Annotated in this window: 52 protein-coding genes and 1 tRNA gene; 32 read left to right on the top strand and 21 right to left on the bottom strand. The window is 59.1% G+C overall.

Features of this window, described 5'->3' with window-relative positions:
* Positions 1-281: 281 nt before the first annotated feature.
* Positions 282-842 carry a hypothetical protein gene (locus EYB53_RS00910; RefSeq protein WP_135475760.1) on the top strand — a complete coding sequence of 187 codons (561 nt, stop codon included), beginning with the start codon at positions 282-284 and terminating at the stop codon, positions 840-842.
* 16 nt (positions 843-858) lie between these two features.
* On the opposite strand, the gene EYB53_RS00915 is transcribed toward EYB53_RS00910, so the two are convergent.
* Entirely contained in the window at positions 859-2,493 is a 1,635-nt protein-coding gene (locus EYB53_RS00915) for an MFS transporter (RefSeq protein WP_135475763.1), read from the bottom strand.
* 192 nt (positions 2,494-2,685) lie between these two features.
* Between EYB53_RS00915 and dnaX the strand changes: the two genes are divergently transcribed.
* Positions 2,686-4,530, top strand: coding sequence for a DNA polymerase III subunit gamma/tau (gene dnaX, locus EYB53_RS00920; RefSeq protein WP_135475765.1), 1,845 nt, complete (start codon positions 2,686-2,688; stop codon positions 4,528-4,530).
* 75 nt (positions 4,531-4,605) lie between these two features.
* Here dnaX and EYB53_RS00925 read toward each other — a convergent pair whose 3' ends face one another.
* From EYB53_RS00925 to gatA, 6 genes are all read right to left on the bottom strand, one after another.
* Positions 4,606-5,538, bottom strand: a complete 933-nt coding sequence (locus tag EYB53_RS00925) for a ketopantoate reductase family protein (RefSeq protein ID WP_135475767.1) — start codon at positions 5,536-5,538, stop codon at positions 4,606-4,608.
* Positions 5,539-5,540: 2 nt separating this feature from the next.
* Positions 5,541-6,809 carry a serine--tRNA ligase gene (serS, locus tag EYB53_RS00930; protein ID WP_135475769.1) on the bottom strand — a complete coding sequence of 423 codons (1,269 nt, stop codon included), beginning with the start codon at positions 6,807-6,809 and terminating at the stop codon, positions 5,541-5,543.
* Between the two features lie 12 nt (positions 6,810-6,821).
* Positions 6,822-7,325, bottom strand: coding sequence for a hypothetical protein (locus EYB53_RS00935; protein WP_135475771.1), 504 nt, complete (start codon positions 7,323-7,325; stop codon positions 6,822-6,824).
* 73 nt (positions 7,326-7,398) lie between these two features.
* Positions 7,399-7,893: an NUDIX hydrolase gene (locus EYB53_RS00940; protein WP_135475773.1), complete on the bottom strand. Its 495-nt coding sequence runs from the start codon at positions 7,891-7,893 to the stop codon at positions 7,399-7,401.
* 9 nt (positions 7,894-7,902) lie between these two features.
* Positions 7,903-8,403: an NUDIX domain-containing protein gene (locus tag EYB53_RS00945; protein ID WP_135475775.1), complete on the bottom strand. Its 501-nt coding sequence runs from the start codon at positions 8,401-8,403 to the stop codon at positions 7,903-7,905.
* Between the two features lie 9 nt (positions 8,404-8,412).
* The gene (gene gatA, locus EYB53_RS00950) at positions 8,413-9,870 is read right to left on the bottom strand and encodes an Asp-tRNA(Asn)/Glu-tRNA(Gln) amidotransferase subunit GatA (protein ID WP_135475777.1); all 1,458 of its coding nucleotides are present in this window, start codon (positions 9,868-9,870) and stop codon (positions 8,413-8,415) included.
* Between the two features lie 56 nt (positions 9,871-9,926).
* Here gatA and EYB53_RS00955 point away from each other — a divergent pair, with 56 nt between their 5' ends.
* From EYB53_RS00955 to EYB53_RS00975, 5 genes are all read left to right on the top strand, one after another.
* Complete coding sequence (locus tag EYB53_RS00955) at positions 9,927-12,734, top strand: clostripain-related cysteine peptidase (RefSeq protein WP_167857185.1); 2,808 nt, start codon at positions 9,927-9,929, stop codon at positions 12,732-12,734.
* 42 nt (positions 12,735-12,776) lie between these two features.
* Positions 12,777-16,517, top strand: a complete 3,741-nt coding sequence (locus EYB53_RS00960) for a HEAT repeat domain-containing protein (RefSeq protein ID WP_167857186.1) — start codon at positions 12,777-12,779, stop codon at positions 16,515-16,517.
* Between the two features lie 200 nt (positions 16,518-16,717).
* Positions 16,718-16,972 (top strand): type II toxin-antitoxin system prevent-host-death family antitoxin, encoded by a 255-nt coding sequence (locus tag EYB53_RS00965; protein WP_135475783.1) that lies wholly within the window; start codon positions 16,718-16,720, stop codon positions 16,970-16,972.
* 356 nt (positions 16,973-17,328) lie between these two features.
* Complete coding sequence (locus tag EYB53_RS00970; protein WP_135475785.1) at positions 17,329-18,450, top strand: site-specific DNA-methyltransferase; 1,122 nt, start codon at positions 17,329-17,331, stop codon at positions 18,448-18,450.
* Between the two features lie 122 nt (positions 18,451-18,572).
* Positions 18,573-19,463, top strand: a complete 891-nt coding sequence (locus tag EYB53_RS00975) for an alpha/beta fold hydrolase (RefSeq protein ID WP_254150817.1) — start codon at positions 18,573-18,575, stop codon at positions 19,461-19,463.
* A 79-nt stretch (positions 19,464-19,542) separates the two neighbouring features.
* On the opposite strand, the gene EYB53_RS00980 is transcribed toward EYB53_RS00975, so the two are convergent.
* From EYB53_RS00980 to EYB53_RS26940, 7 genes are read right to left on the bottom strand one after another with little or no spacing between them, the layout of a single operon-like run.
* Positions 19,543-20,016 carry an NUDIX domain-containing protein gene (locus EYB53_RS00980; protein WP_135475787.1) on the bottom strand — a complete coding sequence of 158 codons (474 nt, stop codon included), beginning with the start codon at positions 20,014-20,016 and terminating at the stop codon, positions 19,543-19,545.
* 12 nt (positions 20,017-20,028) lie between these two features.
* Positions 20,029-20,805: a formylglycine-generating enzyme family protein gene (locus EYB53_RS00985; protein WP_135475789.1), complete on the bottom strand. Its 777-nt coding sequence runs from the start codon at positions 20,803-20,805 to the stop codon at positions 20,029-20,031.
* The gene (locus EYB53_RS00990) at positions 20,795-21,403 is read right to left on the bottom strand and encodes an FFLEELY motif protein (protein ID WP_135475791.1); all 609 of its coding nucleotides are present in this window, start codon (positions 21,401-21,403) and stop codon (positions 20,795-20,797) included. Before EYB53_RS00990 ends, EYB53_RS00985 begins: the two co-directional genes overlap by 11 nt.
* Complete coding sequence (locus EYB53_RS00995; RefSeq protein ID WP_135475793.1) at positions 21,403-24,882, bottom strand: tetratricopeptide repeat protein; 3,480 nt, start codon at positions 24,880-24,882, stop codon at positions 21,403-21,405. Before EYB53_RS00995 ends, EYB53_RS00990 begins: the two co-directional genes overlap by 1 nt.
* Before the next feature lie 32 nt (positions 24,883-24,914).
* Positions 24,915-25,871, bottom strand: coding sequence for an MDR/zinc-dependent alcohol dehydrogenase-like family protein (locus tag EYB53_RS01000; RefSeq protein WP_135475795.1), 957 nt, complete (start codon positions 25,869-25,871; stop codon positions 24,915-24,917).
* A gap of 42 nt (positions 25,872-25,913) precedes the next feature.
* Complete coding sequence (locus tag EYB53_RS01005; RefSeq protein WP_167857187.1) at positions 25,914-27,005, bottom strand: tyrosine-type recombinase/integrase; 1,092 nt, start codon at positions 27,003-27,005, stop codon at positions 25,914-25,916.
* A complete protein-coding gene (locus EYB53_RS26940) occupies positions 26,993-27,604 on the bottom strand; it encodes a site-specific integrase (protein ID WP_135475799.1) in 612 nt (203 codons plus the stop codon). The genes EYB53_RS01005 and EYB53_RS26940 overlap by 13 nt, the downstream gene beginning before the upstream one ends.
* An 89-nt stretch (positions 27,605-27,693) precedes the next feature.
* Between EYB53_RS26940 and EYB53_RS01015 the strand changes: the two genes are divergently transcribed.
* The 14 genes from EYB53_RS01015 (at position 27,694) to EYB53_RS01080 (ending at position 37,180) form a co-directional block, all read left to right on the top strand.
* Positions 27,694-27,981 carry a BrnT family toxin gene (locus EYB53_RS01015; RefSeq protein WP_135475801.1) on the top strand — a complete coding sequence of 96 codons (288 nt, stop codon included), beginning with the start codon at positions 27,694-27,696 and terminating at the stop codon, positions 27,979-27,981.
* Complete coding sequence (locus EYB53_RS01020) at positions 27,968-28,228, top strand: hypothetical protein (RefSeq protein WP_135475803.1); 261 nt, start codon at positions 27,968-27,970, stop codon at positions 28,226-28,228. Before EYB53_RS01015 ends, EYB53_RS01020 begins: the two co-directional genes overlap by 14 nt.
* Before the next feature lie 479 nt (positions 28,229-28,707).
* Entirely contained in the window at positions 28,708-28,920 is a 213-nt protein-coding gene (locus EYB53_RS01025) for a type II toxin-antitoxin system HicB family antitoxin (RefSeq protein WP_135475805.1), read from the top strand.
* A 4-nt stretch (positions 28,921-28,924) separates the two neighbouring features.
* Positions 28,925-29,452: a hypothetical protein gene (locus EYB53_RS26945; RefSeq protein ID WP_503827051.1), complete on the top strand. Its 528-nt coding sequence runs from the start codon at positions 28,925-28,927 to the stop codon at positions 29,450-29,452.
* A gap of 724 nt (positions 29,453-30,176) precedes the next feature.
* Complete coding sequence (locus tag EYB53_RS01035; protein ID WP_135475809.1) at positions 30,177-30,779, top strand: Uma2 family endonuclease; 603 nt, start codon at positions 30,177-30,179, stop codon at positions 30,777-30,779.
* 147 nt (positions 30,780-30,926) lie between these two features.
* Positions 30,927-31,436, top strand: a complete 510-nt coding sequence (locus EYB53_RS01040) for a DinB family protein (RefSeq protein WP_135475811.1) — start codon at positions 30,927-30,929, stop codon at positions 31,434-31,436.
* Positions 31,437-31,521: 85 nt separating this feature from the next.
* Positions 31,522-31,689, top strand: a complete 168-nt coding sequence (locus EYB53_RS01045) for a hypothetical protein (protein ID WP_167857188.1) — start codon at positions 31,522-31,524, stop codon at positions 31,687-31,689.
* Between the two features lie 281 nt (positions 31,690-31,970).
* Positions 31,971-32,534 (top strand): Uma2 family endonuclease, encoded by a 564-nt coding sequence (locus tag EYB53_RS01050; protein ID WP_135475814.1) that lies wholly within the window; start codon positions 31,971-31,973, stop codon positions 32,532-32,534.
* A gap of 474 nt (positions 32,535-33,008) precedes the next feature.
* Complete coding sequence (locus EYB53_RS01055; RefSeq protein ID WP_135475816.1) at positions 33,009-33,251, top strand: AbrB/MazE/SpoVT family DNA-binding domain-containing protein; 243 nt, start codon at positions 33,009-33,011, stop codon at positions 33,249-33,251.
* Positions 33,251-33,595, top strand: coding sequence for an endoribonuclease MazF (gene mazF, locus EYB53_RS01060; RefSeq protein WP_135475818.1), 345 nt, complete (start codon positions 33,251-33,253; stop codon positions 33,593-33,595). The genes EYB53_RS01055 and mazF overlap by 1 nt, the downstream gene beginning before the upstream one ends.
* Entirely contained in the window at positions 33,592-33,888 is a 297-nt protein-coding gene (locus EYB53_RS26505) for a DUF2239 family protein (RefSeq protein ID WP_371879050.1), read from the top strand. Before mazF ends, EYB53_RS26505 begins: the two co-directional genes overlap by 4 nt.
* A gap of 162 nt (positions 33,889-34,050) precedes the next feature.
* Positions 34,051-35,253, top strand: coding sequence for a GGDEF domain-containing protein (locus tag EYB53_RS01070; RefSeq protein WP_135475820.1), 1,203 nt, complete (start codon positions 34,051-34,053; stop codon positions 35,251-35,253).
* 106 nt (positions 35,254-35,359) lie between these two features.
* Positions 35,360-36,277, top strand: a complete 918-nt coding sequence (locus EYB53_RS01075) for an ABC transporter ATP-binding protein (protein ID WP_135475822.1) — start codon at positions 35,360-35,362, stop codon at positions 36,275-36,277.
* 9 nt (positions 36,278-36,286) lie between these two features.
* On the top strand, positions 36,287-37,180 hold the full coding sequence (locus EYB53_RS01080; protein WP_135475824.1) for a DUF2705 family protein: 894 nt from the start codon (positions 36,287-36,289) through the stop codon (positions 37,178-37,180).
* A gap of 40 nt (positions 37,181-37,220) precedes the next feature.
* Here the strand turns inward: EYB53_RS01080 and EYB53_RS01085 are convergent, their stop codons facing one another.
* Entirely contained in the window at positions 37,221-37,661 is a 441-nt protein-coding gene (locus EYB53_RS01085) for a hypothetical protein (RefSeq protein WP_097655168.1), read from the bottom strand.
* 6 nt (positions 37,662-37,667) lie between these two features.
* Positions 37,668-39,023, bottom strand: a complete 1,356-nt coding sequence (locus EYB53_RS01090; RefSeq protein WP_135475827.1) for a BCD family MFS transporter — start codon at positions 39,021-39,023, stop codon at positions 37,668-37,670.
* A gap of 580 nt (positions 39,024-39,603) precedes the next feature.
* Between EYB53_RS01090 and EYB53_RS01095 the strand changes: the two genes are divergently transcribed.
* From EYB53_RS01095 to EYB53_RS01120, 6 genes are all read left to right on the top strand, one after another.
* Complete coding sequence (locus tag EYB53_RS01095; RefSeq protein WP_135475829.1) at positions 39,604-41,229, top strand: FAD-dependent thymidylate synthase; 1,626 nt, start codon at positions 39,604-39,606, stop codon at positions 41,227-41,229.
* A gap of 98 nt (positions 41,230-41,327) precedes the next feature.
* Positions 41,328-42,311, top strand: coding sequence for a hypothetical protein (locus EYB53_RS01100; protein WP_135475831.1), 984 nt, complete (start codon positions 41,328-41,330; stop codon positions 42,309-42,311).
* Positions 42,312-42,412: 101 nt separating this feature from the next.
* Positions 42,413-44,074, top strand: coding sequence for a coiled-coil domain-containing protein (locus EYB53_RS01105; RefSeq protein ID WP_167857189.1), 1,662 nt, complete (start codon positions 42,413-42,415; stop codon positions 44,072-44,074).
* A gap of 188 nt (positions 44,075-44,262) precedes the next feature.
* Positions 44,263-45,969, top strand: a complete 1,707-nt coding sequence (locus EYB53_RS01110; protein ID WP_135475835.1) for an AMP-binding protein — start codon at positions 44,263-44,265, stop codon at positions 45,967-45,969.
* A 10-nt stretch (positions 45,970-45,979) separates the two neighbouring features.
* A complete protein-coding gene (locus EYB53_RS01115; protein ID WP_254150818.1) occupies positions 45,980-46,912 on the top strand; it encodes a tellurite resistance TerB family protein in 933 nt (310 codons plus the stop codon).
* Between the two features lie 3 nt (positions 46,913-46,915).
* Positions 46,916-48,274 (top strand): M14 family metallopeptidase, encoded by a 1,359-nt coding sequence (locus EYB53_RS01120; RefSeq protein WP_254150819.1) that lies wholly within the window; start codon positions 46,916-46,918, stop codon positions 48,272-48,274.
* A 64-nt stretch (positions 48,275-48,338) separates the two neighbouring features.
* Here the strand turns inward: EYB53_RS01120 and EYB53_RS01125 are convergent, their stop codons facing one another.
* On the bottom strand, positions 48,339-48,758 hold the full coding sequence (locus tag EYB53_RS01125) for a gamma-glutamylcyclotransferase family protein (protein ID WP_135475837.1): 420 nt from the start codon (positions 48,756-48,758) through the stop codon (positions 48,339-48,341).
* Positions 48,758-49,774: an endonuclease/exonuclease/phosphatase family protein gene (locus EYB53_RS01130; protein WP_167857190.1), complete on the bottom strand. Its 1,017-nt coding sequence runs from the start codon at positions 49,772-49,774 to the stop codon at positions 48,758-48,760. The genes EYB53_RS01125 and EYB53_RS01130 overlap by 1 nt, the downstream gene beginning before the upstream one ends.
* Positions 49,775-50,003: 229 nt before the next feature.
* Here EYB53_RS01130 and EYB53_RS01135 point away from each other — a divergent pair, with 229 nt between their 5' ends.
* Positions 50,004-50,438 carry a LiaF domain-containing protein gene (locus tag EYB53_RS01135; protein ID WP_135475841.1) on the top strand — a complete coding sequence of 145 codons (435 nt, stop codon included), beginning with the start codon at positions 50,004-50,006 and terminating at the stop codon, positions 50,436-50,438.
* A 160-nt stretch (positions 50,439-50,598) separates the two neighbouring features.
* Here the strand turns inward: EYB53_RS01135 and EYB53_RS01140 are convergent, their stop codons facing one another.
* Both EYB53_RS01140 and EYB53_RS01145 read right to left on the bottom strand, forming a co-directional pair.
* On the bottom strand, positions 50,599-53,097 hold the full coding sequence (locus tag EYB53_RS01140) for a mannose-1-phosphate guanyltransferase (RefSeq protein ID WP_135475843.1): 2,499 nt from the start codon (positions 53,095-53,097) through the stop codon (positions 50,599-50,601).
* Between the two features lie 274 nt (positions 53,098-53,371).
* Positions 53,372-53,890: a hypothetical protein gene (locus EYB53_RS01145; RefSeq protein WP_135475845.1), complete on the bottom strand. Its 519-nt coding sequence runs from the start codon at positions 53,888-53,890 to the stop codon at positions 53,372-53,374.
* A 108-nt stretch (positions 53,891-53,998) separates the two neighbouring features.
* Here EYB53_RS01145 and EYB53_RS01150 point away from each other — a divergent pair, with 108 nt between their 5' ends.
* The 4 genes from EYB53_RS01150 to EYB53_RS01165 all read left to right on the top strand — a co-directional run bounded on the left by EYB53_RS01150 (position 53,999) and on the right by EYB53_RS01165 (position 56,842).
* Complete coding sequence (locus tag EYB53_RS01150; RefSeq protein WP_135475847.1) at positions 53,999-54,256, top strand: hypothetical protein; 258 nt, start codon at positions 53,999-54,001, stop codon at positions 54,254-54,256.
* Between the two features lie 376 nt (positions 54,257-54,632).
* Positions 54,633-54,717: transfer RNA gene (locus EYB53_RS01155), tRNA-Leu, on the top strand.
* Between the two features lie 122 nt (positions 54,718-54,839).
* Positions 54,840-55,793 carry a GDP-mannose 4,6-dehydratase gene (locus EYB53_RS01160; RefSeq protein ID WP_135475849.1) on the top strand — a complete coding sequence of 318 codons (954 nt, stop codon included), beginning with the start codon at positions 54,840-54,842 and terminating at the stop codon, positions 55,791-55,793.
* Between the two features lie 125 nt (positions 55,794-55,918).
* Positions 55,919-56,842 (top strand): NAD-dependent epimerase/dehydratase family protein, encoded by a 924-nt coding sequence (locus tag EYB53_RS01165; RefSeq protein WP_135475851.1) that lies wholly within the window; start codon positions 55,919-55,921, stop codon positions 56,840-56,842.
* On the opposite strand, the gene EYB53_RS01170 is transcribed toward EYB53_RS01165, so the two are convergent.
* Entirely contained in the window at positions 56,814-57,617 is an 804-nt protein-coding gene (locus tag EYB53_RS01170; RefSeq protein WP_167857191.1) for an LLM class flavin-dependent oxidoreductase, read from the bottom strand. The genes EYB53_RS01165 and EYB53_RS01170 overlap by 29 nt on opposite strands.
* Positions 57,618-57,671: the final 54 nt, after the last annotated feature.

Consider the following 57,671-nt stretch of genomic DNA (forward strand, 5'->3'; position numbering starts at 1 on the left):
GCCGGGGGTGTTGTGTTGCCGGGGGTGTTGTGTTGCCGGGGGTGTTGTGTTGCCGGGGGTGTTGTGTTGCCGTGCCCCGCGCCCGTCGCTCCGTTGGGGCACGGCGCCGCCGTGCCCCTATCCACGCTCCGCCCTTCCGACATAGGCAACATGCACGTGTGGCACAGGTACCAGCATCAGACCAGACGGGGTCTCGATCAAATTATTGAGTGCAATGTGATACAACGTGCCCCAATATAACATATAATTTATGTGTGCGATCTGTCTACTGTGAGGTGATTATGGCCGAGCCGCAACTCTATACCGCAGTGCTCTCGCTTAATGCGATTTATGAACTCTTTGAGGAACCTGAGATTGATCCCTTCGCTGGCGATGGCCCCTTCGAGGCCGGTATCGAGACGATCATTGTCGATCTCGAGGCTCGCCCGCTCATGGATCCCTGCGCACTCAGGATCAAATTGCCCGCTGACCAGATCACGCCAACGCTCGAAGCCGAGACGAAGCAGGCGCTTGAACGCTATTGCCGCTGGAATATCCAGCGCCTTGAACGCTCGCTGGTTGCGCTGCGCCGTGATGGGCAACGTGCTGTGCTCTATGGTCTGGCGATCCTCGTGACAAGTCTCTTGCTCGCCACCCTCTTTGCTGGCCTCTCCGAGACGGCCACGAATCTCTGGGCCGAGCGCCTCTTTTATATTCTCAGCGATAGTTTCATTATTATCGGCTGGGTCTCGCTCTGGCGCCCCGCCGAGATTCTGCTCTATGATCACTGGCCCTTTCGCCACGATATTCTGACCTATGAAAAAATTGCTGTCGCTGATGTAAAAATTGAGCCAAAAGACTGATAATTATGATCTGCGCTCAGACTAGTTCTGCTAGATCCTCCGCCTCAAGCGCGCGTCCCTTGATGTTGCGTGCCCAGCGGCTTAGCCAGGTCCAGGCGATAAGCCCTGTCACCAGGCAGGCAGCGGCAGTCGTGAAGAGCGCCGAAGCAATGCCTACCGCAAAGGCTTCGCGGTAAAATTCGAGCAGGCCGAGTTGGATGATGGCTTCTGGGGCCTCTTCGTCAATGAGGCCACCACTCCACAAGACGTCATTCAAGATCGCCAGGGCCTGCTCCTGTTGTTCGCTTGTTACCCCCAGGGCTTCGAGCCGCCGCTGAAAATCAAGCAAGCCCGTCAGTTGCGCCGCTGTCGTCAGGATCACACCGGCCAGACCGCCGCCGACCAACCCCGCCGCTTTGCTGATGCCTGAGCTCGCCCCCACTAGATCCGGCGGCAAGACACTTAGGTAGATGTTGTTCCACGAGGTTGAGGCAAGAAAAAAGCCAACGCCAAAGAGCCCCATCACTGGGATCAGGAAGAGATAGGGAAGCCCTGGCCGTGCGAGCGCGGTGAGAAAGATGGCTGCTGCCATGCACAGAAGCCCTGTCGCTACCACGATATACCCCGATTTGTCGCGTGCAAAGCGATCAACTTGACGCAGCGCGAGGATCGGCACGAGTAGGATCGGGCTGAGCATGATGCCGCTGACCATGGCTGAATTTTGCTGTACGGTGGCAAAGAAGCCGTAGAGTTGCAGAATATAGCCGCTCAACGCAAAGCTGAGCGTTGCCGAGATGAGCAGCATCAACGAGAGGAATTGCCGCGAAACCCGGTTGGATCGCCCGCGTAGCCCCCTGTACAGTGACCGCTGTGACCAGACAAGCATCACCCATGTGCCAAGTCCACTGATCAGCAACGCGCTGAGTGTGATCGGGTTGAAGAGTGAGCCAAGCGCACGACTGACGCCTACCGCAAAGATCAGCGCTAAAAAGACGAGCGTCCACGATGCAGCCACGATCGCTTCGGTTCGCCCAAACCCGCCCCTGGCTCGGCTCTCGGGCAGGTAGCGCCAGGCAAGCCAGGTGCCGATGCTGCCAATCACGGTCGGGATGATCAGCGTCGCCCGTAGGCCAACCCAGTCGTTGATCAAGAGGGCCAGCAGGCTTGCGAGCGTGCCCAAGCCTGTTGCTGCCGTGTAGATCAAAAAGGCTCGTGGACGGGCCGGGCCGGTAAAGATCAGCCGGATGATCCCGACGGTGAGGGGGAAGACCAACGCCCCCATCACCCCGGTGATGGTGCGCGTCACCAGCAACATCGGGGCATTCGTGGCAAGAGCAGTCAGCAGGTTGCCAAGCAAAAAGCCGCCCGCGCCAAGCAAGAAGATCCGCCGTCGCCCCAGCAGATCCCCTAGCACCCCACCGATCAATTGGAACGCCACAAAGAGCACCACCCCAATATTGGTGATGATGCGTAACCAGGCCCACTCCGTTCGAAACGCTTCTGCTGGCGCATCAAAGACAAGCATCAACAGCTGCGGATCGGCCGTCTGCGCAAAGGCTACCAGACAACACGCCGCCAGAATCCACCAGCGCCGCTGATCATCACCAGCGACCTTGATCCCCGTCTCATCCTCTAGATTGCGCCTGACACGATCGATCTGCTGGTTTTGCATAGGCTGCTGGACCTACGGCCCCCCTTCCTCGTTTAGCACACTAAAACCTGTGGCTGCGACCCTCGCTGATACGTGCGAGGCCGTGAGGCCTCGCACGTATCATAACATACCCCCTACGCTCAAACGTGCGAAGCTGTCTATGGTATACTGGCGGTACCTTCTGTTGGTCGCTTGCTTACTCCCTGGATGCTTATGGCCGCTCAGTCACTCTATCGTAAGTGGCGCTCGCAAACCTTCGATGAACTCGTGGGGCAAGAACACGTTGTGCAGACGCTTCGCAATGCGATTGTCGACGAGCGCGTGGCCCATGCGTATCTTTTTACCGGGCCGCGTGGCGTCGGCAAGACGAGCATGGCGCGCTTGCTCTCCAAGGCGGTCAATTGCCTAGCCCCTGATCCCGCACAACGCCCTTGTGGTACCTGTCCCGCGTGTGTGTCGATTGCCGAGGGCCGTGCGGTTGATGTGATCGAGATGGACGCCGCTTCGAATACGTCAGTCGAAGACGCCCGCGAGTTGATCGAGCGTGTCCAGTTTCGCCCCGCCGAGTTGCGCACCAAGGTCTATACGATCGATGAGTGCCATATGCTCTCGACCGCTGCGTTCAATGCGTTGCTCAAGACGCTCGAAGAGCCGCCCGACCACGCGATCTTTATCCTGGCGACGACCGAGGTGCATAAGGTTCCCGCGACGATCTTGTCGCGCTGTCAGCGTTTCACCTTTACCCGTCACGGCATTGCCAGTACCGCGGTCCATCTCCGCCGCGTCGCCGAGGCCGAGGCGCTTGCGCTCGAAGAAGGTGTGCCCGAGGCGATTGCCCGCGCCTCTACAGGCAGTATGCGTGATGCGCTCGGCGTGCTCGAGCAACTGGCGTCGTTCACCACCGGCACCATCGGGCTCGCTGAGGTGCATAGCCTGCTGGGCATGACCTCTGCCGCCGAGGTCTATGCGCTGATCGAGGCGTTGCTCGATGCTTCCATGGCCGATGCGCTGCGTGCGATCAATGGGGTCGCCGATCAGGGGGCTGATCTGCGTCAGTTTGCCCGCGATCTGGTCGAGCGCCTGCGGGCGTTGCTCCTGTTGCTCGCCTCGGGCGATCAAGCGCTCGCCGATGTTGGCGCTGATGAGGTGCAGTTGCTCGCATCCTGGGCATCTCGAGCTGATATCCCGCGTCTGTTGCACTGGATCAAGCTCTTCAGTGGCCTCGATTATCAGCTGCGCACCACGCCCTACGGTCACCTGCCGCTCGAACTGGCCGTCGTGGAAGCGCTCGTGACACCTGCCGTCGCTGCGCCTCCTGCTTCGCCCCGCGCTACGGCAACTCCGTCGGCCCCGCGTGCAACGCCTCCCCCGGCGCGTCCACGCCCGGCAGCGCCGCCCCAGGATGCGCCGTCTCCAGCACCACGCCCGGCGCCACCACGCCAGGAGGCCCCGCCTCAGCACGTGACACCATCTGTCGAGCCACCGTTGGCTCGTGCTGAGGTTGCCGCCGTAGTTCATGGGGAAGATGCCGCGCAGGCCGCCCCTGAGCCGCATCTCGCACCACACTCGATCCCCGCTCAGGTACCAGAGCAGGATCCCAGCGCCGTCGAGGCACCACCGCCCACGCTGGCACGTCCAGCGCGGGCACCGCGCTCACCCGACGAAGCCGCCGCCGCCAATGCCGATTTCAGCGTACTCGAACAGATCGAGCATGCCTGGGAAGAGATCAAGCGTGACGTGCGCCCCAAGAGTCCCACGGTGCAGGCGCTGTTGCATAGCGTGCGCCCAGTTGATGTCGAAGGCGCGACGATCGTGTTGCTTGCTTCGTCGGCCTTTCACAAAGAGAATCTCGAGAAAATCGCCAATCGGCGCCTTGTCGAAGAGGTCATTAGCCGTCAACTCGGTGGCACCTACGGGATCCGTTGCACCATCGAGGCGCGTGCCGAGGTCCAAGATCTGCGGGGGAAAATCCGCGAAGCGCGCAAGGATGACCTTGTGCGGGCAGCGATGAATATCTTTGAAGCGCACATTGTTGACATTGAAACCGACGAGGGCTGAGCCCACAGCGTTTTGGTGACACTTTTCATGGTCGCTGGCCTCACTAATCCGCTCTGTGCCCTTTGCGCCTTTGCGTCAAGCCGCTGCAACGGATGCCCCCGCGCCTTCCGTTGCCTCCAGGGCGGTGATCAGCGCGACCAGGGTGGCGTTGTATGGCGTGGCAATGCCGAGCTGCGTGCCGATGGCGACGATGGCGCCGTTGATCGTGGCGATTTCGGTGGGGGCGCCGCGGAGCCGATCTTGTAGCATCGACGATTGGTTCGCGGCGGTGGCGCGGGCGACCTGGAGGACATGCGCAACCGGGTCGGTGTAGGGCAGCGTGATGCCCTGCGCCTCGGCGACACGCACTGCTTCGGTGACGACGGCACTGAGCAGGCTGCGGGCCGCGCTGTTTTCGGCGAGCACGCCGTTGCGCACGCGCAGCAGCGCCGTGATGGCGTTGATGCCGGCGTTGACGATCAGTTTGCCCCAGATCAGGGTGTCAAGATCACCCGTAACGCTCGTCGGCAAACCCGCCTGGTTCAGCAGATCGGCGAGGGCGTTGGCCTGCACCGGGTTTGGCGTGAGGCTCAGGGTGGTCGCGCCCATCCCAGCGTGCCGGACGCGCCCCGGCCCCAGCAGGGTGCCGCCTAGCGTGGTGACCCCCTGCCCCACCCGTGTTGCGCCGAGCTGCCCGGCAAGGATGGCCTGGTTGCCCAGGCCGTTCTGGAGCGTGTAGGCAAGGCCATCGGGGGCCAGCGCTGCGGCACACGCTTCGGCGGCCCAGGCTGTCTGGTGCGCTTTGACGAGCACCAGGGCAAGCTGGGCGGGCAAAGCCAAGGCGGGGTCGCTCACGGCGTGTACCGGACGCGCCTCGACGACCCCATCGCGCTCGCAGTGCAGGCCGCCGCGGTTCAGCGCGGCAACATGGTCAGCCCATTGATCAACAATGACCAGATCGCAGTGCGGTGCGAGATACCATGCCAAGACCCCACCGATCGCGCCGGCTCCGATGATCGCAATTCGCATGACTATTTGATGACCTCGCAGCCACCCATATAGGGCCGCAGCACCTCGGGCACGACGATGCTGCCATCTTCTTGCTGGTAATTTTCCATGATCGCGATGATCGTACGCGGCAGACCCAGGCCCGAGCCATTGAGCGTATGCAGGTACTCGGGTTTGGCCCCTGGTTCGGGGCGATAGCGCAGATTGGCGCGGCGGGCCTGGAACGCCTCGACATTCGAGCAGGAACTGACCTCAAGCCATTCGCCCTGACCGGGTGCCCAGACTTCGATATCATAGGTTTTGGCGGCACCAAAGCCAATATCACCGGTACAGAGAATCTTCGTGCGGAAGGGCAGGCCCAGCAGCCGACAGCATTCTTCGGCATCGCTGCGCAACTTCTCGAGGGCAGCGTAGCTCTGGTCGGGAAAGGTGAACATATACATTTCGACCTTATCGAACTGGTGCCCCCGTTTCATCCCGCGCACATCGCGCCCGGCGCTCAACTGCTCTTTCCGGAAGCAGGGCGTGTAGGCGACGTGATAGATCGGCAACCTCGAAGCATCCAGAATCTCATCGGCATAGAGGCTGGTTATGGGCACCTCGGCGGTCGGCACGAGCCAGAGGCCCGATTCTTCATCGCGATAGAGATTATCGCGGAACTTGGGCAATTGCCCGGCTGCCCAGAGTGCCGCCTCTTTGACGACAAAGGGGGTGTAGACCTCTTCGTAGCCCTGGCGCAGATGGAGATCGAGCAACCACTGGATCGTCGCCCGCTGCAACCTAGCCCCTAGGCCGCGCATGACATAGAACCGCGAGCCAGCGAGTTTGACGCCCTGCTCGAAATTCACGATCCCCAATGCCTCGACCAGTTCCCAGTGCGGCTTGGCTGGAAAGCCTAACTGACGCTCTTCGCCCTCCTGATAGATCACCGGATTGGTGGTATCATCAGCCCCATCGGGCACATCGGGATGCGGCAAATTGCGGATCTCGAGCATGGCCGCCTGCTGGCCTTGCTCGACCTCGGCGACCTCTTTATCGAGCAGACTGATACGCTCGCCAACCGCGCGCATCTCGCGAATTTTGGTTTCACGTGCGTCGGCATCCTTCAACGTGCTGATCTCTTTCGAGACACTATTGCGCAGCGCTTTCAGATCCTCGACCTCGCGCAAGAGCGCCCGACGCCGCTCGTCATAGCCGAGCACCTGGTCAACAATGATCCCATCCACTTGAAAACGGGCCAGTTGTTGTTTGACATAAGCGGGCTGTTCACGGATTACCTTGATATCAAGCATGCTAGCTCCTTGCTACCGTTCGGGTCGCAGATGACGGAGGGTCTCCATCAGCGAAAAGGCGTTGAGGCTTCCCTCATTAAGCCCCTCGACCACACGCTGAGCAGTGGCACGCTGGGCGGGATCGTGAATGCGATACAGGGCCAGATAGACCTTATCGCCATCCTGGATAAAAAAGGTCGCATACGGACTCCCACCCCGTTCGAGTGACGTCAAGATCGCCTGGCGCACCGCCGTATGGGTGATCTCAACCATCTCGCTGGCTGGGCTTCCAGCGGGTACATGATCCTGCTCATCGTCGTCGTCGGCCCACCACGAACTCAGGTCATCCTCGTGGAGAGCAGGCTCGACCTGGGGGCGATGGCGCGTCGTCACCTGATACTGGTCAAGCAACTCGGAGGGGAGGGTGCCGCCCGAGCCGGGGAAATTCTCGCCCCACGCCCGATTGAGCATCCAGACCGTGAGGGCGAGCAGACTCAGCGCACCGACTATCATGATCAATACGACCGTTCCATCCAAAAAAGCTTCTCCTTCGTTTCCGTTCGCCCACAAACCAGTTTGGCTGGTTTGTGGGCGAGCAACAGAAAACCCTTCAGATCAACGTATAATCCCAGCGTACCGGTTGGCCTTGATCGTAAGGCATCACCCCGTGAAACTGGCGGGGATCGGAACTGAAGACGAGGGGGAGGAAGAACTGATCGCCCGGCCAGAGCGGGAGATCCAGCGCGAGCAGGCGCGTGAGCGGAATCCATTCGAGCGCACCTTCCACATTGCTGGTTGGTGGTTCGCCGGTAAAGCGCGTGATAAGGAAGATGAAGCCGAGCCAGTCCTCGCCGTGTTTGCCAAAGCCCGGCCAACTGATCGTACCGCGCAGGGTAAGATCGAGCGCCTCGATGCTCGCCTCTTCGCGCAATTCGCGGCGCATCCCGGCGACAACATCCTCGTGGGGATCAAGTTTGCCCCCAAGCCCATTATACTTGCCGAGATGTTGATCGTCAGGGCGCGCATTGCGATGCACCAGCAAGACCTGCTGCTGGTCAGGCGAAAGCACATAGCCTAACGTTCCGACAATAGGTGTATACGGCATAGATTCTTCCTACCAATCCCGGTACATACCCCGTTCGCCGCGGCGATATTCGGCGATCCGTTCGCGACTGCCAGGATCAAGATTTGCAGGCAGGTCACGATAGAGAAAGAAGTGGGCAGCAACAATCTCGAGATCGCCAGCCGGTGGCTGGGCGGCCTCGTTGGTGTGACAGACAAAGACGGCGATCAGGTTGTTCATGCCTTCGCTGAAATTGTGAAAAAGCCCGTGCAGATGAGCGACTTCGCCGTGACATCCAGCCTCTTCGCGTAGTTCACGGAGCGCGCTGTGTTCAAGGCTCTCGCCAGCCTCGGCACCGCCCCCGGGCAAGGCCCAGGGCCAGCGCCCACCCCGATGACGCACGAGCAACACCCGGTCGTCCTGGGGCACGAGCACGCGCACCCCGATCTGGGTTGGACGAGTGACAACACGGCTGGTTGCGCGGGCCACGAGAAAGAGATTGTAGGTCAGGGTGAGCGCACCTTCGCGCAGGCCACCGAGCATTGCATGCATAGAAAACGCCTACGAGACGAGCGCCGGGCGACGGGTATGCCAGGTTGCGACCTGTTGATAGGCATCACCGGCGCGCAGCAGCGTTGCTTCTTCAAAGGGGCGGCCAATCAATTGCAGCCCAACCGGCAGATCCTCGCTGAAGCCGCACGGCACCACAAGGCCGGGCACGCCAGCAAGGTTGATCGGCAGGGTGCAGACATCGCTCAGATACATCGCCAGCGGGTCATCGAGCTTCTGGCCGACCTTGAAAGCCACGGTTGGTGAGGTCGGCGCCGCCAGCAGATCGACCTGGGCAAAAGCCTGCTCAAAATCACGCTTGATCAACGTGCGTACCTGTTGCGCCCGTTTATAGTAGGCATCATAGTAGCCCGCCGAAAGGGCATAGGTGCCAAGCATAATGCGTCGGCGCACCTCGGCCCCAAAGCGACGCCCGCGGGTCAGTTCGATCTCTTCCCACATCGAGGTGCCTGCCTCGCGGGGACCATAGCGGACACCGTCATAGCGGGCGAGATTGGCACTTGCCTCGGCGGGGGCAACGATATAATATGTTGGCAAGGCATATTTTGTATGCGGCAATGACAACTCAATAACCTCAGCCCCCTGGTCGCGCAAGACGGCAATTGCTTCACGGGTAGCCTGTTCAACCCCAGATTCCATTCCCTCGACAAAATACTCACGCGGCACACCCACCCGCAGGCCACGCAGATCACCGGTCAATCCCGCTTGATAGTCGGGTACTGGCACGGTTGCGCTCGTACCGTCACGTGGATCATGGCCGGCGATTACCTGCAAGACCAGCGCGATGTCGGCGGCGGTCCAGGCAAAGGGGCCGATCTGGTCAAGCGAGGAGCCATAGGCAATCAAGCCAAAACGACTCACCCGTCCATAGGTTGGTTTCAAGCCACTGACCCCACAGAGGGCGGCAGGTTGGCGGATCGAGCCACCCGTATCAGTTCCCAGGCTCGCCAGGGCCATCCCTGCTGCAATGGCGGCCGCGCTGCCACCGCTGCTACCACCCGGAACCCGCTCGGTATCCCAGGGGTTGCGGGTCACCTGAAACGCACTATTCTCGGTACTCGACCCCATCGCAAACTCATCACAGTTGACTTTGCCAAGACTGACGGTGCCAGCAGCCTGAAGGCGTTCCACAACAGTGGCATTGTAGGGTGGCACGAAGTTTTCGAGGATCGCCGAGCCGCAGGTCGTCCGGACGCCTGCGGTACAGATCACATCTTTGATCGCGATAGGAATGCCATGCAATGGCCCGCTCGTGGCGGTGCGTGTAGCATCGGCGGTTTGGGCGGCGGCGAGCGCCTGCTCGCCTGTGGTCGTTAGAAAGACCTGTAACGCTGGTTCGAGGGCGGTGATCCGCTTTAGAAGAGCCTCGGTTAAGGCCACCGATGTAAGTTCGCCCGCCGCAAGGGCTTGCTGGGCTTCACGAATAGTCAGGTTATAGAGCTCGCTCATGGGGCCTCTCTCAACCGATGCGTTGCCGATGGGGCAGGCATCACAAAAGGGTAGCTATGTTTTGCTCTTCTTCTATTATAGCGCACCAGGGCCAATCCTTTGCCAGGCGCATGCGCTATGTCTTGCCCTGGCTGGTCATGTGTTTGGTGCTCGTGGCGAGTCTCGGGTACGCGGTGCCGGGACAGGCGCAGCCCGGCGTTGATCGCTTCGTGCCGGGGGCGCGTCCTCCCCGGTCTTTCCCCACCCTTCAGATCTTTGATGGTGAACGCGAACCCGCGTCGTCGGTCGTGACGTGTCGTCAGGTGCTGGCTGATCCGCAGGTGAATCTGGCGGCTGAAACGTCACCGTGGAAGGAATACCGTGGAGAGCGTGGTTTTTCGGATGCTGCACCGTTTTCGGGCTTGCAGAGCCTTATTTTGACGCCAACGCAGGCGGTGGCGGCGACGGGACAGCTCGTTACGTTGCCTGTCGGGGTGACTGAACTCTATGGGGCGTTGCAATACCGCTATGCACGCGGTTCAACCAGCCCTGGCGATCAGTTGCAGATCGCCTTGTTTGCGTCGGAGGATGGTGTGGCGAGCGAGCCGCCCCTGGTGACGGTGAAGACGCGTGAGGTGGCGCAGGATGATGATGCGACCTGGCGTTTGTTCGAGTGGGAGGTGCTTGATGCCGATGTGCTGGCCGAACTGCGGAGCCGTGGTCGCTTTGTCTTTGTGGTACAGACCATCCGCACCAATCAGACGCTGGCGCAGCAACTCTCGCTTGACGATCTGCGGGCCAATGTCTGTTTTCCCGCCACGAGCCTGTCCGGGCAGGTGCGCACGAGTGAGGGTGGCGTCGCGAACGCCCTGGTGCTCTTGCTTCGGTCTGATGCGACAGGGTCGGCCGTGCTTGCCAGCACGCGCAGCGATGCGAATGGGAGCTATCGTTTTGTTGGGGTGCCGCCGCTGGTTGCGGGTAATCGGTATCAGATCTGGTATCGTGATGTGCCTGCGGCACCGCCACGCCTGCCGGGGCGAACAGGCTTCTGGGCTGGGCCACGACTGACGAGCCTGCCCGAAGGGGGCAGCGTAACCGGGCTTGATCTGGATGTCACCGGGGTGACGCTGCTTGAACCGGCTTCGTATACGACAACCGTGGCGACCGATGCCGCACCAGTCGTGCTACGCTGGCAAGGACGGGCGACTGCGGGCACCTTTCACCAGGTGTGTGTCTATGATCCAGCGCGCGGTGATCCCACGACGGGTTTACCGGTGCAGGTCTGTGGGCCAGTGCGTGCGGCGGATCGTGAACCACTGAGCTTTGCGTTGAGTCCGGCCAGTTTTGCTGATGTTCCAGCCTTTGCTTTCACCTATGGGCGCAGTTACCGCTGGTATGTCGTGATCTATGCCGGCGATCCGCGGCTCAACCCGACCGTTGAGTATGGCTACAGCCAGGCCGAGCGGGCGCTGACTTTGTTGCCTGCTCCAGCGCCCCCGTTCGAGCCGCCGCCTCCAGCTGAGCCAGGCGAGCCGGATAGTGCTACGAGCGACGCCGCCTGGACCTTGCTGATCTATCTGGCGGGCGACAATATGTTGGGTGACGGAACGAGGGTGCCCTGGGGAGTCTTGCCCGCGCAGCAACTTGCCTGGTTGCCAGCGCTGGCAACGGCCTACCCGCAGGTCAACCTGATCAGCCTGGCTGACTATTATGGCCCCCGGGGGGCCGAGCTTTGTGTGTACGCAGCGCAGACGCCACCGGATTGTCGTGCGCGTGGTGAGATCAACAGTGCCGATCCTGCGACGCTCGCCGCTTTCATTGCCGCTGGGCGTGCGCGGTACCCGGCAACGCGCACGGCACTGTTGCTGATCACCCCGGCCCAGGCGGCGGGTTGGCTAGCGCTTGACGAACATCCGGGGGAGCATGAAACCCCAGCCGCCCTCAATCTCGACGATCTCCAGGCTGCCTATCGCGCTGCGGGACTTGAAGGGGAGGGCAACCTTGACCTGGTGATCTATCAGGCTCCGGTGATGGGCAGCATCGACGTGCTTGCGGCGACGGCCCCGTATGCGCAGGCGATGGTCGGTTCATCGGATCAGATGTGGCAGATAACCCCGTGGCAAGGGTTGCTGAGCATCCTGGAAGGGGCAGGGCGTGACGAGCTACCAGTGGTTGCAACACGCGTGGTGGAGGCGTACGCAGCCGCGGCAGGCCCGGAACGAGCGTTTAGTCTCGTCGCGTATGATCTGCGTCGCAGCGAAGCTTTCCTCGCCCAGGTTGAGAGCTTTGCGCTGGCCCTGCGCACCGAACTTACGACGACGAGCGCGGCGACGCGTCCTGCGTTACGTGAAGCACTGCGCCAAACACAGGTGTATGACTCATCGGGAAATGGGCTGATTCATGCGTTGAATCTAGGGAATGATCGAATTGCGGCGCAAGAAGATGCGCTGATCGACCTCTACAGCCTAGCGGTTGAGGTCGCGGCGATCGAGACGGCCTCGGATACCGTGCGAACAGCGGCTGAGACGTTGATTGTCTGGCTTGAGGATGCGGCCCAAACCCCGGTGTTGAGCCATCGAGCCAATGCAGGCACGAGCATAACGGGCTTTTCCATCGATTTTCCGAAGGCGCGCGGTCTCGCAATCTTTTTTCCTTCAGGCGAGCGACTTGGTCAACAACAGGCACTGTTTGAACAGTATGTCTTTGATCGGCCTGACAGTCAAACGAGTCAGCGTGAATGGGCGCGACTGCTGACAACCTATCTCGAACCAATCCCCGGGCGGGGGCCGGGGGGCATTACCGAGGGCACGGGCGGCATCCGTGCCTTGCCGATGCCTGGAGGGTTACAGCGACCATTCATCTATGTGCCGGTCGTAGAGCGATAGCGATGTACGGTCGTGCGATAATTGGTATGAGATGAGATGGGCATGATGCGAGGGTTTTCATTTGGCCGAAGCTGGTTGCGCATGTGTCGCACCAGGATCGAGGCGCGCTTGTCGAGTGAGCCAGCGTTGCGTTTGATGGAGCCGTTGCTGCGCCTTCCCCTGGGCTTTGAGGTGGCGACAGAGTACGCCGCGCTCATCGAGACGCCGACGACGCTGGGGTTGGTCGGGCCACCAGCCTCGGGGCGCTCGCTGGCCTTGATGCAACTTGCGGCGCACTGGGTGGCGCATCCACGTGATCTGCCCTTGCTCTATCTTGCGTTGAGTGACGACGATCTGCTCAACCTCCCCCCGCGGGCGGTGCTCGCGCGGGCAGCATATCAGGCTGGCTTGCCTGAGCAATTTGTCTCGCATCAGCGCCCCGGCCTGCTCTTGCTTGATGACTGGGAAGGGCTGCCCCTCGCTCGTCGGGCCATCTGGCAACAGTTTCTCGTTTCGGCCCAGCGAACATGGCCTACCTTGCGGATCGCCCTCACTCTCCCCCTGGGAGAAGCCTGGGACGGGGTGCGCATCTGTCCGCTTGCTTTGCCCACCGGAACAACCATGGCGCAGTGGCTTGCGCATCTCTTGCCAACCTACGATCTTGCCCCGCTGCTCGCGGCGCTCCATAGTGCGCCGCTGGCCCCGGTGCGCGAGAGCCTAGCGGATCTGGCGTTGCTGGCCCTGATCTACCCGCTAGGGGGCATTCCGTCTTCGCGGGCCGCGTTGTATGCGCAGGCTTATGCGCTGGCCGAGCCATTGCTTGCCAATTATCCCGTCATTGAAGTGGCAGGCACAGGCCTGCCCAGGCATGGCCGGATGCTGCATACGGGTGTCGCGATAGGCCGTCTTCACCTGCGTTCGTATGAACAGGCACGGGTGTTGGCCGATAACGATCCCCATGCGATTACCGATCTGCCGGTCGAAGAGCGCACGGCTGTCGCGGCTCTGAGCGCTGGTTTGCGCGTTGATCCTGTGCCCCTATTCGAGATGCTTGCGCGTGAAACGGACGACTTTGACAATCTGCGGGCCCTGGTGGCGTGTGTGCGTGAAATGCCGACCTATGCACCTGGGTTGAATCTGCGCCTGGTGGAATACCTGACGGCTTCTGGGGTTGACGAAGAGCGCCAGACCTTGCTGGCCCAACTGGCCCCTGTCTTGCCGGTGCTCTTTGTGGCGGCGGCAGCGCATGACGAAGCTCGGACGCTGGCGGCGATGCGGGCGACGGCCTCGTTGTTGGCGGCACTGCCAACGATCTGGCTAGAGCTTGGAGAACGACCGGGGGTGCCGATCACCCTGCGCAGACTCGCGGCTGACCTCTTGATTGACCTGGCCCCAACGCCCGAACTGCTTGCGGATGGCGCGTCTGATGCTCCAGGCGCAGCCTATGCCTTTCGGGCGTATGTTGCGGCCTGTGTTGATGGAGCAACGCGGCAATTGCTTGCGAGCGCACCGCTGCGTGAAGGGTGTGCCGCCCTTCTGACCGACGAGACGATGGGCACGCAGCGCACCCGGGCCGCGCTGGCGCTCCTCGATGATCCTGCTGTGCCTGAAGAACTGCGGGCCCTGGCCCTCGCCTGTGCCAACCGGCACGATCTCGTTGAAGAGGCGGCGGTCGCCGAGGCGCCCCTCTTGCGCCGGGCGGCGCTGCAGAGTCTTGCGAACGAGGCCCCATCGGTGGCGTTGCTTGCCTTGACGCGCGTCTTGATGCGGCCAGAGGCCACGCGCATTGCACGACGCGAGGTGCTTGAAGTGCTGGCAACGGTTCCACATCCTGGAAGGCCAACGCTGCTCGCCCGAATCGGTGTGAGTGCGGCCTTGCCGCTGACAACCCAGCTTGATGCGCTTGGCTTGCTTGCCCGGCAGAGCGGCGCTCCCAGCGTTGCACTGTTGCAGCGCCTGCTGATGCGCCCAGATTTGCCCCTTGTACTCCGCGTACGTGCCGCCGAGCATCTCGCGTCACGCGGCCTCCCGGAACTTGGGCCAATGTGGGTGGCTCTGCTTACGGGTGATGCGCCAGCGCTGCTGAAACGGGTTGCGGCCCTGGCGCTTGGCGACGTGGGTACGCATCCTGCCCGTGGTGCAACTGCGGCATTCGCGTTGCGGAGAGCATTGCAGCGAGCGATCCTTGATCCACGGCTTGCCTCGGTCATCGTTGAAGCTCTGGGCAAAACCGGCGACCAAACAGCGCTGTCGATCTTCACCGCACTGCTTGCGCCTTCGTTCATCACTGTGCTTGACGCGCACTGGCAACGGGTTGCCCCCGCACTCACCCAGACTCCGGCCCTGGCCTGGCCTGACCTGCCGTTACCGGCCTCAGTCCAGCGGATCCTGGCCGAGGCGCTGGCCGACAACCCCCGCTTGACGCACCCGGCAACCCGGTTTGCGGCGATGGTAGAGGCGCAGGCGGAACATGTGGCGCTGGCAGCAATTAGCGGGATGGCGCATCTGGCTCATACGGTGGGGATGCGCGAGCAAGTTGTGACCGCACTGCGTCGGGCGCTCTGGGCTGAACAACGACGCGACGTTGCGCAGGCCATGCTCATAACGCTGGCTCGGCTCAGTCATCCCGTCGAAGAACTGGCGGCATTGTTGCAGGCGACCGAGCTTGATCTGCAGTTACGCTTGATGGCGTTGGAGTGGATCGGCAGCGATCCTGCCGTGCAACGCATGTTCGGTGAACGCCTCGTCCAGCATTGCGACGAGCCAGCGATCCGTGCGGCTATGCTTGAACAGCTTGGTCATCCAGCGATACCGACCACCATTGTTGGCGCACTTGCGCGTGATCTTGGCGAAGACCCTCTGGTACGTTATGCCGCCATTGCCGCGCTTGGCCGCAGTGGCCAGCGTGACGCCCAGACGAGCCTGCTTGCGCTTGTCCGCGATCCGGCTGAAGCCAACGAGATCCGTTTTGCCGCGCTCGAAGCGTTGCCCGCCACGTTGACTGAGGCCAGCATGAGTCAGTTGAGGCACCTGTTTCATCAACATCAAGACGGAGCGTTGGCGCTTGCAATGGCACGTATTCTGGCGCACAATCGTGATGCAACCGGGCTAGCCTGCTTGCTGGACGCAGTGCAATCCGCCAGTGGCCCGGCGATCCTTGCCGTGCTCGACGTGCTGGGGCCACTCGATGCCCCACAGATCACCCCTGTGCTCACCCGGCTCAGCCAACGCTCAGCAGCGGCACCGGCGGTACGTCTGGCGGCGCTTGCGACCCTCTTGCGACGTGGTGAACAGGACGTGCTGCCATTGTTGCAGCGTTACCTGACTGACCCATCGCCCCCCGTGCGGGTGCAGGCCTATACGCTGCTCGAGGAGTTTGCTCCCGAGAATTTGCGCCTCGAAGACCCCCTGGATGATCCTGATGCGCCCCTGGTGCTGCGGCTGAAAGCCCTGACCTACCGTGCCGAGCGTACCTTTGATCCTGGCTGGCTCTGTGCATTGACCGGGAAGAGTGATCAACCGCTCGCGCTGCGTCTGGCAGCGGTCACTGCACTGGCGCGTGTGACCGAGCCGATCGTTGTTGTGAGGCTCGAAGCACTCTTGCACATACCCCAGGGTTGGCCCGACCATCCTCTGCCCATCATACGGCGGCAGTGCCTGGCAACCCTGGGGTGTCTGGCGCAAGGTGACGGTGCGTGTGCCGAAGCAGCCCTGGCGACGCTTGCCCGCCTCAGTTGTGAAGCAGGGCCGGTCGCCGTGCAACGGTCATGGGCAAGTGTTGTCTTGCTAGAGGCAACCGGGTAGGGGCAAGGGCGGCTTGAGCGCTGTCTGATACCTGGCAATCTAAGGGTGAACAGTTACTTTTTTGCATCCTCTTGTGAATCTATTGATTACAAGGTATACTGATCATCATTCATTTTGTTCATGAACAGCATTCGACAAAAGAACCAGCCTTGGCAAGGCTACAGGTGCAGAGGTCGAATGCGAAGAAAGGATTGCGGAGTATGTCCAATCAGAACCCGGTTTTATCGCTGGATGTCGATCTGCAACGTGGCATGGTTCCTATTTCGAAGGCAGCCAGTTCGCTCGCGATGCTGATGAAGCGAGCGCGTGAGCAGAATCAGCCGATTGTGATTACCCAGAAAGGCTACCCGAGCGGCGTCTTGCTGTCGATTGAACTCTTTACCGCACTGCGCACGATGGCCGAGGCAGCCGAAGCAGCGAAGGGGAAAACTACGGCTGAGCAGACTGACGGCTAAGGATAGCCGGGAGGCCTTCTCGGGGAAGCTAGGTTGGCGTACATAGATGTCTTCCCAAAGACAAAGTGGAATTCAAGGGTAACTGCGCTGTTTTCTGGGTGTTGTCACTCTTTTACCCTCGACTCGTAGTGCCGACTTCAGTCGGCTGAAAGGGTGTGAGCATCGTTCGCCACCACGTGGTGAACCTTTGGAGTGCCGGCTTTAGCCGGCTAAAGCCGGCACTGCAAAGCAAACCGTCGCCTTTTCAGACAGCCTCTTAGGAGCGAAGCGTCGCGGGCGTCCCGACGACCAAGATGCTTCGTTTCACAATTTTGACACCTAAGCAATGTATACGTGCGCGAAGTTGGGAGAAACCAATGCGACGGCGTGGAGATCTTGAAGCATTGGAGGGCGCTAGGCTTCCCCTAAATGAGATCGTGGAGGGGAATTGTCTTGAGGTGCTCACACGCTTGCCTGCACAATCGGTCGACATCATTTTTGCCGATCCGCCCTATCATCTACAACTTGCACAAGAGTTGTTACGACCCGATCAAACCGTCGTGGCTGGCGTTGATGACGGCTGGGATCAGTTTGTTGACAGTGCAGCGTACGACCAGTTTACCGAGCAGTGGCTGAGCGCGTGTCGGCGGGTCTTGAAAACTGACGGTACCATCTGGGTCATTGGGTCGTACCACAATATCTTTCGTGTTGGCAAAATCATGATGGATCTGGGCTACTGGATTCTCAATGATATCATCTGGCATAAAACGAATCCGATGCCCAATTTTCACGGGACACGTTTCCAGAACGCGACTGAAACGTTGATCTGGGCCAAAAAGTCAAAAGAACAGAAACGCTATACCTTTCATTACCAGGCGATGAAGCATTTCAATGACGAAAAACAGATGCAAAACGTCTGGCATCTGCCGTTGTGTACCGGGGCCGAGCGGCTGAAGATCGATGGCAAGAAAGCTCATTCGACGCAAAAGCCCGAGGCGCTGCTCTACCGGGTGTTGCTAGCTTCAACGAATCCTGGCGATCTTGTGCTTGATCCCTTTTTTGGTTCGGGGACAACTGGTGCCGTCGCCAAGAAGTTGCAGCGCAACTACATTGGCATCGAAATTGCGCCGGCCTATATTGAACTTGCCCGTCGGCGGATCGATAGCATCCCCGACTCAGCGTTGAGCGAGCGTGAGTTGGTGACTCCCTCGCGCCGTCACCAACCACGCATTAGCCTGGGTCAACTGATTGAAGCGCACTACCTTGCCGTGGGTCAGCGCCTCTTTTCACGCGATCGGCGCGAAGAGGCGACCGTCAAGGCTGATGGGCATCTCATCTGGCGCGATCAGCACGGCTCGATGCATCAACTTGCCGCGCTGGCGCAGCAACGCCCTGCCTCGAATGGCTGGGAATATTGGTACTGCGAAGATGACACCGGCAACCTTATCAGCATTGATGACCTGCGCGAACGCTATCGCCGTGAGCAAGGCCTGGCCTAACTTTGTCAGCACCCTGTTATGTTTGCAAATCCTGTGCAAAAAGTTTGCAATTGTGGTATGCTATAGCTACACAACAAAGAAACGAGCTTCCCGAAGTTCTAGAAAAAAGGAAAAGCAAAGATATGGTTGCGATGCAGGTTGAAACAAGCGCTCGGCACGAAGAGCGGCGTTATAGTGTTACTGAGCGCTATCTGGATGGCCCGCTGGGGCCGACCCGGTACTGGGCTTCGACGCCTGTGCAGGGACTGCCGGTCGTCTTCATTCATGGGTATGGCGCCCTGATTGACCACTGGCGCAAGATTGTGCGCTCGGTGGCCCGCGAGCACACCTTTTACGCGCTCGATCTCTATGGATTTGGCTACTCGGCGCGGCCTGAAGGCCAGCCCAGCAAGGTCCGTTGGGCCGAGCAGATCGCTCATTTTGTGCAAAAGGTTGTTGGTGGACCAGCGGTCATCGTCGGCCACTCGATGGGGGGTGTGGCGGCAACTGAATTTACCCGGCGTTTCCCTGAATTGACCAGAGCGCTCATTCTCGTCAACAGCTCGGGCATGCAACTCTACGAGCGCCCGTTGACCCCGACCGATCAGGTCTTGTTGTCGCTAATCGGCGCCCCAGTGATTGGCGAGACGGTCGCCGGCATCTTTGGCAACGAATGGGGGGTGCGTCAGAGTTTGCTCGCCTCGTATCACCGGAAAGAAGCGGTCACGCCTGAGTTGGTCGAGACCTTCAGCGGTCCGTTGCGCCGCTTTGGGGCCAATTCATACCTTGCGGTCACGCGCTCATCGGTACGCTTTGGCATTGATATGCAACCAGGTGAATACAACGGGCCAACGTTGCTCATCTGGGGGGCCGAAGACCGCTCGATCCCGCCCTCGGATGCCGAGGCAATCAAGCGGCGGATCTTGCCCCAGGCCGAAATCGCCATTCTACCCGACACCGGCCACTGCCCCTTCGACGAAACCCCCGAACTCTTCACCGACGCCTTGCTCCCGTGGCTGGCGAAACTTGGATAGATGACGATCTGCCGCCTAAACGGGCCAACTTCGTTGGCCCGTTTAGGCGGCAGAACAGTGCGCAACAACGGTCGTTCCCCTATCGATCAAAGTTCGCTTCAAGCCGATCCGCGAGGGCGTCAGTCAGCATGAGCCGGGTGCGGGGCAAAAGGGGCGGTAGTTGGTCGGGCAGAAAGAAGCCGGTACCAACGTTTTCGTGCCCCGTTGGGCTCAGGGTGCCACTCGCGATCCGCGCCCGAAAGAAGATCGTGAGGATCTGGGCCTGATCGCCGTTGGGGTAGGTCCACTGAAAATCGTGGCCGCCATAGACGCCGATCAGGCGCTCGGCTTCGAGTTGCAGGCCAGTCTCTTCAGCGACCTCGCGCGCCATGCCATGCGCCGGAACTTCATCAAGCGCAATCGTGCCCCCCGGCACATCCCACAACATCACGTCGGCGCGCCGACACAAGAGGATCGCTCCCTCTTCGTTGCGTACAAAGGCGCACGCTCGTACTTGCAAGATCCGTTGATGTCCGACATAACTTCGCAACCAGCGTGTATATTTAATGGTCATTCGTGGATCCTTCTAGATCGCCAGGCGAAAACCCGTAAATTCGTTGCGCACGGTCGGCGCGAGCCGAAACCGACATGCACACCGGGCATAGCCCTGTGGATTGACATAACATCCACCGCGCATCATGCGCCGCCCCTCACGAGTTGGATCTTCGCGTCCGTCGTTGCGCTGATACGGGTACAATGCGTCAAGGCTAGCGGTCCATTCCCAGACATTGCCCGCCATATCATGTGCGCCGATGGGGCTGATGCCTTCGGGCCGACTGCCGACAACGCTGCTGCTGCCAAGGTTGCTTTCGCGCGTGTTGGCCAGCTCAGCCCGAAATTCGTCGCCCCACGGAAACTGTCGTCCATCAGAGCCTCGTGCTGACCGCTCCCATTCCGCTTCGCTGGGCAACCGGAAGTGGTATGGTGGCGCAAGGCCTTGCACCACAACCGACGTTTGTTGCAGCGAAGCGGTGAGCCATTGGCAGAAGGCGACGGCCTCGTGCCAGTTGATATCAACCACCGGGTGATCGTGCAGGGCCGCAGGTGGCAGCGTGCCACGCCAATGGAGTGGTGGTGCGATGCCGGTGGCCCGCACAAAGGTGGCATAGAGCGCATTCGTCACGGGCGTTGCGGCCAGGGCAAAAGCCGGTAGCGCGACCTCGTGTTGCGGTGCCTCTTCACGATAACTCTCACGGGTACCACCATAGCGTCGCGCGAGCGCTGACAGATCGCGCTCGAACGTGCCCATACGGAAGACGCCGGCAGGGACATGCAGAAAGATGGGCAGCAGATCAGCGTTCATAAATCCGATCTAGACGGGCCAGTTCCCGTGTGTAGACAGTCTGCGCAAAATGTTCAATATCGGTTACATTGCGCACCGCGTCGTAGCCTTTGACGAGAAAATCGTGCGCGATCTCGATCCCGGCCAACTTTGCCACCAGGCGGGAACGGTGCAGGCCGATCCCAAGCAACTGTGAACGTGAGAGCCGAAAGACATTGTAGAGGCTGGTGTCAACGAGCTTCAACTGGGTCAAACGGTCATCATAGTTGTCGGCGAGCCGATAAAAATAGTCATACGTCACTTCGTCAAAATCAGTGCCTGTGTTGTGACGAAACATCAGACGGGCCAACCCCCCGTCAAGCCTGTTGGTGAGATCGAGCAGTTCGAGAACAACCTCAACATCACGTACATGAACTCCCGGCAGCATTTGCAAAATATGCTGCAGCCGACGGGCACCAGCATCGCGCGCGGTAAAATCCCGCGGGCCGTACATTTCCGAAAAAAAGAACTCACCGACCAGATCGTACTGTGGGATCTCGGCCAGATCACTATAGTCGCGCCGGAGGCGGTTGGATTGAAAGATCTGCAGCGCGATGCGGTATTGTGTCAGAGTTGTCATCAGGTCAAACGATCAAGCTGCACACGAGCGCGGGCGGCAAAGTCGCTCGATGCGTCGAGCTGGATAACCGTGCGGTAAGCACGGATAGCTTCTGCGGTATTGCCCATCGCCTCGGCGACGAGCCCACGATAAAACATGGCTTCGACAAAATCAGGCCGGTACGTAAGCGCCTGATCAAAGGCGCTCGCTGCGGCGGGATAACGTCCCTGAGCATAATAGGCTCGCCCGAGCCAGTAGGCAGCATCAGGAAAGTTGGCCTCGAGCTGAATGGCCCGGTTGAGATCACTCATCGCTTGTTCTTCATCGTTTTGCTGAAGGGCAAGCACCCCTCGCCGGTAGAAGGTCTCAGCAATGGTATTATTTGCGGCAATAGATTGATTATATGCGTTCATCGCCTCCTTCTGACGCTGTTGTTCTTGCAAGAGTTTGCCTTTGAAGAGCAGGGCTTCGGCATAGGTGGGCCGTTGGGCAAGCCCCTGATTGACGATCTCCAGGGCAAGGTTGCTCTCGCCCTGGGCATGACGGGTCTGCGCCAGCCCGAGATAGGCTTCAGCAAAGCCTGGATCGAGGGCGAGGGCCCGGTTGTAGCGTTCGGCGGCCCCATAGAAGTCGCCCCGGCGCAAGAGGCTCTCGCCCACCCAGAACTGGGCATGCGCACTTGTTGGGCCATCAGGCAGCGCCGCCGCTGCTTCGAAATAACTTTGCGCAAAGCCCCAGTTGTCTTGCGCAACGGCAATCAGGCCGAGGCCAAGCTGGGCGCTGACGCGATTGGGGTCGAGGCGGCTCGCCTGGGTGTAGAATTCACTTGCCAGGCTCAGGTTGTTGCTGCGTCGGTGAAGATCGCCAAGCGCGATCAGCGCCTGCACGCGCAGATCGACCAGGGTGGGCTCGGGACTGCCTGCGGTCAATTCGAGGACGCGCTGTTGTTCGCCAAGCGCGGCTTCAAGCCGCCCACGGGCGGCATAGGCCTGCCCCAGTTTGAAGTGTACGTGGGCTACCCCAGGTTGTGCGGCAAGGGCTTCACGATAGGCCGTGATGGCCTGATCATACGTGCCATGCGCCATAAAGGCGTCCCCAATGCGTTCCAGGGCCTCGGGATCACGCAAGCCCTGTTCGAGAATGGCCTCGTATTCGCGATCGGCCTGGGCTGGATCATTCAGTGGCCCGTGATAGAGATCGGCAAGCACCAGCCGTGCATCAAGGTTGGTGCTATCAAAACGAAGGGCGTCGCGGAGCGCACGTTCGGCTCCTTGGTAATCACCCAGGCGCATTAGCGTTTCGCCTAACTCAAAGGCCGCGATGCTATTGCGTCGCTCAAGCCGTAACGCGTCGCGGTAGATATCACGGGCACGTTCAGGATGGCCGGCATCGTTGTATAAACGCGCCAGTTCAATCGCCGCCATTGCGTTCGTGGTACTCAAGCCGAGCAACTGGGTTTCGGCCTTGGCCCAGCCATCCGGCCCGCTGAGCCGTAATAGGCGCGCATAGCTGATCGTCGTCAGCGATCCGGGCCGGAGCTCCTGCAAGGCTGCGTAATGGGCGAGGGCGGTTGCCCAATCGCCCTGTGCCTCGGCAAGCCGCGCCAGGGCGACATGACTCGGAAAGAAGGCACTGTTGCGCGCCAAGGCTTCGTTGAAGAAACGCGTCGCATCACCTTCCTCGCCCCGCTCAAAGGCGACCATGCCCCGCCCAAAGTAGCCCTCTGGTTGCTGGGGAGCCAACTGAATCGCTTGATCATACCGCTCAGCAGCTGGCTCTGGCTGGCCCTGCAGGCGGTACGTTCGGCCCAGTGCATTGACAACGGCAGGAAGATTGGGATTCCGCTGATCGATCTCATCAAGCACGGCAAGACTCGGCGAACGGGACGCCCCGGTGCCAAAGAGGGCCGCCAGAAAGCCTGGTCGGTCACTCAGTGTGGTACGCTCGATCTCACCATGCACTAGCGCATAATAGTAGCGCTGACGGTCACGGTTGCGTTCCGAACCTACGGCCTGTGAACTCGCGAGCAGACCAGTTCCGGGGAAGGCGGCTGCTTCGGTGACGGCGCGTCGTCGCCATTGGATGCTCTCTGCTTCGCTTGCCTCGAACGCACGCTGCAGATCGGTCAGAATCTGCTGCAACGCCCGAACTGGTTGTATCGGGGCAATTTCGAGTTCCCAGATCAGCGCTCCCCTGGTTTCGAGTTGGCGGGCAAGCGCGAGCAGGGCTTGCTCTTCATACCGACGGGCTTCGTGCCGCTGATTGAACATCACCCGCAATGGCGTCGGGACGAGTCGTGTGTCCCGGCGCATCTGCTGTTCTGCCTCCTCCAGCGTGGTGTTCGCCGCCTGCAATTGCCCGGTCTCACGATAGCCAGTCGTCAATTGAAACAAGAGCGGTGCGCTGACTGGCAACAGATTCCGAGCCTGTTCGAGTTCAACCAGGGCATCGGCAGGCCGTTGCTCACGGAAGGCGAGCAGCGCCAGATTGAACCGCAGTTCGCCGAGATCGCGTCCATCGAGCCGTTGCACGACTTCGGCATAGGCAGCCAGAGCCTCGGGGTTGCCGCCATCAAAGAGGATCGCCCCGAGATTGTTGGCGAGCAGGGCCTGCTCGTGACCGGGGAGGGCAAGCGCCTGGCGGTATTGGCTTGCTGCGTCGTCGATAAGCCCACGCGCCCAGAAGATGTTGCCCCGCAGGGCATAGATCAAAGGGTTTTCAAGCGCCGCATAGTCTTCTTGCAACTGATCAAGGCGGTTCAAGGCCCGATCCGGTTCACCCATCGCATAATCGTAGAGCGCCACCACGAGTGGGGCAAGCACGGCTTGACCATTAATAGCTTCCGTCGTCAGGATGTAGCTGCGGGGCAACGTAAACCGACTGAGATAGCCATCCCAGGCGTTCGGGCCATAGATGCCCGTCGGTGTATAGATAAGGAAGGGGCGCAGGGCCGCCTGATCCAGCAGGCTGCCCGCCTCGACCTGGCCCCAAATCAACAGATCCGCCTCGACATCAACGGCCATAGCCAGCGCCTCGACCGGATCAGTTGGGCGTCGTCGGGCAACACTCGCTACAATCGCCCGCTGACCGGCGCCTTGCAACACCCGCACCAGTTCGGTCGCAACACTCTCCCCGGTCGTCCCATCCCCACCATCGTCAAACGGAGCCACCACCACAATGAAGCGATCCGCTCGACTGACAAACTGATCCTGCATGAGCAGATAGCCAGCCCCGACGATCATCAACCCAACGATCAGCGCCAGAACCAGCGCCTGACGACGACTCAGCGTGCGCAGATACATACGGAGACGCGCCATACGCTTGCCACGACGGGCACCACGAGCTTCGCGCTCGGTAGCGTCAGCCGTTCCTGGTTCAGCATGTGGCGTCGCGGGCAGAACGTCATCGGTACGTCGCCGTCGCACAATCAGCAACGTGGTAACAACTGCCCCCACCACTGTGAGTAGTCCAAGCAGGACTAGCAGCACAAGTGTATTCATACGATTGAGATCCCTCGTATGCCCAGCGTGGCTCAGTCACTGCTGCGCATCTGCAGCAGGATCTTGAGGTTGCCGCGGGCCGCAGCAAACGCTTCAAGCGCCCTCGTCAGCGGATAAGTAGCCGTGATCAGTGGTGCAGTTTCGATCAGACCGCGCTCGAGCAGACGCAGGGCCGGGGCAAAGGGTCCACAACGTGAGCCAAGCAGTTGCACTTCATCAACGACCAACATGGTCAGATTGATCTCCGAAGCCGCCTCAAACGTACTTTTGAGCACCAACCGTCCCCGTGGGCGAACAAGCCGACGGGTTGTTGCGAGGCCAGCAGGTTGCCCCGTACAATCAACGACAACGTCAAACGATCCCGTTGCCAGATGATCTTCGGTGGTGCAGATAATGCCCTGGCGCTGATAGACACCCCAGCGCTCGGGGTGGCGCCCAACCAGGGTCAGATCGCATCCAGTGAGCCGTAAGACCTGGACAATCATCGCCCCAAGCTTGCCGTCACCAACTACGGCAACCCGCTCGGTGGGCCGGATATGGCTCTGTTCAACAATCTCAAGCGCTGCCGCCAGAGGCTCGACAAAGACTGCCGCCGTGTCGGGCACGGCTGGGGGGACGGCATGCAGACAACTCACCGGTAGGCTAAAACACTCGGCCATGACGCCATCGCGCCGGTCGATGCCGAGCGTTGTGCGCTGCGGACAATGGGGCGCATCGCCCCGGCGACAGGTCGCACAGACACCACAGGCAGCATTGATTTCGCCGACAACGCGTTGCCCAACCCAGGCCTGATCTTCACACGCAATGACGGTGCCAACAAATTCATGCCCAGGAACGCCTTGAAAGCCCATGTACCCACGCGTGATTTCAAGATCGGTATTGCAGATACCAGCCAGATGCGGACGAATCAAGGCCTCGCCGGGGCGCAACGCGGGGTCGGCATACGTTGTCACCAGGTTGAGTGAACCATCAAAAACCAGGGCTAGCATAGCGCCTCAAGGGGACAGAGCACATCCTTCTTCTCTGCTTGATTATACTACATTCTCATCTTGCTCATCGAGCCGAATGCGTTCATTCGCTGTCTGGCTTGACTCGACATAACGACCAGGCATCATCAGGCTGGTCCAGCCCCCAGCGTCGCGCAGGGCAAAGGGGTCGCTCTTGCCACGAGCGGCGCGGGTTGCCCAGGTATGGCGCAAGTCGTGCGGCGCAAGCCCGGTGACGCCAATCCGTTCGCCGAGCAGCGCAACCCGGTCGCGGATGGCCCTGGTTGACATAAACCCCCAGAGTTCACCATTCTTACGTGAGCCGCGCAACAGCGGGCCGCTGGCGAGCGCATCATTCGCAAGGTAGGCCCGGGCTGCCGCGAGACTATCAGTTGGCAGGTGGTGCGTCTGGGTTGTATGCACCTTCTCACGGTAGAACGTCAGCGTGCCATCACGGAGATCGATGCTCGCAACGGTCAGCGCCGCGAGTTCGCCGACGCGCAGGCCAAGATCGAGCAGCAGACAGACGAGCAACGCATCGCGGCGGCCCTGGGGCGTATCAGGCTGCTCCTTCAAGGCCTGCACCTGGGGCGTCGTTAAGACGATCGCCTGGGCCTTCTTGCTCCCCACCCGAGTCGGCGTAGAAGTGCGTCGTCGCTGGGTGTCCATCGCCCGCGCCTGGCGACCACTATACCCGCGTACCGTCCGGATCAGCGCGAGCGCATCTGCGGTCAGCACCCCAGCTTCATAGGCGAGCAGACAATAGCGTCGCACGGTCGCCAGACGCACATTGATCGAGCCAATCGCATAGCCCTGCTGCAACTGCCACTGCACAAACCCACTGACGAGGCCATGGGTCACATTCTCCCAGGCTTCAGGCTGGGTCGGCAAACGCGCCCCCAACGCCGCAGCCTCCGCCTCAGGGATCGCCTTGATCGACCCGAGGAAAAAAGCAAAGAGCGCCAGATCCGCCTCCTGGCGGCGCAGCGTATCATCATCAATGCGCCCACGGTACTCAGCGAACGTCGTCGCCAGCGCCGCAACATTCGCCGCCGCCGCGGCGCTCGGATCGATCCTTGGACGCAGCGTTCGCCCTGGTGGGGGCGGTGTTTCGTTTTCTTTACTTATGTCAACCATATTTCGCGTTTTTTGATATAACTTCCGATTACCCATACTAATCGGAAGTTATTGTAACCCAGGCGGCAAGCCCTGTCAACTGGCCGGTAGACGCAAAGACGCAAAGCTGTGTGGGGAGATGAAGCCAACCTTTGCGCCTTTGCGCCTTTGCGCCTTTGCGTCAAATCCTCAGCGAGCTGTGTGGGGAGATGAAGCCAACCTTTGCGCCTTTGCGTCAAACCCTCAACCGCAAGGTGCGTAAGGAAGGCGCTTACCTCAGACGCTCCCATCTCGCGGGGGTGGCACAACTGGTGAAAGCGGACGAAGCGACGCACCCAACCGACATAGGCCTCTTCGGTGCGGAGTGAATAGTGTTTCCGGCGGATCTCGCGCAGCGACGCGTCCGGATTGAACAGGTCAACAGCAGCGTCAAACGCGGTCGCATGTTCAAGGACGCCATCCGCCTCTGGCGTGGGGTCATTCGCGATCTGGTCATCGAAGTCGCCTGCGGCCTCCACAATTTCCGGCTCCGCTTGTTTCCTTGGAAGCCACTCAGGTAAATCGGCATAATCTTTATTATCTAACCCTACTGGGACTTTGCAGCAGCCCTGGCCGCTCATCAACCTCTCCTTATCTTTGCAAGGCACGCGTGGTATACTAGTCATCAGGCAGGTTGTATCAGATGAGGTGACACGGAGAGGCATCCGGGATGGAGATTGCCGTTATCATCTGCCCAGCTCCAATCGAGGAAAAGCTCGCAACCAAGCACCACGTCACGGTGCGCGAAGCTCGACAAGTACTCCTCTCCGCACCACGCATACGGTTTGCTGAGACCGGGCACACGGCGGGTGAGGATGTCTATGTCGCATTTGGACAGACGTTCGGTGGACGCTATCTGAGCGTGTTCTTCGTCTACAAACGTGACGCGGCGACGGCGATCATTATCAGTGCGCGCGCTATGAGTGAGAAGGAGCGACGGGCCTATGGACGCAAATAAGGGCAGTTCCATTTCGCACGCGACCACGCTCGAAGCCATGGGAGCCTTCTGGGATACCCACGACTTCACGGACTATGATACGGATACGCCGGATGTCCCGTGTAGCATTGCGCGGGCTGTGCCGCTTGAAGCCGAGCTATGGGCAGCGCTCGAGCGGCAAGCACAGGTGCGCGGCGTGAGCCTGGAAACGCTCGTCAACTTATGGCTGCAACAAAAGCTGAGCGAAGAAGCGCGACCGGCGGCCTAATGGTGAGGCGACCACGAGAGCGACGTGGTTGCCACGGTCATAGACCACGTGCGCTGCTTCAGTGCATAACACCGGGCCAGGGCAGCATCTTCCGGCAAGCATCCACCACAAACGTTGCCGTTCGTTCCCCCGCACCACCTGGAACGAAACGATCAGGAGATGCGTTGAAGCATCAGCATGCATCCTCCCCAGCCATCAGCGATGTCTTCCCCTTCATCGCTTTTCGATGCGATAAAGCCTGCTTATTGCGTGCTAAAGCCATCCGCTCATACTGCCCAACCCGCGCGTGCAGGCGACGCCGCTGGCACGACCCGCACGTTGGGCGCGATCTTGAACGTTCGACGCTGACAACAGGCGTATCGATCTATCGAACCTGCCAGCGGCGCGCCTGAAGCGCAGCGTTGGGCGGCTCTACCAACTCCTCTGTTTGATAGTACAATATCCTACGTGAGGCATACGCTACCGACGGGAGTATCATCATGACGTTTACCATTGAGACGGAACAAGAAACTGACAGCCGCTGGATTGCCGAGATCATGGAACTGGCCGGGGTACTCGCCTATGGTACAACCCGCGACGAAGCACTTGCCCGCGCAAAGGCACTGGCCCTACGCGTGATTGCGGAACGACTGGAGCATGGTGAAGAACCCTCTGCGCTCACGACGATTGCATTTGAGGCAACGCTCGTATGAGTTCGTGGTCAGCAACCAAAGCACGCCGCGTTCTCGCGGCGCTTCTTCGGATCGGGTGGCACATCAAACGAACCTCTGGCTCTCATCGAACCATGGTGAGACCCAATTATTTTATGGGGCGCTTCCCACCCATCGAGTTGTCCAGCGCAATACGTTCACTATCGATGATCTGTTCCAGCAGTTGCAGCCACGGTTGCATGACAATGTGCCTGCTGAAAACCGTCCCATTGGGGAGCCTTACGGCATGGCGACTATCGAATTCAGTGACGGCAACGAACACGATCATCTGATTTACGATGAGACATTCGCTGTAGAACTCTTCCAGGTCGCATGCGCAAACCTCATGGAGGATGAGGAGTTTGGCGCAGAAATTGTCACCGCTGAGTGTGCCAGGCTTGGAGGCACGCCACCCGAAAAGCTGGAGGGATTACGCTGGGGTTACGCTTACGCCATGTCGACGTCCTCACCGCGTATGAAGACCACGCCCACGATATTGCTGATAGCGATCTCCTCGACCGGGCAACGGCATTAGGCCGAGTCCCCTTTCCCCAAGATGATGATCTGCGCACTGCGCTGCGTCCGAAGCCTTCTTCATTGATAACATACCTCGCAATGCCGCAGCGGTGCAGCAACGTGGGATGCGGGGATGTGCCCGTATCCGTGCAGGACGCTCCGTCGCACCACATATCGCCACACGTCACGAAGTCGAGCCCGTTCTCACCGCAGTGTGATCGATATCGTTCGCACGGAGTAGCACCATATACATCGGGAGCGTTGGACGTGCCAGTGCTGCTTTTCCTGCCATCATCATAAGAGCTCCATCAACGATAACCCCTTGCCCCAAACCAAGCCGTGCAGCCTGACGCCCCTAGCGCGGCTCTACACTTGCGGATATGCCAGCGGCGCATCTGACGCTTTGGGCAATTTTCCGCACTGGAATGCGCTATAATCCTTTTGCTTTCGTGCCGACCCTCGCCTCGCTCTACCGAAACTGCCAGCGACGCGCCTGACGCTCACCGTTGGGCCGCCTCAATTTTAGCCGCCACACGTTGAAGGCTGCTCAGGCGAGCGCCCGTTGTGCGAGGTCGAACACGTGCCGTGATCATCAGCCGTTGGGAGTGTCGAGCGGAAGAACCGGCATCGAGAACGCTCCTACCGAGGACACGTTGCGTTTGGCATCCCTTGCCGCACGCCTCTCTTTCATGGTATGATATGAAGCAGCAGAACGTGCGTTTTACCTCGATATGGAGGCGTCTATGACCGCACAACCAAAGCATTATGTCACAAGCGATGAGTATTTAGCATTCGAGCGCACGAACGACGAAAAACATGAGTACCTCGCAGGGATGATCTATGCGATGTCTGGTGCAAGTGCGCGCCACAACCGTATTGCGGGGAGTACCTATGCAACACTGTATGCGCAACTACGCCAGCGTCAATGCACGGTATATCCAAGTGATATGCGGGTAAAAGTCATTCAGACCGGGCTCTATACGTACCCCGATATTACTATTGTTTGCGGTAACGAACAGTTTGAAGACAAGAAAGAAGACACCCTCCTTAATCCGACCGTTATTATCGAAGTATTGTCGCCATCAACAGAGAAATATGATCGCGGAAAGAAATTTCAGCATTACCGTGCAATTCTTTCACTGCGTGAGTATATCTTAATCGCACAGGAAACCTATCACATTGAGCGATTTGTACGGCAAAGTGACAATACATGGGTCTTATCAGAGGCAACCAACCGAGAAGACACTATTGAGGTTACTACTGTTCAGTGTGTCCTCCATCTTGAAGAGGTCTATGAGAAGGTAACATTTTCATCAACCGAAGAAGAGCAAGGCGAAACAGCGTAAGGCGGACGCCGCTGGCGCGGCCCGTGAGTTGGTGCGTTTTTCATGCGCGTGACGTGCTAACGTGCGGTGCCATCTAGCGAACCCACCAGCGGTGCCGCTGAAGCCCGGCGTTCGGCGCACTGCCAGTCTGCAATCGAGAAAGGTCATATGGAAATCGAGCACTTTGTCCAGCAGATGCTCGCCAATGCTGAGCGGATTCGCTCTCTCGTGCAAGTTGTCCCCAGCAGCCAAGCACGTTGGAAGCCAGATGAGGCGTCCTGGTCAATTCTGGAGGTGGTCGGTCATCTCTACGATGAGGAGCGCTTGGATTTCCGCGTTCGATTGGACTTCACCCTTCATCGCCCCGGTGAGCCTTGGCCGGCGATCAATCCCCAGGGCTGGGTGCAAGAGCATCACTACAACGAGGGAGATCTTCAGGAGTCACTCGGCGGCTTTCTCGCAACGCGGGAGGATTCGGTGCGATGGCTGAGAGGGTTGTCATCCCCGAATTGGACAGCAGTGTATGAAGCGCCGTTTGGGCAGATCAGGGCAGGCGATCTATTGGCTGCTTGGGTGGCACACGATCTGCTTCACATGCGGCAGTTGGTGGAACTGCATTGGGGCTACCTGGTGGGGGGAGTGAAGCCCTACCAGGTGCAATATGCGGGAGAGTGGTAGGAGGCCAGGGATAGGGCGCTTATACTTCCTATGCCTTCCCATGCGCTCCTATGCGCCGCTTATGTTTCCTAGACGCGAGGTTCCCATGGATTATGCAATAGCACGCGATGAGGCAATGGCGCAACTCGCCCGCAGCAAGCGACGGGCGTACCTGGCGCTGCTGGTGGGCAGCGTGCTGGTGCTCATCCGCGCTGTACGACGGCAAGAACGGCGGGCGCGACCAGGTGGTGCTGGCCGTCGTACAGCTGCGTGACGTGATGGTGTGAGCACGCGGGTGCGCTTCCAACGGCTGCCAGCGGCGCAGGTGAAGGAAGCGTTGGGGCGGCTAAAGCAGCGTCATTCTACTTCCATTGGTGGGGATGGTACAATAGGGCCAGTGCTCTGCGCGCGTACATCAATCAGCACTCCCTTGAAGATATGCTGCGACGGGTCGTGCGTGAGGAACTCCGCAAGAGCGCGTAAGCGCACGTCCAATTTGGCGGAGCAAACCCAGAATGGGTTGAATAAATAGTAGATAGACAGAAGAGGACAAGCATGTCAGTCTACATACCAGCGATGCTCACTGAAGGGGAATATTTGGCCTTTGAGCGCATAAGCGAGCAAAAGCATGAATATTATGATGGGATCATCGTTGCCCAGGCGGGCGGAAGCGCCGCACATAATCGGATCACGATGAATGCCTTGAATAGCCTCTATAATCAGTTGATTAATCGCCCCTGCACGGTCTATTCGAGTGACATGCGGGTGAAAGTTCCACGCAAAAATAGCTATGTGTATCCGGATGGCGTCGTCGTGTGTGGCGAAGAACGCTACGACGATACTGGAGATACGACCCTCTTAAACCCGATCGTCATCATTGAAGTGCTGTCACCCTCAACCGAACGCCACGATCGAGGGAAGAAATTTGAGTGGTATCGGACAATCGAGAGCTTAGAAGAGTACGTATTGATTGCCCAAGAAACGCAACGCATTGATCATTTCCGGCGGCAGTCAACCAGTTTATGGACGTTTACCTCGATAGGTGCGGAAGAAGCACAGCTCTATCTCGCCTCAATCGATTGCACTTTGATCCTCAATGCCATCTACCACAATATATAAGTTCTGAAACTGAATAGCAGCGGCGCGTACCAGTGGCACACCTTCTACCAACAGCGGCGCACCCGGGCGAATCACCTCCGATCATCTGCGATCCTGGCATCGAAGCGAGGCACCCGCAAGGGGTGCCCCTACAGGGCCGGGGGCCGGGCCCGGTGTACGGGCACCCCTGGCGGGTGCCCTGGCGGGTGCCCTGGCGGGTGCCCTGGCGGGTGCCCTGGCGGGTGTACGGGCGGGTGTACGGGCGGGTGCCCTGGCGGGTGTACGGGCGGGTGCCCTGGCGGGGTGCATACACGGAAGATGCCATCGCCCTGAGAGAGCCTCGGCTCAGTCTTGACAATGAACTGTCTTGATGTGTACTCTTTGTATATACGCTAAGGCATGTTTCAGAATTGAGTATGCTTGCTTGACCGTAGCGCATTCATTTCTGGAAAACCATCAGTCGGCTGAGCCTGGAAGCCGACTGAAGGAGGAGCAATGCAAAGTAAAGTTCAAAAATGGGGTAACAGTCTCGCGCTCCGGATCCCCAAGTCGTTTGCCGCAGAAATCGGTCTTTCCGATGGCACCCCCGTTGAGCTTACGCTTGTTGAAGGGAAACTCGTTATTGCACCGCTCCCTGTCCCAAGCTACTCCTTGGAAGCTTTGCTTGCTGGGATTACGCCGGCCAACCTTCACGGAGAACTGGACACGGGAGCGCCTCAGGGTACTGAGGTGTGGTGATGACGTATATTCCATCACGAGGTGACATTGTCTGGCTCACCTTCAATCCTCAAGCAGGCTCGGAACAAGCAGTTCGCCGGCCAGCAATTGTACTCTCACCGTCCACATACAACGGGAAAGTTGGACTTGCCATTTTCTGTCCCATTACGAATCAAGTCAAGGGATATCCGTTCGAAGTAGCCTTGCCAAAGGAACTTCCAGTTACCGGTATCGTACTATCGGATCAAGTCAAGAGCTTGGACTGGAGAAGCCGAAATGCGCAATTCGCGGGTCAAGTGCCGACAGAGGTCCTCAACGAGGTGCTGCAAAAAGTGTCAGCGCTTCTTTTCCTACCATCATCATAAGAACCTCATCAGTTCAACCAAAGCATTATGTCACAAGCGCTCTTCGGAAGCTTGTTGAGGAAGCGCGGCATGTGAACAGTAACCGGGATAAGGTTCGGCGTTCGCAAGAGATCGCTTACAAATTCATGTCCGCTATGGCGGGTGACTTGCCAGGGTTTGAGGAGGCGACCAGGGCGTTGTTCGCAGGAGACCATGAACAGTTTCATAGCCTCATTTCTTCATGGCCTGTCGATGTCCGGGATTATGTCCGAAAGCTTTCAGCATCTGCTTTCCAACGTGAACATGCCACCTAAATCTGCGTCATCTGCGGATGATCAGGAGGACTTTGCATCAGCCTTGCACGATCATGGATCGATCGGGTGTCCTCGAAGGCTCGTGTGCTATACTATGCATGAACTGAGTAGTGTCAGCTCAAGCGATACGAAGTGCCATCCGGCATAGAGATAGCCATCATCATGGTAGCTCGCTTCAAACAGTGGTTTGCGCCTCCCGTCTTTGAAGGTGACCTCCAGCGAACACACCGGGCTAATCTCCTGAACATGATGATGATCGCTGCTTTATTTCTTGTTGTCATGGTGCTTTTTGCTAACTTTTTAGATCCGCAAACACCAATAAGAAATTTTGTCATTGATCTTATCCTCATTGCAATCATATTCTATCTGCGCTCTAGACTCTATCGTGGCAACGTTACCTTCGTTGCCTACTCGACTTTGATTTTTGCGTTTATTTTTATTATCATTACAATTATCAGCGATGGTACCATTCGCACCCCCGCAACCTCCCTCTTTTTGTTGTGGGTGGTTATGTCGAGTATCTTATTTGATTTGCGGGGATTTGTTCTCTCAACGATCGCCGCCTCTCTTGCCATAAGCGCCTTAATTCTGGCCCAACTTGCGAACATGATGCCTCCACCCGTGTACACGGTTGGTCTGATCCACTGGTTTGTCCTCACCCTGACCACAGGGATTACGGGTGGCTTAACCTATCTTGGATATCAAACCACCCAACAGGCCCTAAAGCGTGCCGAGCAGGAAGTTACTAAGCGTGAGCGTAACGAGCAACTGCTGGAAGCCGCGAACGCCGATTTACGCCGCTATGTGCAAGAAATTGAACACCTCCAGGCGGAACTCCGCGAGCAATATCTGATCGATCCGCTGACTGGTCTGTACAACCGCCGCTATCTGACCGAAGCCCTGGCACGGGAACTTGTGCGAACGGAGCGTGAGCATGCCCCGTTGAGCATCATCGTCGCCGATCTTGACCACTTCAAAATGATCAACGACACATATGGGCATCAGGCCGGTGATACTGTTTTGGTGGCAGTCGCTCGTCTTCTTAAAGAATACGTCCGTGGATCGGATATTGCCTGCCGATATGGGGGCGAAGAATTCCTCCTTGTCCTCTTCAATACAGCACTGGACGATGCGGCGAAGCGGGCGGAAGAAATCAGGCAAGCGGCGGCAGTCCTTTGCACCCAATCCGAACACGGAACCGTGATGCTAACGATCTCCTTTGGCATCGCAACCTATCCTGATCACGGAAACAACGCCGAGCAACTGATCAGCAAGGCGGATCAGGCTCTGTACCACTCGAAACGCGCTGGGCGTAACCGGGTGACGATCTGGCAGGGTGAGGAAGTGCGCTTGGAGCAGACTTGAAATCTCATCCTCGCCCGGCTATAATTTAGCCAGGCTGATCCTCTGCTGCGCTTTGTTCCCCCGCACAGCACTGCTTGCCTTTGCAGTTGTTTCACGAACTAATCTTATGTCAACTCAAGCCTCCGATGCGGCGATTGCGACCGAGCACCTGACCAAGCGCTATGGCGAGCGGCTGGCCGTGGATGCGCTGACGCTTACCGTGCAGCGTGGCGAGGTGTTTGGTTTTCTAGGGCCGAATGGGGCCGGCAAGACGACGACGCTGGCGATGCTGCTTGGCTTAGTCAGGCCGTCGGCGGGACGGGCCGTGGTGCTTGGCGTTGATGTCGCGGCAAACCCGGTGACAGCCCTGGCCCGCGTCGGTGCGATGATCGAGGCTCCGGCGTTTTATCCCTATCTTTCGGGCTACGACAATCTGCGGGTGCTCTGTCGGGCCGGTGGGATCGCCGAGCCGCGCATTGCCGAGGTGCTGGAGGTTGTCGAGATGACGAGCCGCGCCCGTGAGCGGGTGCGCGTCTATTCACAGGGCATGAAGCAGCGCCTGGCGCTTGCCGCAACGCTGCTGCCCGATCCTGAATTGATCCTGCTTGATGAGCCGACCAATGGCCTCGATCCGGCGGGAACGGCCGAGATCCGGCAGTTGATCAGGAGCCTCGCCGCACGCGGGCGGACGATCTTCCTCTGTAGCCATCAACTCCACGAGGTCGAGCAGGTCTGCGAGCGCGTGGCGATCCTCAAGGCCGGGCGCTTGCTCGCCGAAGGCCAGGTGGCTGCATTGCTCCAGCGCGATCAACGCCTCAGGGTACGCATCGAGGGCGACGCAAGCGAGGCTATCGCATTGCTCAAGGCGTTACCCTGGGTGACGGGTGTCGAAACAGCGGCTGACCATCTAATCGTGGTGACGCCCACCAGTCGGGCTGCTGAACTCAATGCGTATCTTGCCGCATCCGGGGTGCCGGTCGCCGAACTTGCGCCAGATGCCGGTTCCCTCGAAGACTTTTTCCTCGAGGTGACTGGCGCACCATAATGGTACAGTATGTTCACTCGTCTCTTTGCTGCTGAATGGCTCAAGCTCTGGCGTCGCCCCCTGGCCTGGGCGATGCTGGCGATCTTCCTCGGTCTGCTTGCGCTTTCGCTGATCCTCTGGACGCTTGTGGTGGCGCTGCACGAAGGGGCACTTGGTATCAGCCTGACGGTGCTGCGCGAGGAACAGGTGGCCGAGATCCGGCGTCAACTGAGTCTGCCTGGCATCTTTGGCATGGTGCTTGGGCAGGTCAATAGCACCGGTGGCATCCTGGCGATTCTGCTCGCTGCCGGGTCGCTCGGCGGCGATTATAGCTGGGGGACGCTGCGGAGTTTGCTGAGTCGCGCGCCGGATCGCCGGGCCTATCTGCTCGCCAAAACAATGGCCCTGCTACTCGGTCTGCTCATCGGGGTCGTGCTTGGTCTGCTCGTCGGCGTGCTGATCGCGCTCATTGCCAGCGCCTGGCTCGGGCTGCCACATACACTGAGCGTACGTGATCTGCTTGTTTTGCCGATCGGCATCGCACGAGCGCTGCTGATCATCCTGCCCTACCTCTTGCTCACCCTTGCCAGTGCTGCGCTGGGGCGTTCGACGCTCGCCGGGATTGCGGGCGGCATCGTCTTCCTCATCTTCGACATCGGCGCCGGCTCGCTCACCTCACTCGGTCTTGTCAATCCACTGATCCGCCAGGTGATCAACCTGCTGCTGCAACCCAACATCAACAGCCTGGTGATGCAAAACGGTCAACTCTTTGGCCTCGACCAGTCGTTACTTACGAATGCCCTTGACCCAACCGTGCTCCCTGCCCCCTTCCAGGCCACCCTCGTCGTCATCATCTACAGCCTCCTCTTTGGCTACACGGCATGGCGCACGATCGCCCGCCGCGACATCACCGGAGCACAATAAGCGACGTATGGATGGGGCGAAGGAGCACGTAGGGCAAAGCTCACCTTCCGAAGTAGACGACCAACAGGGTCACAGCAAAAAAGCTCAACGAGACGCCAAAGAGTTGGTACCAGCGGCGATAAGTCGCCGGGGTACAAGGGTAGGTGATCGGGCGGATGCGCAGGAAGACGAAGCCCATTGTAGCGGCAAATTGCGCAATGAAAAGACCGATCTTGAGAAAAACCCAGGTGTTCCAACCAAGATAGAACTGAGCCAGGGCAAGCCCTGAGATCATCAAACTAAGAAAGACAACATCAACCAGCTTCACCTCGTGGCGAATATAGGCACGCAGGAGTTCGCCATCAGAGGTCAGGCCATCTGGCTTGGTCAGGCGTGGCTCAAAAGTTCGGACGACCAGCAAGGATGCCACAATCGCGCCCATCCAGATGGCAAAGCAGGCGACATGGATCAAGAGCAAAGCGTGATACGCAAAAACGAACATTTGAGCTTATCCTGCCGTATCCATCGCCAGCGCGGCACTAATATCAGATCGCGTCAGGCCTTTGAACTCCTGAATACTAATGCTGCGCAAGAGGCCAATGGCAAGTAGCATCGCAACGGCTTCGAAGCCAAAGATAACCGCATAGCCCATCGCTTCAGACAGCAGACCCGTCTCGATGAGACCCGTGTGCAACGCCCCACTGAGGATATTGGCAAAACCGGTTCCGAGGCCTTGCGCCATCCCCCAGAGGCCCATATACAGCCCAACCTGGCCTTCGATAGTCATATCCATCATCATCGAGAGGGCACCGACATCAAAGAAGCCGACGCCAAGACCAATCACCAGCAACGCCGGAGTGATCAGCGCAGCCTGGTGCGTTAGACCAGCGCCAGCAACCGCAAGCAAGCCGATCGCCACCATCAGGCCACCCAGCGTCGCAATGGTCTTTTTGCTGAGCGACGTGTAGGACGAAATGATCCCCATAAGGAAGATGCCAAGCAAGGCCCCACCTCCCCAGGACTGCTGGAAGGCGGCGGTTTCCTTCTGGTTCATCCCAAAGACTTCCGCGCCGAAGGGTTCAAGGATTGCGTCCTGAAGGAAGATGCCCATCACCGCAAGCAGCACGAAAAAGAAGAAGGCCCGCACATGGGGATTCGAACTCATCAGATTACGGGCGACACGGAAGGTGCTCAGCGGTGAGGCCGACATGTCAGGCTGCGTAGCAAGCAATGTGGCTTGCTCCTCCGGTGTAATGCGGCGCTCCATCCCAATGATACCGAGAAAGGTTGTGATGAAGACCACCGCAGGCGTGAGGTTGTAAAGGCGCTGCATCGCCTCGGGATCATAGTTGGGCATCATCTGTCCCGCTACCACTGACGTGATGATTCCGCTCAGGATGATGGCGGCCCAGACCACGGCAACAACCCCGCCACGCTCTTTTTCTGTGGTAACTTCGGCCATTAGAGCATTCGAGGCACTACCATTCATTGCCATCGCAACCCCAAAAAAACCAATCAAGAGGATGGCCTCGAAGGTCGCCGCCAGGCTCCGCTCGCCAAGACCAACCGCAATTGAGGGAAGCAAGAGAAAGATGAGCGAAGCGCCCATGCCGCTGAGGAAGATGTAGGGCGTGCGCCGATAGCCAAAAAGTGCATAGCGATCAGCAAAACGACCCCAGTAGACCTGAAAGAAGGAGATGAAGTGATGCAAGCCGATCAGTGACGTGACGACAACCGCAAGCGCACCGAGATCGGCAATAGAAACGCGGTTGAAGTTAAACGTCAGCAGGGCGAACATCCAACCTGCTCCAATACGGGCGATCGAGAGGCGGATTGTCTTGAACCAAAAGCGTAGAAACCCCACGGAACCCCTCCATTTCTTGGAGTTTGGGCCGGTGTCCATCCGACCCATGTATGGTAGGTAGACAGCGAAGAACAAGGCATCAGGCAGCCGATCAGTGGCGCTTCGGGCATGATGCACGGTTCCTCAATGATAGATTGCAAATAGATCGAAAAAACCGGTCTCTTGCGAGAACCGGGGCTAGACAACAACCTGAAGCCCAAGCAGCTACGGGTGCTCAGAGGTATGCACTTTACGCCCTGGTATCCAGGCCAGCGGGTCACTGCGAGACTATCGGGGCTGAATAGGTACAGATGACAATAGCGTGGATTATAGCATACTTTTTGCAATGTCCAGTCTGTGTGCTTCGTACGCATTTCCCAGGGCTACGCTGAAAATGGGGGAACTTGGTTCCCCCATTTTCAGCGTAGCCCTGACGCAATTCCCAGGCTGCGGTACAATGCTCTAGAGCCAATACCTTGAGTCGTGTCATGCTGAGCGCAGCGAAGCATCTCTGCCATCTAAACGCATGAGACCCTTCGCTGCGCTCAGGGTGACAAACTATCGGGAAACTTCCTTGACAGACTATATCAGGAGCCACTTGATGTTTGAGCCTAATGCCGAGCGCTTTACCCCGCAGGAGATCGCGCTGCTCCAGCCCTTTGTGACCAATACCGAGCGACCTATCTTTTGCTTGCGCAATCTTCCCGAGGTGGTCAAGGGTGCGCTCTTCTCGCGCTATAGTCGCAGTACCAAAAGCCTGCGCCGCCTCTTGCTTGATGAGTTTATCAGCGAGCCAGAGTCGGGTTTCCACCTGATCGTCGCCGGGGCCGGCAATGACCCCGCTGCGCAACTGGTGGCCGTCAAGCAGGCCGAGGCTTTCTACGAGCGGGTGCTGGTTGGCTACGGTGACGATTCGGTCGCTGAACTCGGTGGTGCCCACCTTGCCTGCGAGGGCGTGAGCAATATCGCGGCCAAGGTGCTCGAAGATAGTCGGCTTGGCCTCTCGCCGCTCGAAAAGTCGACGCGCTATGTCCGCTTCGACCAGCAGGGGCCTGAGGGCTACGCCTACCTGCGCGAGCCTGCCCTTATGGCGTCGCCTTATGCCGCACGCTTCACCGACACGATGGATCACCTGTTCGGTACCTACAGTGCGCTGCTTGCCCCGGTGCAGGCGTGGGTGCAGACCCAGTTTCCTCGTGACCCGGCGACGTCGCAGCGAGCCTACGCAAGCGCGACCCAGGCAAAAGCTTTCGACCTGCTGCGCGGCCTGCTGCCGATGGCGACCTGCACCAATGTGGGGCTCTTTGGCAATGGCCGTGCCTTCGAATATCTGCTCACCAAGCTTGCCGCCACCCCGTTCGCCGAGACGCAGCAGCTCGGCCAGGCGATGCAAGCCGAACTGGATCTGGTGATCCCAGCCTTTGTGAAGCGCTCTAAAGGCGAACGCGGACGCGCCTATGCTACGTACATCGCGGCGCTCCGCGAGCGCGTCGCCGATATTGCGGCTCACATCGATGTCTCTCACCCTTCTCAGGAGGAGGTGACAGTTCGGTTGGTTGACTATGATCCTGAGGCTGAAGGGAAGATGGTAGCGGCGATCCTCTATCCTCACCTGGATCTGCCACTCACGGCCATACAGGAACGAGTTGAGGCAATGCCCGAGGCCGAGCGGGTTGCCCTGATTGAGGCCGCTCTCGGCGAGCGTGCGAGCCGCTTTCATCGTCCCGGACGGGCGTTTGAAGAGCCATACTACAGTTTTGATATCCTGGCCGACATCGGTGCGTACCGCGATCTGCAGCGCCACCGGGTGCTGACCCAGGAACGCCAGCACTTCACGGTAGCGCATGGGTTCGTCGTGCCACCCGAGCTTGAGGAGGTTGGGGTGGCCCATATCTACAGCGCTGCCTTGCAACAGGCCGCCGAGGTCTGCATCGCGATGCAAGCCGAGTTTCCGCACGAAGCCCAGTATGCGGTTCCTTTCAGCTTTCGCGTGCGCTGGCGGATCAAATTGAATTTGCGCGAGGCCTATCACCTGATCGAACTGCGCAGCGCACGCCAGGGGCATCCCTCTTATCGCCAGATTGCCCAGGCGATGTTCCGCGCAATCAGCGCCGTTCACCCGACGCTCGCCAGAGGCATGCACTTTGTCGATCAGAACGACTATGGCCTAGAGCGGCTCACCGCCGAGCAGCGCCTCGATCAGAAACGCCAGGCGCAGGAGGGGTAGGGTGTTCTTGTCGTCATCATGCGGATGAGGCCAGCCCCCCATGCTATAATCTCATGCACAAGAAAGAAGCCGTAGCTATTGTGGGGAGGAATAGTGCTGTGCGTCATTTTCTTCGGCTTGTAGCAGTACTCGCCTTGCTTCTGCTCCTTGCTGCTCCAGCGTTTGCGCAAGGACGCATTCTCATTACCGATCCGAACGCCCGCCTGGATCGTGGCGAGGTTGAGCAGGCGGCTCGTCCATTGCTGAATCGCGGGGCCACTGTTGCGGTCTATATTGTGCCCGATGGTGATGCCGATGATTTTACCGAACGTATGATCGATGATGGTGTTGGGCGTCCCGATGGGACGATGCCAAATGCGTTGATCGCGATCTATGTGGCCGAGAACCCACCGTATAGCGATATCGCCTATGGCGATGATTGGGCGCGTGCGCTTGGCATCAATGAGAATGCTGAGGCGATCCGCAGAACCGAACTAAACCCTGGCCTATCGGCAGGCGATTTTACCGGTGGGGTGGTGAGCGCGCTCGGGGCGATCGAGAATGCGATCGTGAATCCGCCAACCCCCGGTGGCGGCACAACGGTCAATTTTGATCCCACACCGGTTGTGCTCGGTGTGGGGGGGCTGGCCGCTGCCGGGGCCGGGGCGTTTGCGTTTACGCGCCGCCGCCGTACCGCGCAGGCCCGCGCTGCCGCGCAGCAGCGCCTCAAGGATGCCCGCGAGAAGGCCAGTCTCAAGATTACTGATCTTGGCCAGCGCTTCCGTAACGTCGACGAAAAGGCGAAGTTTGATGCGGTCTCGTATGCCAAAGCCGATGTCAAACGCCTTGAGACCATGCAAAAAGCCGTGGCCGCCAATTTTGTCAAGGCGCAGCAAGCCTTCAAAGAGACCGGTGACCAACTCGATCGCCATGAAAAACCAAGCAATGCGCAGCTTGAAGAGGCTGCCGTGCAGTACGATCAGGTGAGTGTCACCTGCGATACAGTCAGCGATGAACTGGCTGTCATCGAGCAACTTCGCCGTGAGCTTGATGAACAGGCGCGTCTTGCGCAGGAGGAACTCGACCGCGCAAAAAAAGCCTGACCGACGCTACCAACCGTCTTGCGATCCTGGGCGATGCGATTGCCGATCCCGAGGCCGCCCTCGCCCCGATTAGTACAGAGGTTGCACGTGCGACCGCCGCAATGAAGTCGTATCAGGCTCCAGAAGCGACGGCAGCCGCCAAGGTAGCGTCGGAACAAGCGCACATTTTGATCGCGCTGACCAACCAGTTTGCTGGCATTCTTGCCGATATGGCCGCTGAACGTACCGCCGCCGAGGCGGTGCTCGCCGAGGGCTATCGCCTCGATCTGATGCACGAGGCCCTCGAATTGGCCGAGACGTCGCTCGGTTCTGCCGCCGATGCGCTGCAATCTCAGCAGTATGATACCGCCCGCGATCAGCTTGGCATGGCCCAGGCGAAACTCGTTCAGGCCGTTGCTTCGGGCAGCGGCGCACCCGCGCTCAGGGCCGCCAATGTTGCCCGGCTCACGACGATCCAGGCTCGTGGTGAAGCTGCGGCCCGCAAGATTGCCGAGGGCCACGAGGCGTTTGATCAGGTGGATGAGTTCGCCGAGACTAGCTGGAGCGATATTCAGGGCAATGGTAGCGAGGCCGAGGCCGCCGCCGACCGCGCTCACGAGCATTGGGAACGCGCGCAGCAACAGAATTCGATGGAGGTGCAGGCGTTTGTGGCCGCAGGCGAGCAGCTTGATGCCGCCGAGCAGGAACTCACCTATGTCGATCAGTTGATTGAGGCGATCATCACCCGCCTGCAAGACCTTGAAACGGCCCGTGCTTCGGCGCGTGAGTTGCTGGAAGAGGCCGAACGCAGCATCGAGGCTGGCCTCGCGTTTGTCAAGGCCAACGATCCCGATGTCAGCAAAGCCCCCGAGCAACAGTTGCACGAGGCTGCGCAACAGCTTGCCGTGGCTCAGCAAGAGGCTGCTCAGGCGAAACCAGACTGGTTGCGCCTCGCGACCGCTGCTACCACCGCCGATCGCCTGGCTGATGCAGCGCTGGCATCGGCACGCGGCGAAGCCGAGTCGATGGAGAAACTCCGTCAGCAGGTCGAGAAACTCGGGCCGCTCGTCAGTGGCGAGATCAATAAGATCGCGCGCTTTATCAATCTGCACGGCAACGATATTCAGGCCACAACAACTGCGTCAGTCAAAGCACTCGTGCAACGCTTTGAAGAGGCGCAACAGGCGCACAAACAGGCCGGAACCTGGGAAGAAGACCGGCGACGCACAGCCTTCAAAGAGGCGCTCGAAGCCTATAGCCACGTCCAGACCGAAAGCAGCGTGGTCTATCAGGCTGCGCTCGCCGATACCCAGCGCCTTGAACAGTTGCGTACCGACCTCAATAGCACCCTGACTGAGGCACGCACCGCGCTGGAAGAGGCCGAACGCCTGGCCCAGCAGGCCGGCAAGCGGACGCCGTCGGGGGCAAAAAAGCAAGTTACGCAGGCCCGCGCCCGTTTTGATAAAATCCGCTTGCCGATTACCGGCGAGGAAGAACTGAAACAGACGATTGAGGAGGCAAAGGCCATTGCGAAAGAAGCCCGGGAGGCTGCCAATGAGATTCGCAGCCACACCTCACGCCCCTCAGGCGGTGGCGGCGGTCTTGGCCCCGTGATCATCATGGGCGCAGGCCGACGCGGCGGCTGGGGTGGCTCGGGCAGTTGGAGCAGTGGATCGAGTAGCGGGAGCAGCGGCTGGGGAAGCGGCGGGCGTTCGGGCGGGAGCTTTGGGGGCGGGCGTTCCGGTGGGAGCTTTGGTGGTGGTCGCTCGGGCGGTGGTTGGTAGCATATCGAACGCGGCTGATAAGGGGCAGGGTTGCCCGTATACGTCATCAGGTAACTATTCACACGTGTCCTGGGAGAGAGGGGGTCCCGCCCTCGGGATGCCTTCGAGGGCGGGACGCCCTCGCTCCCAGGCTTGCCTGTTACCCTACATGTGAATATTTACATCAGAAGAGCCAAGCAGAGGAGCTTATGGAGACAACGCAAGGGAGCTATGTCAGTGGGACGAGTTCACAGCCGCTGCTCGGTGAGACGATTGGGTCGTGTTTTGATCGCATTGCGGCGCGGTTTCCCGCGAACGAAGCCCTGGTCTGCTGTGCGCAGGGGCTACGGTATACCTATGCTGAGCTCAAAACCGAGGTTGATCGTTGTGCGCGTGGCTTGATGGCGCTCGGCCTGGTCAAAGGTGATCGCGTCGGGATCTGGGCCCCGAATCGCGCCGAATGGGCGATTACCCAGTTTGCGACGGCCAAAGCTGGCCTGATTCTGGTCAATATCAACCCGTCCTACCGTCTCCACGAGCTCGAATATGCCCTGAGTCAGTCCGGGTGTCGGATGCTCATCATTGCGCCCCAGTTTCGCACCAGTGACTATGCTGCGATAATGTATGAACTGGTGCCTGAATTGAACGAAGCTTCACCAGGGCAGGTGCAAGCGGCCCGCCTCCCCGAGCTTCAGATGGTCGTGCGCCTCGGTGACCAACGCTCGCCGGGCATGCTGACCTGGGCCGACCTGCTAGCCGCCGCTGAGCAGGTTAGGCCCGAAGACCTGCAGATCCGTCAGGCCGAACAGCAGTTTGACGATCCGATCAATCTTCAGTACACCTCGGGCACGACTGGCTACCCCAAAGGGGCCACGCTGAGCCATCACAATATCCTCAATAATGGCTATTTTGTCGCCGAATTGATGGGCTTCACCGAGCAGGATCGCCTCGTTATTCCGGTGCCCCTTTACCACTGTTTTGGCATGGTAATGGGCAACCTGGGCTGTCTTACCCACGGGGCGACGATGATCTATCCGAGTGAAGGCTTCGAGCCTCTGGCCGTTTTGCAGGCCGTGGAGACCGAGCGTGCGACGGCGCTCTATGGGGTGCCGACGATGTTCATCGCCGAGCTTGAGCATCCCGACTTCAAGCGCTTCGATCTTACCAGCCTGCGCACCGGGGTGATGGCCGGGTCGCCCTGCCCGGTCGAAGTGATGCGCCAGGTGCAGTCGGTGATGCATATGCACGATGTCGAGATCTGCTACGGAATGACCGAGACCAGTCCGGTCAGTACGCAGACCCGCATTGGCACCCCGCTCGAAAAACAGGTCAGTACCGTCGGTCAGGTGCATCCGCACGTCGAAGTCAAGATCATCGATCCCGGTAGCGGACGGATCGTGCCGCATGGGGAGACCGGGGAACTCTGTACCCGTGGGTATAGTGTGATGCTCGGGTATTGGAACAACGACGAGGCGACGCACAAAGCGATTGACCGCGCTGGCTGGATGCATACCGGCGATCTGGCGGTAATGGACGAAGAGGGGTATATTAATATTGTCGGGCGCATCAAGGATATGATTATTCGCGGCGGCGAGAATGTCTATCCCCGCGAAATCGAAGAATTTCTCTATACCCATCCCAAGATCAGCGATGTGCAGGTGATCGGGGTGCCCGACCGTCGCTACGGCGAAGAGATCATGGCCTGGGTGAAACTCAAGCCCGGTGTGACCGCTGATGAAGAAGAGATCCGTGCCTTTTGTCAAGGCCAGATTGCTCACTTCAAGATCCCTCGTTATGTCAAGTTTGTTGAGGCTTTTCCGATGACGGTGACCGGCAAGATCCAGAAATTCTTGATGCGACGGCAAAGCATCGAGGAACTCGGCCTTTTCGACGCCGCCGCAATGAAGACAGCATAAGGAACGTTGCATGGCAAAATCTCCGCTGGCAATGGCGCTTGCCAAAGTCATTATCGCTGCGGCCTGGGCCGACGGTGAACTCGCGCTTGATGAGGTCAATAGCCTCAAGAATCTGCTGGCCGAAATGGGCCAGAACGTCGGTTCCGACGAGATGAGTCTGACGATGCAGGACTGGGCGCAACTCGATATCTACCTCTATTCGCCGGTCGGACCGGAGGAGCGCACCCGCTTGCTCGGAGAACTCGCAGCCAACCTACGTGGCCCGGCTGATCGTGCGCTGGCGCTCGAAGCCCTTGATCGCCTGCTCGCCGCTGATCGGGTCGTCACCGAAGAAGAGCGCACCGTCGGCGATGAGATTCGTCAGGCGGTCATGCGGGCCGATGCTGGCCCGCTCGCCGGGATGGGGGCGCTCTTGCGGCGTACCTTTGGCATCAAAGCCCGTGGCCCCAACCGTGAACAGCATCTCGATGAGTTTCTCAACAACCGTGTCTATTATGGGGTGCGTGTCCGCCTCGGCAAAGCCCCCGAAGAAGACCTGGGCATTCCAGCCGACGAGGCACGCAAACTGGCGCTTGCCGGGGGCATTCTCGCCACCATTGCCCACGTCGAGGCCCCCGTCAGCGAGGCCGAGCGCACGCGTATCGTGACCGCCCTCAAGCATGGCTGGGAGATCAGCCACGAACGCGCCGAGCTCGTCGCCGAGGTTGCGCTTGCCGAGAGCGCCGACGATCAGCTTGATCCCTATGTCATGACCTACGAATTTGCCCAGCGTACCACGATTGCCGAGCGTGTCCGCTTTCTTGATGCGCTCTTTGCCGTTGCCGCCGCCGAGGGCGGCATCAGCAGCGAAGAGAGTGCGACGATCAGTCGCCTTACCAACAGCATCCGGCTGGAACAACGCCATTTTGTTGAAGCAAAGCGCAAAGCGCTTGGTGAAGGATAGACGTTGCAGTTCCTTGTGCTTGTTCTTACCACGCTCTGGCTGACGGTGCTGACCAGTCCCCTGCTGGCCTGGCAACCGCTGCTTCAGGCAACGCCACCGCAGCAGTCAGAGCGTCGTTTTGTCCTGGGTTTATCAGCCCAGGGGCGCCCGATCGAGGTCGTGCAGTTCGGTGACGGGCCGCGCAAGCTCGTTGTGGTCGGCAATACGCATGGCGGCCCCGAGGCGAATACCTATCGCCTGACGAATGAGTTGATCGCCCATCTTGCGGCCAATCCCGAGCTCGTGCCGCCGTCGGTGCGCCTCTTTCTCATTCCCTCGCTCAACCCCGATGGGCTTGCGCTCGGGTGGCGGTTTGATGCGGCCGGGGTTGACCTCAACCGCAACATGAATACTAACCTCGACGCCTGCTCCGACAATGATTGGCGCCAAACGGTCTTTGGAGCGTATGGGCTGATCGCCGAGACCGGCGGGCCGTATCCAGACTCGCAGGTCGAGGTGCGCCTCTTGCGCGCCTTTCTCTTTGATGCAGCCGGGGCGATCTTTCTCCACTCCAATGCAGGCCTGGTCTTTCCCGCCTCGTGCGAGCATGCCCCGTCGATCGCGATGGCCGAACGGTATGCCAATGCCGCCGGCTATCTCTACAGCCGCTACTGGCCGCTCTACGCCATCACTGGGGGCATGCACGACTGGGCCGGGAGCATGGGCATTGCCGCGATCACCCCCGAATTGATCACTGGTACCGACAGCGAATTTGCCCAGAATCTTGCGGGCCTGCTGGCGGTGTTGGAAGATCCGGACAAGCTGTTGCCGTTACCTGAGGATGGCGAGGTAGCAGGCCAAACGATCCCCGCTCCCCTCTACCGCTACTGGCGTGCGCTCGGGGGCGAGGCTCAATTTGGTGTGCCTCAGGGTCCGGCGCGGCAGATTGCCGACGAGGTACGGCAGCGGTTTGCCACGGTTGAACTCGTGATGGACAACGAGCAACGTGACACCATCTGGTTTGTGCAACCAGCACCACTTGGCAGTCGTGCCGCCACGAGTCGGGCCTATGGCGGCGCCGATGCCCTTGTGCCGCTCACCGAAGCCGGCGACGCCCTGGTCTTCCCCGAGACAGGCCATCGCCTCCGTGATGGCTTTCGTGCCTTCTGGCAACGCGAAGGCGGCTTGATGGCCTTTGGCCTCCCGCTCTCGGAAGAATTTCGCACAATCACCGCCGATGGGCAAGAGCGTACGATCCAATACTTTGAACGAGCGATCTTCGCCTACGCCCCCGAAGACGGCACCATTCGCCTCGAACCACTCGGCCTGCGTGAAGCAACGCTAGAACGCATGGCCCTGCCTGCCCGCCAGATGGCGCGGTAAGTCTTTTCCATAAATACTTCAGGTGTCAGATGCCAGCAAAGCTGGCATCTGACACCTGAAGTATTTATGATGTCCAGTTGCCCCCAGGGATTTTGCGCAACTGCCCGGCCCGGATCTGCGCCAGCATCTGGGTGCCAACAACATAGACCCAGGCGCGATACGGGCCGTGTTCCGTCAGAACATCCATGATGATGCGCTCGTAGAGATTCTGGGTGCCACCAACAAGATACCCTTCGAGCCGATCAAGATCCTGAAGCACGAGTTCATAGACCGACGGGCGTAACGTAATCAATGTCCCAAAAACCTGTTCCTCAGGGCGGGCGAGATCAGACTCAAGGACGAGAAACGGGTACGGCCCTTCGGTAAAGAGCGTCCCCTGATCAAGCCACGCAGGCACTTCGGCAATCGTCTGGCCCACCAGATAGCGGGCATAATTCGACTCGCCCGGCTTGAGCGTCCCATAGACAAAAAAGGGCAATTGCATCACGGCTTTCCTATCAACCCCTGCTCTTCAACACGAAAATCCCCGACCAGCACACAATGGTCGCTGCCATACCATTGACAATCAGTGCTCACCTTGAGTGGCCGCACACCTGGTGCGGTAAAGAAATAGTCAATGCGCAGCAAGCCAAACGGCACCTGCAGCGTCCCTGGCCGCCACGAGGCTCCAAAGCCACGGCCAACCGCCCGATGCACGTCAACCAGCCCATGCGCCAGATCGAAATAGGCCTCTTCGCGTTCCGTCACATTCATATCGCCACCAAGGATCAGCGGATCGCCCGTCTGCGCCCGGATCTCATCAACAAAACGACGCAGATCGACAATTTGCGCATCGCGTGGCCCTTGATTATAACAGCGCCACACAGCACAGTTGGTGCCAAAGGTTCGTGGCGGAATAGGATGCGCATTGACGACGCTCAGCGTATGCCCCTCGATGCCGAGGCGCGCCCAGATGATGCGCGGCATATCCCAATGAGCCTCGGTGAATTGTGGTACCGACGCCTCAATGATCGGGTACCGGCTAAAGATCGCCATCCCTGGGGCCGTGGTATACGAACCGATAAAGTGATAAGGATACTGCGTCGTAAGCCACTCGGTCACCACAAAATCCTCGCCAAGCATCTCCTGCACCAGCAGAATATCGGGCTGATAGGCTTCCAACTGTGCCTGCAATTGCTCAGGCGACACCCGCCCATAAAAGAGATTCCAGGTCATGATGCGCACCTGTGCTTCCGTTGTGGCGGGAGGTGGCGCAGAACCGACATGGAAGGCAGGCGGATAGACGATCAGAAAGACCGCGAGCGCCGCCCCCAGGGCCAGCCGGAGGAACGACAGGCGCACCAGCACCGCCAGCGGCAGCAGCAGCAGCAACGGAAGAAACAGAAAATGCGCAAAGACCTGGGTCAGCGCCATGAGCCCGGTGCGCTGCGGCGCAATCAGCGCCACCAGCGTCAACCCGATCAGCCCTACTGGGTAGAGCGCCAGCAAACCATCAAGCACACGTTGTCGTTGTCTCCGCCGTTGCACTGTCATCCTAGCCTAACCAACCGCTTTCAGTTCGAGCTACTAGCCCCTATACTATAGCAGATCCTCCTCGGCTGAGAAAAAAGTCCGCTACGCGGACTTTTTTCTCAGCCAGGTAGTCAACGAAAGGATCAATTCGCTTGCAACAAAACCTCCCCCGCAAGCGTCGCATCATCCAGATTTGAGGAAATAAGGAGGAACAGCAATGGCTCGTTTGACTATTTTTCACGACATCAACCGGACGCATCGCTCGGGGCGTTTTGAAGAAGAGGATGTCTCAACGATCTTCGGGGATGTGCGGTTGAACCTCGTGCGCAAACCGGCTGAGTATGGCGAACACACGATGCGCGTGTTGACCGTCTTTGGCGATGTGCAGTTACGTCTCGCGGAGGATGTCGGCCTGAAGATCGACGGCTTTGCGCTCTTTGGCGATGTCGAGGTCGAGACGCTTAGCAGCGACGACCGCGCAAGTGGCGGGGCCGACTACATCAGCGAAAATTATGACACCGCCCCGGTACGCCTCAACCTCAATGTCACCACCATCTTTGGCGACCTCGAAATTATCCGGCTGCCCATCGGCAGCGAAGGGCCGGCCCTGTACGAAGGCCAGACCACCCGGCTCCCTGGCGAGCTTGATTAAACCCAGCCTCGCACGCCAAAAGCCAGTCGACAAACCTTGCCTCGCACCCCAAAAGCCAGTCGACAAACCTTGCCTCGCACCCCAAAAGCCAGTCGACAAACCTTGCCTCGCACCCCAAAAGCCAGCTCTGCTGGCTTTTGGCGTGCGAGGCAAGAGATCGCTACTGCAAACTGGTCACCAGGCCAGTATACTTTTCAACCAGAACGCGGGCCTGTTCTTCGTTGTAGCCTTCAGCGATGACGTGGAAAAAAGGCCCATCGGGGTCGGGCAGGATCAACACCCACTCGTTGCCGAGATCGATTTTCATGCCATCAACCTGCTCGGCGCGGCGTTCAGCGTACTGCTCATTGAGGATGCGCATCACCTTGCCCTTCGATTCCCAGCGACACGGAACTCGACTCTGCGCCATATAATAGGGTGGCAACTCGGCGAGCACCGCGCTAAGGCGAGCCTCGGTGAGCGTCAGCAGTTCCATGAGTTTGACAATCGCGAACATCCCGTCGGTAATCGGATAAAACGCAGGGAAGATATAGCCCCCGGTTCCATCGCCAAGCATCAGCAGATCGGGTTGTTGCGAAGCAGTCTGCATCAACGCGCCCATCGTGGCACGGGTACGCAGAATGCGCCCCCCATACCGCTCGGCAATCTTCTCGAAGGCGCGGGGGGCCGTCACCGGCACCGCGACAGTGCCACCGCCGTGGGCCTGCATAGCCATCGCGGTAACAGCCGCCAGGGCGCGCAAGGGGTGCAGCCGCACACCCTTATCATCAACGAGGAAAATCTTCTCGCCGCCACTATCGAGCCGCACCCCCATACTCGCCCCGACGACGGGCGTAATCTGGGTCAAACGCTGTACCGCTGCCTCAAACTGCGCCGTTGTTTGAAAGACCATCTGCTCATCGGGATTGACATTCAACTCAACCGAGTCAACCCGATAGCGCCGCAGCATTGGCGAGAGAACCATACTAGCGCTTGTATTAGCATAGTCAATCACCAGGTGAAAACTCCGCCCGATCATTTCGAGCGCATCAGGCCGCAGCGCCTTGAGAAAGGCGGACGTATAGGTTGAGGCAATTGCATCGCCATAGCGAATCCGTCCGATCTCATCAAGATAGGCCCGGCGAAAATCTTCACGAAAGAAGGTATTTTCAATTTTGCGCTCAACGGTTGACACAATATCGAGGCCACGCTCATCAAAGAACTTGACTTCAACGACCCGGTTATCATAGGGGGAGAGCCGCACGTGGATGCCGCCAGAGGCATTGATCGCCCGGGTGTAATAGCGCGCCACCGGGATGGGCACGTTTTGCAGGTCACAGACATTGATGCCAGCCGAAGGCAGACCGGCGACAAGCGCCCGTTTGAGCATCCGGGGGGTATAGTGGGCATCACGGTTGATGGTTACCGTCGAACCACGAGTCAAAGTAGCACCAAAAGCGGCACCGAGCTTGGCGCATAATTCAGGAGTGATTTCAATATTAACCAGGCCAGTCACACCATAGCGCCCAAAAAGCACCCGGCGGCCCTGGCTCCCCCAGATAATGCTGCTACTAACGGTTGCGCCCTCATCAACCTCTTTGCTGGGCCAGATCTTCACATTGGGCTGAATCACCGCCCCGGCCCCGATCTGCACGCCATCGCCAATCACAACCCCTTCAAAGAGCATCGCCCGCTGACGAATATTGGACTGGCGCAAAACAATCGCGCCCCGCAGCTCGGCGCGTTCACCAACATAGGAATTGCGCCAGATGATCGAACGATCAATATTGGCGCGGGTATCAATAATCGTATAATCACGGATCACCGATGGACCATGAATAATGACCCCGGCCTTGATCTTGGCCCCGTGCCCAAGATAGATCGGCCCGTGAAGCTGGGCATCAGGGGCGATTTCGGCGTCGCCATCAACCCAGACATCACCACCAATATTGTGCCCGAGACGCGGCAGATTGACCTTACCACCAAGGTAATCGCCACACGCTCGCATATACTCTTCGATCGTGCCAACATCAGTCCAGTACCCACTTGTCACAAAGCCCTGAATGCGGTCGCCACGCTCGATCATGTGCGGGAAGATATCTTTTGACCAGTCCGATGGTTTGCCTCGTTCGATATAGGCCAGCACCGACGGATCAAGCACATAGACGCCGGTATTGACGGTGTCGGAAAAGACCTCGCCCCAACTCGGCTTTTCAAGAAACTGACGAACATTCCCATCTTCATCAATAATCACCACACCATAATCAAGCGGATTATCAACGCGATAGAGCGTAATCGTCGCCTGTGATTTTGTCGTGAAATGATGATCAATAATCTTACTCAGATTAAAATCGGTCAACGCATCGCCAGAAATGACCAGAAAGGGCTCATCAAGCAGATGCTCAGCATGCTTGACGCTCCCAGCCGTACCAAGCGGCATCTCCTCGAGGGAATACGTAATATTCACGCCATAGGCACTGCCATCGCCATAATAATCCTGAATCGCATTGGCGAGGTATTGAACCGTAATGATAATATCGGTAATGCCGTGGATTTTGAGGAGTTCGATAATATGCTGAATCACCGGACGATCTACCAGTGAGACCATCGGTTTGGGGCGATTAATGGTCAGAGGTCGCAGGCGGGTGCCTTCGCCACCTGCCATGACGACGGCTTTCATGGCTACTCCACAGGCTATTCCGTTACTCTGCGAGGTTATGCGGACGGCAGAATTGCCGTATCTGAAGTATACACGTTCTTAAGAGGGGCCGCAAGGAGGGCGATGGCCTCTTTAGGGCTACGCTGAAAATGAGGGAACCAAGTTCCCTCATTTTCAGCGTAGCCCTTTTAGATTACAGATTTTGGATTGCAGATTGCCGCGCATGACGTTCCAATGAGCTCCGACGGGGCCGATCCCTTGCCCACGGCAGCAAACACGCTGCCACGGATGCGTTTCACGCGTCATCACCAATCCATTTGTCGTAGCCATCTTCAAGCATATGATATCGACCGTGCGCCCACTGGTAGAAATGCTGCCAATTCACCATGGGCTGTTCGCCATCAATATGCACCACAACGCCCGCTTCGACCGCACGGCGTATCGCTCGGAGTTTTTCGACGAGGACCCCCCAGTTATTCGGGTATCCCATCGATGATCGCTCCTCATATAATGCATCAAGTTCACGGATATATTCATCTGAAAGCGCGTAATCCTGCTTGGGAATGGAGATCTCGAGGCCACTTTTCGCCATGGCGAGCGCGAAATGCTCGTTGCTTTCAAGCATGGTCGCGATAAATGCTTCTTCAAAACCAAAGAATGGGGTTGCCCACCCTTGTTGTTTTGCCCAGATGCGTAAGGCTTGCGCAGGCGGCCACGTGATGTGCATGTGGCCGTGACGATGCGCTGCCTGGGCAACATCCCGATCTTCCACGTTGGCCGCCCGGAGTGCCCAGTTCGGTAGCTCTTTGTTCATAGAATGCTTTCCTTTAGGCGCGGAAACCCAGGACGTTTACGCCTGGGTTTCCGCGCCCTGCTTTCGCCCGCTTTCGCGCACGCTTACGATGCGCGCACCTACCGCCTGATGAGCCTTGACCGCGTGAGTCTCAATACGCTGACCGGGCGTGTGGTTGGTCAGTTTGTCCTGGGCGAGTTTCAACGGCGTTACCTGTACGACACGAGTTGGAAGGTGGGGGGCGCGGAACTGGTGCAGCGTGACGGGCAGTTCTCCCTGCACATTACGCAGACCAAAGCCAGTCCGAAGCCCGATGAGCCGACCGGCTTCCTGGGGGTTGATTTCGGGATCGTCAACCTTGCCGCTGATAGTGATGGTGAGACGTAGAGCGGCGAGGATGTGAAGCGTAATGGTGCTGCGCCACCTTCGGGTGGAGGAGCGAGCACAAGCCCAACAGCGTTAGCGTTGGGTATCTGACACCGCATTACCCCACCGCCATCCAATGCGGGGCGATGTGCGTTGTAGGGGCGCAGCAGCCCATGGCCCGCCCGTCGGCAACCGGCCCCTCTCATCGCTGCTGCGCCCACGGGATTGTCGATGACGCAAAGGCGCAAAGGCGCAGAGAGATCTGACGCAAAGGCGCAAAGGCGCAGAGAGATCTATTATACAGAACTTTGCGCCTTTGCGCCTTTGCGTCAAAAACCGGGCTTCCGGTCGTGTTGCGGACAACAACACGGCATGGTATACTCACCCCGATATTCATGGGGACGTGGCGGAATTGGCAGACGCGCATGACTTAGGATCATGTGCCGCAAGGCGTGCGGGTTCAACTCCCGCTGTCCCCACCATAACAAACCTGGGCCACTGCGCCTCTGGGGTGGCTTGCAAATGTTGATCGTGGGGCGAAGGAGGGTTGCAGGCAAGCCAGGTGCAACCCTCCTTCGCCCATCACTATCTCAGGTGCAATCACATGACGATTCTTGTCACCGGCGGGGCCGGTTTCATCGGGAGCCACGTGGTCGATGCGTTGTTGCAACGTGGTGAGCAGGTTGTCTGTCTCGATAATTTTGTGCCCTACTACGATCCCGCTCGCAAGCGCCACAATCTGCAGTGGGCGAGTCAACAGCCTAACTTTACCCTGGTCGAAGCCGATCTCCGTGATGCAACGGCGCTCGCGGCGCTCTTTGCGCGCTATGCGCCCTCGCGGATCATCCATTTGGCCGCCCTCCCTGGGCCACGCCCTTCGATTGAAAATCCGCCCCTTTACGAGCAGGTCAATGTCGGGGGAACGGTCAATCTGTTGCAACTTGCGTGTCGCTACGAGGTCAAGAATCTTGTGCTCGCGTCAACCTCGTCGGTCTATGGCAAGACCGAGAAGATCCCGTTTGTCGAGAGCGATGCAACCGATCGTCCGCTTTCGCCTTATGCGGCAACGAAAAAAGCCGCCGAGGTGCTGGCCTATACGTTCCACAGCCTCTATGGGTTGCCGGTCTCGGTTGTGCGCTTTTTTACCGTGTATGGGCCGCGGGGTCGGCCCGATATGACGCCCTATCTCTTTGTCGAGAAGATGGTGCGCCAGCAACCCTTTGTGCTCTTCAACGGGGGGGTGCAACTCTTTCGCGATTATACGTATATTGATGATATCGTTGGCGGCATCCTGGCCGCGCTCGACCGGCCGCATCCCTACGAGATTTTCAATCTCGGCAATGCGAGTCCCGTCGAGATGCAGCAGTTTGTGCGCTTGCTCGAAACAATTACTGGCCTGCAGGCGCAGATCGAGGTGCGCCCGTTGCCCGCGACCGAGCCGCCCCTGACCTTTGCCGACACGAGCAAGGCCGCTCGCCTGCTTGGCTATGCCAGTAGCACGAGCGTAGAGACTGGACTCGAACGCTTTTGGCACTGGTATCGCGAGGTTATCCTCTAGGAACAATACCTTGCAAAGAAGGCGATTGTTTTGACGCAAAGGCGCAAAGTTTTTAGCGTACGTGAGCGAACCCTTCGCGCCTTCGCGTGAGCTTATTTGAAAAGTATTGCCTTTAGGAAGGCTCTATGCAGATCTTCGTTACTGGCGGGGCCGGTTTCATTGGCTCGCATCTTGTCAAGCTCCTTGTCCAGCAAGGCCATACGGTGCATGTCTTTGACGATCTGAGCAGTGGTCGTCGCGAGCGGATCAGTGGGTATGGCGAGGCAGTCCAGTTTACGCGAGGCGATGTCTGTGATGCCGAGGCGGTCGCAGCGGCGATGCACAGGGCCGACCTGGTTTTCCACCTCGCCGCGATGGTCTCGGTGGTCGAGTCGGTCGAACATCCGCCCCAGGCCTATGCGACCAATGTGCTGGGAACAGTGCATGTGCTCGAAGCGGCCCGTCGTCACGGGGTGCAACGGGTCGTGCAGGCTTCGACCTGTGCCGTCTATGGCAATACCGAGCAGTTGCCGGTGAGCGAGCAAACCCCGGTGCAACCGCTCTCACCGTATGCCAGTACCAAGCTCGCCGCCGAACAGGCCGGTCAGTTGTACCACCATCTCTATGGGCTAGCGACCGTCGCGCTACGCTTTTTCAATGTCTATGGGCCGGGGCAAGATCCGGCCTCACCCTATGCGGCCGTGGTGCCCCGCTTTGTCGCTGCGCTTCGGGCTGGCGAGCAGCCACGTATCTTTGGCGACGGTTTGCAATCACGCGATTTCGTTTTTGTCGGCGATATCGTACAGGCGCTGTGGACAGCGGCACGCAGTGATCATGTGGCCGGGGGCGTCTTCAATGTTGGCACCGGACGCCAGGCGAGTGTCGGCGAACTGGCTGCCTTGATTGGCGCTGCCTTGCAGGTCAAGGTCGAGCCGATCTTTTTGCCCCCACGTGCCGGCGAAGTGCGCCACTCGCGGGCCGATGTGACGCTCTTCGCGGAACGCACGGGCTACCATGCGACCACGACGCTGGCCGAGGGCCTCAACGCAACAGTCGCTGCAATGCTTTGATCGGCAAGGGTAGCGGCATCATCACGATGGCGCGGTTGAAGCCGAGGTTCGCCCAGGTTTCGAGCGTTGCGTCCGGTGCTTCAGCCAGATCATGCCAGTGGGCATGGATCGACAGATCAAAGTCAGCCCGATTGCGCCCAACGTCGGCCAGCGTTGCCTCGAGGATCGCCAGTAACTGCGGAAATCGGTCGCGGAAGCGCCATTCCACATTGAACCCGCCCGCGTACCGTGCGGCCAGGCGGGTCAACGCTGGGCTGCGTCCGCCCACAATAATGCGCGGCGGCGTATCGAGCCGGGGCGACGCAATCGCGCCCTTCAATTGATAGTGTTGCCCCGCAAAATCCACCGGCTCGCCCGTCCAGAGCGCCGGAATGATCTGGAGGGCCTCTTCGAGGCGGCCCGTCCGGGTGGCACGATCACCCTGGTCAATGCCAAAAGAGATCTGCTCAGCGGCAAGCCCGCCGGCACCGAGGCCGAGTTCCAGGCGACCATCGGCGAGCTCGTGCAACGTCGCGGCAACCTTCGCCAGTCGCGCCGGGTGGCGGTTGGTATTATTGGCGACCAGCGGCCCGAGGCGAATCGAGCGCGTTGCTTCAGCCAGCCCGGCGAGCGTCGTCCAGCCCTCGAGTACCGCCTCACGCGGATCATTCCACGACACATAGTGATCCCAGACCCAAAGCGAATCGCAGCCAAGCGACTCGGCGGCCAGGGCTGCCGAACGGAGTTCTACGTACCGCACACCAAACGTGGGAAGACAAAGGCCCAGGGGTAACATATGCGCTCCTTGCATACGTGTATGTGTTATACTCATCAATGCTGTGCTGCGTCT

Origin of the sequence: Candidatus Chloroploca mongolica (genome assembly GCF_004762035.2) — a bacterium.
GTDB classification, from domain to species: domain Bacteria; phylum Chloroflexota; class Chloroflexia; order Chloroflexales; family Chloroflexaceae; genus Chloroploca; species Chloroploca mongolica.

Excerpts from the sequence above, each read along its gene's own strand:
- EYB53_RS00940 (WP_135475773.1), bottom strand. The coding sequence starts at position 7,893 with ATGCCGTATACACCTATTGTCGGAACGTTAGGCTATGTGCTTTCGCCT.
- EYB53_RS01085 (WP_097655168.1), bottom strand. The coding sequence starts at position 37,661 with ATGTTCGTTTTTGCGTATCACGCTTTGCTCTTGATCCATGTCGCCTGC.
- EYB53_RS01140 (WP_135475843.1), bottom strand. The coding sequence starts at position 53,097 with ATGAAAGCCGTCGTCATGGCAGGTGGCGAAGGCACCCGCCTGCGACCT.
- EYB53_RS01170 (WP_167857191.1), bottom strand. The coding sequence starts at position 57,617 with ATGTTACCCCTGGGCCTTTGTCTTCCCACGTTTGGTGTGCGGTACGTA.
- EYB53_RS01115 (WP_254150818.1), top strand. The coding sequence starts at position 45,980 with ATGGCAAAATCTCCGCTGGCAATGGCGCTTGCCAAAGTCATTATCGCT.
- EYB53_RS00995 (WP_135475793.1), bottom strand. The coding sequence starts at position 24,882 with ATGAATACACTTGTGCTGCTAGTCCTGCTTGGACTACTCACAGTGGTG.
- EYB53_RS01050 (WP_135475814.1), top strand. The coding sequence starts at position 31,971 with ATGTCAGTCTACATACCAGCGATGCTCACTGAAGGGGAATATTTGGCC.
- EYB53_RS01125 (WP_135475837.1), bottom strand. The coding sequence starts at position 48,758 with ATGCAATTGCCCTTTTTTGTCTATGGGACGCTCAAGCCGGGCGAGTCG.
- EYB53_RS01165 (WP_135475851.1), top strand. The coding sequence starts at position 55,919 with ATGCAGATCTTCGTTACTGGCGGGGCCGGTTTCATTGGCTCGCATCTT.
- EYB53_RS00955 (WP_167857185.1), top strand. The coding sequence starts at position 9,927 with ATGTTTTGCTCTTCTTCTATTATAGCGCACCAGGGCCAATCCTTTGCC.
- EYB53_RS01045 (WP_167857188.1), top strand. The coding sequence starts at position 31,522 with ATGGATTATGCAATAGCACGCGATGAGGCAATGGCGCAACTCGCCCGC.
- EYB53_RS01150 (WP_135475847.1), top strand. The coding sequence starts at position 53,999 with ATGAGCCTTGACCGCGTGAGTCTCAATACGCTGACCGGGCGTGTGGTT.
- EYB53_RS01080 (WP_135475824.1), top strand. The coding sequence starts at position 36,287 with ATGTTCACTCGTCTCTTTGCTGCTGAATGGCTCAAGCTCTGGCGTCGC.
- EYB53_RS01005 (WP_167857187.1), bottom strand. The coding sequence starts at position 27,005 with ATGGTTGACATAAGTAAAGAAAACGAAACACCGCCCCCACCAGGGCGA.
- EYB53_RS01015 (WP_135475801.1), top strand. The coding sequence starts at position 27,694 with ATGGAGATTGCCGTTATCATCTGCCCAGCTCCAATCGAGGAAAAGCTC.
- EYB53_RS01000 (WP_135475795.1), bottom strand. The coding sequence starts at position 25,871 with ATGCTAGCCCTGGTTTTTGATGGTTCACTCAACCTGGTGACAACGTAT.
- EYB53_RS00960 (WP_167857186.1), top strand. The coding sequence starts at position 12,777 with ATGATGCGAGGGTTTTCATTTGGCCGAAGCTGGTTGCGCATGTGTCGC.
- EYB53_RS26940 (WP_135475799.1), bottom strand. The coding sequence starts at position 27,604 with ATGAGCGGCCAGGGCTGCTGCAAAGTCCCAGTAGGGTTAGATAATAAA.
- EYB53_RS00915 (WP_135475763.1), bottom strand. The coding sequence starts at position 2,493 with ATGCAAAACCAGCAGATCGATCGTGTCAGGCGCAATCTAGAGGATGAG.
- EYB53_RS01025 (WP_135475805.1), top strand. The coding sequence starts at position 28,708 with ATGACGTTTACCATTGAGACGGAACAAGAAACTGACAGCCGCTGGATT.
- mazF (WP_135475818.1), top strand. The coding sequence starts at position 33,251 with ATGACGTATATTCCATCACGAGGTGACATTGTCTGGCTCACCTTCAAT.
- EYB53_RS00990 (WP_135475791.1), bottom strand. The coding sequence starts at position 21,403 with ATGACAACTCTGACACAATACCGCATCGCGCTGCAGATCTTTCAATCC.
- EYB53_RS01160 (WP_135475849.1), top strand. The coding sequence starts at position 54,840 with ATGACGATTCTTGTCACCGGCGGGGCCGGTTTCATCGGGAGCCACGTG.
- EYB53_RS01145 (WP_135475845.1), bottom strand. The coding sequence starts at position 53,890 with ATGAACAAAGAGCTACCGAACTGGGCACTCCGGGCGGCCAACGTGGAA.
- EYB53_RS01035 (WP_135475809.1), top strand. The coding sequence starts at position 30,177 with ATGACCGCACAACCAAAGCATTATGTCACAAGCGATGAGTATTTAGCA.
- EYB53_RS00980 (WP_135475787.1), bottom strand. The coding sequence starts at position 20,016 with ATGACCATTAAATATACACGCTGGTTGCGAAGTTATGTCGGACATCAA.
- EYB53_RS00970 (WP_135475785.1), top strand. The coding sequence starts at position 17,329 with ATGCGACGGCGTGGAGATCTTGAAGCATTGGAGGGCGCTAGGCTTCCC.
- EYB53_RS00945 (WP_135475775.1), bottom strand. The coding sequence starts at position 8,403 with ATGCATGCAATGCTCGGTGGCCTGCGCGAAGGTGCGCTCACCCTGACC.
- serS (WP_135475769.1), bottom strand. The coding sequence starts at position 6,809 with ATGCTTGATATCAAGGTAATCCGTGAACAGCCCGCTTATGTCAAACAA.
- EYB53_RS00925 (WP_135475767.1), bottom strand. The coding sequence starts at position 5,538 with ATGCGAATTGCGATCATCGGAGCCGGCGCGATCGGTGGGGTCTTGGCA.
- EYB53_RS01105 (WP_167857189.1), top strand. The coding sequence starts at position 42,413 with ATGAAGTCGTATCAGGCTCCAGAAGCGACGGCAGCCGCCAAGGTAGCG.
- EYB53_RS00975 (WP_254150817.1), top strand. The coding sequence starts at position 18,573 with ATGGTTGCGATGCAGGTTGAAACAAGCGCTCGGCACGAAGAGCGGCGT.
- dnaX (WP_135475765.1), top strand. The coding sequence starts at position 2,686 with ATGGCCGCTCAGTCACTCTATCGTAAGTGGCGCTCGCAAACCTTCGAT.
- EYB53_RS01110 (WP_135475835.1), top strand. The coding sequence starts at position 44,263 with ATGGAGACAACGCAAGGGAGCTATGTCAGTGGGACGAGTTCACAGCCG.
- EYB53_RS00985 (WP_135475789.1), bottom strand. The coding sequence starts at position 20,805 with ATGAACGCTGATCTGCTGCCCATCTTTCTGCATGTCCCTGCCGGCGTC.
- EYB53_RS01040 (WP_135475811.1), top strand. The coding sequence starts at position 30,927 with ATGGAAATCGAGCACTTTGTCCAGCAGATGCTCGCCAATGCTGAGCGG.
- EYB53_RS01095 (WP_135475829.1), top strand. The coding sequence starts at position 39,604 with ATGTTTGAGCCTAATGCCGAGCGCTTTACCCCGCAGGAGATCGCGCTG.
- EYB53_RS01020 (WP_135475803.1), top strand. The coding sequence starts at position 27,968 with ATGGACGCAAATAAGGGCAGTTCCATTTCGCACGCGACCACGCTCGAA.
- EYB53_RS01075 (WP_135475822.1), top strand. The coding sequence starts at position 35,360 with ATGTCAACTCAAGCCTCCGATGCGGCGATTGCGACCGAGCACCTGACC.
- EYB53_RS01055 (WP_135475816.1), top strand. The coding sequence starts at position 33,009 with ATGCAAAGTAAAGTTCAAAAATGGGGTAACAGTCTCGCGCTCCGGATC.
- EYB53_RS01135 (WP_135475841.1), top strand. The coding sequence starts at position 50,004 with ATGGCTCGTTTGACTATTTTTCACGACATCAACCGGACGCATCGCTCG.
- gatA (WP_135475777.1), bottom strand. The coding sequence starts at position 9,870 with ATGAGCGAGCTCTATAACCTGACTATTCGTGAAGCCCAGCAAGCCCTT.
- EYB53_RS01070 (WP_135475820.1), top strand. The coding sequence starts at position 34,051 with ATGGTAGCTCGCTTCAAACAGTGGTTTGCGCCTCCCGTCTTTGAAGGT.
- EYB53_RS00965 (WP_135475783.1), top strand. The coding sequence starts at position 16,718 with ATGTCCAATCAGAACCCGGTTTTATCGCTGGATGTCGATCTGCAACGT.
- EYB53_RS00910 (WP_135475760.1), top strand. The coding sequence starts at position 282 with ATGGCCGAGCCGCAACTCTATACCGCAGTGCTCTCGCTTAATGCGATT.